This is a genomic window from Ruegeria sp. BG11, assembly GCF_056538565.1.
In genome coordinates this window covers 112,280-168,620 of record NZ_JBQFTH010000001.1, presented here as the reverse complement: position 1 = coordinate 168,620, position 56,341 = coordinate 112,280, and the positions used below count along the sequence as shown (strand labels likewise).

Sequence of the window (56,341 nt, the reverse complement as noted above, 5' to 3'; positions counted from 1 at the left end):
TTTTGTATTCGTCTTATTGGATGGATTTTCTCTTTTGTCCTTTGCGTCGGCTCTGGACAGCTTGCGCATTGCCAATCGTATGGCTGATAAGCCTGTCTATACGTGGTCTTTGATCGGTGAAGGTGGCGATACAATTACCTGCTCGGCAGGCACGACTTTCAAGCTGGATCAGGACCTGATTGAGCTGCAGCGTGATGACATCGTTCTGATCTGTGGAGGGGTCGAGGTTAAGACCGCAACCACTAAGAAGATTCTGAACTGGATGCGGCGCGAGGCCCGCAAAGGGCTGCGGATCGGTGGCTTGTGTACGGCAGCCTATTCGCTGGCCAAGGCGGGGCTGCTGGAAGGTAAGCGCGCGACCATCCACTGGGAAAACTCGGACAGCTTCATTGAAGAGTTCGACAATGTGGAACTGACCAAATCCGTGTTTCAGGTCGACGGAAACCGGATGACGACCGCGGGGGGCACCTCATCCATTGATCTTATGCTGAAGCTGATCGCGAATGACTATGGCGAGGGTCTGGCCAGCGCCGTAGCCGATCAGATGATCTATTCCTCGATCCGCACAGATCAGGACACGCAGCGCTTGTCGACGCCCACTCGGATCGGGGTCCGGCATCCGAAGCTGAGCCAGGTTATTCTGATGATGGAAAAGAACATCGAAGAGCCAATCTCGCCTTCGATTCTGGCCAAGGATGTCGGCATGTCGACCCGACAGCTGGAGCGTCTGTTCCGCCGCTACCTAAGCCGTTCACCCAAGCGCTATTATATGGAATTGCGGCTGCACAAAGCTCGAAACCTGCTGATGCAGACGGATATGAGCGTGATCAACGTGGCTCTGGCCTGCGGTTTCGCCTCGCCGAGCCATTTCTCGAAATGCTACCGGGCGCATTACAACACCACGCCCTACCGTGAGCGTGGGGCACAGTCGGGGCGGCTGTCAGTGTAAAGCCGCTTTACAGGGTCTTTTCAAAATAGTGCAGATGGGGCCTCAGCATGGGCTGATCCAAATAGGTCGTCGTCTCAATGGGTTCGGACAATTCGACAAATCCCAGTTTCGGATACAGGTCCCTCATTTCGACATTCGGAGTAAGCGTGTCAGCTACAAGGCGCTTTAACCCCAGAGCGCGGGCTGCGTCTTCTCGGGCTTGTATCATGGCACGCCCCGCACCTGTGCCGCGCGCGGCTTCGGTCACGAACACGCGTTTCAATTCTCCAGTGTCCTGATCCAGCCGTTTCATCATGCCACAGCCGATGATTTTAGCCGCGCTGTCTCGTGCCAGAACCAGGCACCCGCTTGGCGGCAGATAATCTTCTGAGTGTGCCCAAAACTCGGCCAGCGCGCTTTGCGGCGCAGCCGGGTCGATGTCAAACCCCATGGCCGTCATGCGCTCTACGATCAACGCATAGTATTGGCACAGGATGCCGTTCAACTCATCTTGATCTGGCAGCGTGTCACACATTTCAATCGAAAAGTCGCACAATGGACCGTACCCTCAGATGGTTTCTTGATACAGGATCAAGCTCGGTTACTCGGCAACAGTCAAGGCGGGCGAGCACTGATCTACCTATCCGGGGAAAGCCGGAAAACTGCGCCATTGCCTACGGAAATGAACCAGATCGACCCGTCTGGTGCCTCAACGATGTCCCGGACACGTTCTGTTTCGGGGCCTTTGATCTGTTCGACCTCGCGCAGCGGGTTGCCGTCCAGCCGGGAGATATAGTCAAACTTCAGCGATCCCACGAAGATGTCGCCTTTCCACTCCGGCCAGAGCGCACCGGAATAGGCCATCAAGCCTGAGGGCGCGATGGAGGGGTCCCAATAGTGGCGCGGCTGCTCCATCCCGTCTTTGGCAGTGCCTTCGCCTATCGTCTTGCCCGAGTAGTGTTTGCCATAGGAAATGACGGGCCACCCGTAGTTCAGCCCCGGTTGCACGAGGTTGACCTCATCCCCTCCGCGCGCGCCATGCTCGGATGTCCAAAGACGCCCCTGAGCATCCAGATCGGCACCCTGAGGGTTGCGGTGACCGTAGGACCAGATCTCGGGCCGAATATCCGCCTGCCCGACAAAGGGGTTATCCGCAGGGACCGAGCCATCCCGATTGATGCGGATAATCGACCCGATTGGGTTTGAGCGGTCCTGAGCCTGGGGTCGATCCCCCCGATCCCCGATGGTGACAAACAAACTGCCATCTTCTGCCTCGACCACCCGAGATCCAAAGTGACGCCCGCCCGAGCCTCCGGGCGTGGCTTCGAACAGGATACGCGTGTTTGTCAGGCGCTTGCCGTTCTCCGACAGTCGCGCGACGGCCAGCGCGGTGCCGGCCCCTGTGCTCTGAGGTTTTGAGAAGGTCAGAAAGACCTCGCGCGTCTGTGGGAAATCTCTCGCGATGGTCACGTCAAGCAGGCCGCCCTGCCCTCTGGCGGCGACTTTCGGAACCCCCTTCACTTTTTGAGATTTCCCGTCAGACACATAGAGCACATCGCCATCCCGTTCGGTCACCAGAAACGATCCATCGGGCAGGATGCCGACGGCCCAAGGCGCATCCAGTCCCTCGATCATCGGCTCGATCCGAACCGGACCTTGGGATGTCTCAAGCTCCTCAGCGGAGGCGAGACCTGCGCTGATCATCAAGGCAAGAATCGCAAAGGGTCTGGGCGTCATGGGACTTCCTTTCGGACTGACAGCGTTATCACCATGAGAACAAATAGGATTATGGAGCGTAAAAACACGATTGCGTTAGGACTTTTCTTTTCCGGATTGCTTGCCTAGGGTCATGCGCAGAACGAATACGTTCACAATAGGGAGTAACCATATGAAAAAGCTGCTGACTGCAACTGCAGCCTCCGCTCTGCTGGCGGGTACCGCAATGGCCGAAGACGTCAAGCTGGGCGTTCTGTTCGGCTTCACCGGTCCGATTGAATCGCTGGCGCCTGCCATGGGTTCGGGCGCCGAGATGGCGATGGCTGAAGTCACCGAATCCGGCAAGCTGCTGGACGGAGCAACCGTGACCGCGACACGCGCAGATACCGGCTGCATCGATAACGGCCTGTCCACGTCGAACGGCGAGCGCATGATCGCAGACGGTGTTGCTGGCATCATCGGCGGTGACTGCTCGGGCGTCACCGGCGCGATCCTGCAGAACGTCGCGATTCCGAATGGCATGGTGATGATCTCGCCATCGGCCACCTCGCCCGGTCTGTCGACCATGGAAGACAACGGCCTGTTCTTCCGCACCGCGCCGTCGGATGCGCGTGAAGGTCAGGTGATGGCCGACATCCTGAACGATCGCGGCATCAGCTCGATCGCTCTGACCTACACCAACAACGACTACGGCAAGGGTCTGGCGGATGCGATCCAGTCGTCGTTCGAGGCCTCGGGTGGCGAAGTCACCATCGTCGCAGCGCACGAAGACGGGAAGGCCGACTACTCAGCTGAAGTTGGCGCGCTGGCCTCAGCCGGTGGCGACATTCTGGTCGTTGCGGGCTATCTGGATCAAGGCGGCCTGGGCATCATCCAGTCGGCTCTGGACAGCGGTGCGTTTGACACGTTCGGTTTGCCTGGCGGCATGATCGGGGACTCGCTGCCTGCCAATGTCGGTCCGGACCTGAACGGATCGTTCGGTCAGATCGCCGGTTCGGGTGGCGAAGGTGCTGAGAAGTACTTTGCCATGGCCGAAGCTGCCGGTTTTGACGGCTCGTCGCCCTATTCACCTGAGTCCTATGACGCCGCTGCCTTGTTCATGCTGGCCATGCAGGCCGCAGGCTCGACCAACCCGGCAGATTATGGCTCCAAGATCATGGACGTCGCCAACGAACCTGGTGAGAAGATTTATCCGGGTGAGCTGGCCAAGGGTTTGGAACTGCTCGCTGCCGGTCAGGAGATCGACTATGTCGGTGCCTCTGGTGTTGAGCTGATTGGCCCCGGTGAAAGCGCGGGTTCTTACCGTGAGATCGAAGTCACCGACGGCGAGAACAAAACCGTCAACTTCCGTTGATCCAAGGTTAACAGTCATAAAAACAAGCAGCCCGGGCCTTGTGTCCGGGCTGTTTCAATGACAAAAGCCCGCACCATTCGTACAGGGATGTGGCAACAACGCCGGAAAACGGCGGCTAGGGGAAAAGATGATCGTCGTCGAAGACGTGCATAAGCATTTCGGCGGGTTTCATGCGGTGGACGGGGCATCGCTGGAAATCCAAAAGGGCTCGATCACCGGTCTGATCGGACCGAACGGGGCCGGAAAAACCACTTTGTTCAATGTGATCGCGGGTGTCTTGCCGCCGACCAGCGGCAAGGTGGTGATGGATGGTGAGGATATCACCGGCCTGCCCCCGCATGAGCTGTTTCACAAGGGCCTGCTGCGCACCTTCCAGATCGCGCATGAGTTCTCGTCAATGACCTGCCGCGAGAACCTGATGATGGTGCCCGGCGCGCAATCCGGGGAATCGCTTTGGAACACATGGTTCGGTCGCAAACGGATTGCTGATGAGGAACGCGCGCTTCGGGCCAAGGCTGATGAGGTACTGGAGTTCCTGACAATCGAGCATCTGGCCGATCATAAGGCGGGTCAGGTCTCGGGTGGACAGAAGAAGTTGCTGGAGCTTGGTCGCACCATGATGGTCGACGCCAAGATCGTGTTTCTGGATGAGGTTGGCGCGGGTGTGAACCGGACCCTGCTGATGACCATTGGCGACACGATCCTGCGTCTGAACAAGGAACGTGGCTATACTTTCGTCGTCATCGAGCATGACATGGATTTCATCGGCAAAATCTGCGATCCGGTCATCTGTATGGCCGAGGGCAAGGTGCTGGCCGAGGGAACCCTGGACGAGATCAAGGCCAATGAACACGTGATCGAGGCCTATCTGGGCACCGGCCTGAAAAACAAAGACAAGCTGGAGGCCGGGGCGTGAGCGATAATCCTTATCACGACGACAAAGGCAACAAGGACGCGTCGATCACGAACACGCATGGCGTCGGCACCATGACCCCGGCCCATCGCAAAAGCGGCGCGACACAAAAGGTCGATGGTGGGCCATTTCTGATCGGCGACACGATGACAGGTGGTTACGGCAAGGGGCCGGATATTCTGCACGACTGCACCATCGCCGTCGACCGGGGCGAGATTGCAGTCATCGTCGGGCCCAACGGCGCTGGCAAGTCTACTGCGATGAAGGCCGTGTTCGGCATGCTGGATGTGCGCTCGGGCGCCGTTCGGTTGGACGGCGAGGATATCACCTCTCTCACGCCTCAGGACCGGGTGATGCGTGGGATGGGTTTTGTGCCGCAGACCTCGAACATCTTCACCTCGATGACAGTGGAAGAGAACCTTGAGATGGGTGCCTTTATCCGCCGGGACGATTTCTCGGACACGATGGAGCAGGTCTATGAGCTGTTCCCCATCCTGCGCGACAAACGCCATCAGGCGGCCGGAGAGCTCTCGGGCGGTCAGCGCCAGCAGGTCGCCGTGGGCCGCGCGCTGATGACTCAGCCGAAGGTACTGATGCTGGATGAGCCGACCGCCGGTGTCTCGCCCATCGTGATGGATGAGTTGTTTGACCGGATCATCGAGGTCTCGCGCACCGGGTTGCCGATCCTGATGGTCGAACAGAATGCCCGTCAGGCCTTGGAGATCGCGGACAAGGGATATGTGCTGGTTCAGGGGCGGAACGCCTATACCGGCACGGGCAAGGAACTGCTGGCCGATCCCGAAGTGCGTAAGAGTTTCTTGGGGGGGTGAGGTGAGGTCCGCAATGACGATCGCATTTGCCTCAATGTGCAGTACGGCTTGGTCGGCGCCTTGCATCCTACATGAGGCCTGCGCAGACGTGCAAAACTGTGAAGGTGGCGAACTCATGCTTGAACTGTTAGGCACCCCGCCCGAGCGTATAGAAAGTAATTTTGGTGACTTTTCAGTCGATCAGGTCGCCAAGGCCGGTGATATCACCTCCAAAATTCGCTTGTCTGATGTGCAAGAGTGGACTGCCGTTTCAAAAAGCGACTTGTTGGTGGCGTCCCGAACCGAAGACGACAGACACGAGCATATGTATGTGACCAAGACTTCGACCACCGAACTAAGCGTGACATTGCTCACCCAACCATTGCGTTATGTCGATTATGCGAAAGCTAACAATGGACGACGCACTTTCTCTGGAAAATGCGAGCAGGAGTTTTAATGGACTTCCTCAACGCCCTTGTGGCGCTCTCCAACTTCGTTCTTGTTCCCGCAATCGCCTATGGCAGTCAGTTGGCGCTGGGTGCTTTGGGGGTGACGCTGATCTATGGCATCCTGCGGTTCTCGAACTTTGCGCATGGCGATACGATGGCCTTTGGCGCGATGATCGCGGTTCTTGTCACGTGGGGCTTGCAAGCCGCAGGGGTCAGTTTCGGGCCGTTGCCGACGGCTCTGCTCGCCCTGCCCTTTGCCATTTTGGGCTGTATCGTTTTGGTGCTGATCACCGACCGTCTGGTTTATCGCTTCTACCGGGAACAAAAGGCCAAACCGGTCATTCTGGTGATCGTGTCCATGGGCGTGATGTTCATCATGAACGGTATCGTCCGCTTCATCATCGGGCCGGATGATCAGAGATTCTCGGACGGTGCTCGTTTCCTGATCAAGGCGCGGGACTTCAAGGAATGGACCGGGTTGAACGAAGGGCTCGCGATCAAGACCTCTCAGGCCATTACGGTCGTTGTGGCGGTGATCGCCGTGGCCGCTCTGTTCTGGTTTTTGAACAAAACCCGCACCGGTAAGTCGATGCGCGCCTATTCGGACAATGAAGATCTGGCGCTGCTGTCCGGCATCAACCCTGAACGTGTGGTGATGATAACTTGGATCATCGTGGCCGCACTGGCGACCACGGCAGGTGTGCTTTATGGCCTCGACAAGAGCTTCAAGCCCTTCGTCTATTTCCAGCTTTTGCTGCCGATCTTTGCCTCGGCCATCGTCGGAGGTTTGGGTAACCCTCTGGGCGCTATCGCGGGTGGGTTCATCATCGCGTTTTCCGAGGTGACCATCACATACGCCTGGAAGAAGGTGCTGACCTATCTGGCTCCGGAAAATCTAGAACCGTCGGGATTGGTTCAGTTCCTCTCTACCGATTACAAATTCGCCGTCAGTTTTGCCATCCTGCTGATTGTGCTTTTGTTTAAGCCCACGGGCCTGTTCAAAGGAAAATCGGTATGAGCGAGGTTACCAAGAACACCCTGCTTTTCGTTACAGTTGGCGCGCTGATCCTTTTGACCGGGTTCACCCAAAGCTGGAACGCCGCGATCCTGATCCTGAACATGGGGCTGATCTCGGCCATCATGTCGATCGGTGTGAACCTGCAATGGGGATTTGCTGGCCTCTTCAACGTTGGCGTCATGGGCTTTGTGGCTTTGGGCGGACTGGCGGTCGTCTTGATCTCGACCCCGCCAACGCCCGGAGCCTGGTCCGAGGGCGGTTATGGCGTCATTCTGGCGCTGCTTCTGGGGGCCGCGACCGTTGTCGCGACCGTCATGGTCGCACAGAAGATGCCCAAAGGACGCGCGCGGACGCTGGCCATCGTCGGAATCCTCATCGTCGGTTTCTTTGTGTACCGTGCGATCTTTGATCCGAACGTCGCCGCAATTGAAGCGATTGATCCGGCCGTTGCCGGCAATATCGGTGGTCTGAACCTGCCGGTCTTGCTTGCCTGGCCTGCGGGAGGGCTACTGGCCGCAGGTGCCGCATGGCTGATCGGCAAGACGGCTCTGGGTTTGCGCTCGGACTATCTGGCGATTGCGACCCTTGGTATTGCCGAGATCATCATTGCCGTCATGAAGAACGAGGATTGGCTGGCCCGCGGCGTCAAGAACGTCTACGGCATCCCGCGCCCCTCGCCCGTGGTCGGCTATGAGGTTGAGCTGCAGCAAGACCCTTCATTCCTTGCGCGGGCCGATTGGCTGGGGCTTGACCCGGTGATCGCCTCGACCCTTTCGGTCAAGCTGGGCTATTCGCTACTATTCCTCATCGTTCTGTTGGTGCTGCTTTGGATGGCGCAGATGGCGCTGAAAAGCCCATGGGGCCGGATGATGCGCGCCATTCGCGACAATGAGGTCGCAGCTGAGGCGATGGGTAAAGATGTCACCCGCCGCCACCTACAAATCTTTGTGCTTGGCTCTGCCATTTGCGGTATCGCGGGCGCGATGATGACCACGCTGGACGGTCAGCTGACGCCGGGTACCTACAATCCCCTGCGATTTACATTCCTTGTCTGGGTGATGGTGATCGTCGGTGGGTCGGGCAACAATTTCGGCGCCGTGCTGGGTGCGTTCCTGATCTGGTTCTTGTGGGTCCAGGTCGAACCGATGGGCCTGTGGCTGATGAACCTGATTACCTCGGGCATGCCGGATGGCAGCGCTCTAAAGGCGCACCTGATCGAAAGTGCTGCGCATATGCGGTTGTTTACGATGGGACTGGTCTTGCTGATTGTCCTCAGATTCAGCCCCCGAGGGCTGATCCCCGAGAAATAGACGCATCACGATCACAATACAGAAGCCGCGCCCTTCATCCGGCGCGGCTTCTTGATTTCTAAAGAGGTTTCCGCGTACACGGGACTACCGCTCGTTGTTCGGACTTATGGGGTCCGGCCTATGCTCAGAAGAAACCCGACCGATCTTTGCGATCATTCGCACTCAATTGATGAGAGTATCCGACTTGACCAAGAAAACACTGATCACCAAAGCCGTTGTCATGCTGCCGGTTCTGGCCGCGCTGACGGCTTGTATTCCGTCGCCCGAAGACCTTGAGACCACTCCTGTTCAGGTTAACACTCCGCAGGGCGTCGTGACCTGTCAGCTTTACCGACATGATCGTGTGACTTGGGACCGTGCGATTGATTTCCCAGCCACCAAGATGTCGGTGAAGCAGGCCGATGCCTATTGCCGTCAGGAAGGCCAGCGCCGCCTGAAGTAAGCCGGTTGGCGCCCTGTGCTGGGCGCCTCCCGATCACCGATTTCGGAACAACCCGCCCAGAATACCCCGCACGATGCGACGGCCGGTTGTTCCCTTCAGCTCTTTGATGACGGCCTCACTCATCGCCGTTGCAAAAGTGTCTTTCTTACGCACTACCCGAGACGTTGAACGCCCAACCCGGCTACCTGAATACCGGCGCGCCGAGCTGTATTCGCGCTCCATCGGGGACTGTTGTTCGATGATCTCTTCTGCCTCCGCGGACTCGGCCTCTTTGGCGGCAGCCTCCGCACGGGCCTGCAGGATTTCAAAGGCCGATTTGCGATCGACCAGCGTGTCATATTTCGCCGCCATCGGTGAGGCTTGCAGAATACCCTGACGCTCAGATCCCGAAATTGGGCCAAGCTGCGATCCCGGTGGGCGAATCAAAGTCCGCTCGACAATCCCCGGCACGCCTTTCTTCTGCAGCATTGAGGTTACGGCCTCACCAACGCCCACCTCTCGGATCGCGGCCTCGGTATCGAAGGCGGGATTCTCGCGGTAGGTTTCCGCCGCCAAACGCAGGTTCTTTCGGTCACGCGCGGTGAAGGCGCGCAGGGCATGTTGTACCCGGTTGCCCAACTGTCCCAGAATGTCTTCGGGAATGTCGGCGGGGTTCTGCGTGATGAAGTAAACTCCAACCCCTTTGGAGCGGATTAGGCGTGCGACCTGCTCGACCTTGTCGACCAGAACCTTGGGCGCATCATCAAACAGAAGGTGCGCTTCGTCGAAAAAGAACACCAGCTTGGGCTTTTCCGGATCGCCGACCTCGGGCAGTTCCTCGAACAGCTCACTCAGCAGCCACAACAGGAACGTGGCATATAGCCGAGGCGCGCCCATCAGCTTGTCCGAGGCCAGTATGTTAACCATCCCCTGTCCGTTTTCATCCGTTCGCATCAGATCGGCCAGATTCAGAGCGGGTTCTCCAAACAATTTAGTGCCGCCTTGGTTTTCCAACACCAAAAGACGGCGCTGAATAGCTCCGATAGAGGCCGTTGAGACATTGCCGTAGCGCAGCGACAGCTGCGCCCTGTTCTCACCAATCCACACCAGAAGCGCCTGAAGATCCTTGAGATCCAGCAGCGGCATCCCTTCTTCATCAGCGACTCGGAACGCGATGTTGAGAATCCCCTCCTGTGCCTCGCTCAGCTCCATAAGGCGCGACAAAAGCAGAGGTCCCATTTCGGTCACAGTGGTACGGACCGGGTGCCCTTGTTCGCCGAACAGGTCCCAGAACGTGACCGGACAAGCGGCGTAGGAGAAATCAGAAAAGCCGATCCGTTCCGCGCGCTCGGTAAACGCTTGATGCAACTTATGGGTTTCGCTGCCTGACATTGCCAAGCCGGACAAGTCCCCTTTGACATCCGAGAGGAAAACCGGCACGCCCGCTTGCGAAAAACCTTCAGCCAGGATTTGCAGAGTGACCGTCTTGCCCGTCCCCGTAGCCCCCGCGATCAGCCCGTGGCGGTTTGCATATTTCAGCGTCAAACCCTGAGGCGTTCCGTATTCGTCGCCCGCACCGCCCAGAAAAATCTCTTTACCCATGTAATTGCAGCCTTTTTTCACTGATCCGCAACCAGCATACAAACTTAACCTTTGGCTGCCATAGTCTATTCGTTCCCTTTGTGGCCCCGGGTTGCGAAGGGGACACTTCCTCCCTGTCGACCAGCCATGCCTTCGGGCACGGCTTTTTTCACGGAAGTGGGCGAATAAAACTGTGCTGATTAGTGCATTAAATTTTTCTGTTAGCGGTTGACCCCTGCTCCCCCCTTTCGTAACGTCTGCGCATAACTAAGTCGGCCAGTCCGACGGGGAGAAAAATTTTGGGAAGAGGGCTGCTCCACCAGCCCTCTTTTCTTTTGCCTGTATTGGTTCTTGAGCGGGGTTTGGCCCAAGAAAACGCTCACATTGGTTTCAGCCATTCGGTTAACGACTGACAGCCGCGGCGAAGGATGCTAGATGAGGCAAAACAAACAGCAAACCGAGGCATTCATGTTCAAGAAACTCCTCTCGTTTAATTCTCTGGCAGCCGTTCTGATGTGCGGAGTGGTTAGCGCGCAGGAAACGACTTCCGAAGGCACGACGACTGAAGGCACTGGGGCCGATGCGGGCGCGGGCCTCGATTTGGGCCAATCCGGTCCTCGTGTAGGTGAGCAATTTGTCAAAGAAGAATCCGGCGATTGGGATGTTTCCTGTATCAAGGCGCCGGAAGGCGAAGATCCCTGTGCAATTGTTCAGGTTCTGAACGGCCCTCAGGGTGATCCGATTGCAGAAGTGTCCATCGGCAAGCTGCCCGAAGGCGGAGCGGCTGTTGCATGGGCCAATGTGATCGTACCGTTGGAGACCCTGCTACAAGCGCAACTGGCCCTGTCGATCGACGGCGCACCGCGCAAGCTCTATAACTACCACCATTGTCTGCCTGTTGGCTGTGTTGCGCAACTGGGCCTCAGCCAGGGTGACATTGACGCGATGAAAGCGGGCAGCAAAGCGACCTTCTCGCTGGTTCCCGCGCGCTTCCCCGATCAGGTTATAACAATGGATATGTCCCTGTCGGGCTTCACTTCGGGCTTTGACGGGCTGGCCGTTAACGTCAACTAAGTCAGCTGCGAATAGAGATCGCCGCCGCAGCTTTGTGGCGGCGGTTTTCTTTGCAGCTCAGACGCTTTTGAGCGCCAAGACCGCATTCAACCCGCCAAACGCAAACGCATTGCTGAGCGCCACGTCGACCTTGGCTTCACGCGCAACGTTTGGCACCACGTCCAGCGCGCATTCCGGGTCGGGTTCTTCATAACCGATGGTGGGCGCGATAACGCCGTCCCGCAGCGCCATGATACAGGCCAAAAGCTCCACCGCTCCGGTGCCTCCGATCAGGTGGCCATGCATGGATTTGGTTGATGAGATCATCAAATCATCTGCATGCGGTCCAAACACATCCGCTACGGCGGCACATTCCGTTTTGTCATTTGCCGCAGTACCTGTGCCATGTGCATTGATATAGCACACATCGCTGGCGTTCAGCTTGGCATCCGCCAACGCGCCCGCCATCGCTCGTGCGGCCCCCTGCTTGCTGGGCATCACGATATCCGAGGCGTCCGAAGACATGGCGAAGCCAACAACCTCGCACAGGATATCTGCGCCCCGCGCGCGGGCATGTTCGTATTCCTCGAAAACAAAGACACCGGCACCCTCGCCCTGCACCATCCCGTTGCGGTTGGCACTAAAGGGGCGGCAGGCATCCTTGGACATCACGCGCAGACCTTCCCAGGCCTTCACACCGCCGAAACACAGCATGGATTCGGAACCACCCGTAATCATCGCAGGTGCGGCCCCGCTGCGCACCATCTGAAACGCCTGCGCCATAGCATGGTTCGACGACGCGCAGGCAGTTGAAACCGTAAAGCTGGGGCCTTTCAGGTTATGCTCCATTGAGACATGGCTGGCCGCCGCGTTGTTCATCAGCTTGGGCACCACAAAGGGATGCACCCGGTTCTTGCCGTCTTCATAGACCGAGCGGTAATTGTCATCCCAGGTCGAGACCCCTCCGCCCGCCGTGCCCAGAACCACGCCGGAACGCGCCGCCACCTCGCCGTGGAACTGAATGCCCGACTGGTCGATCGCCTCTTTCGCGGCTGTCAGGGTGAACTGCGTGAACCGATCATAGAGAGACATCTGCTGGCGGTTAAAGCGCCCTTCGGCCTCGAACCCCCGCACCTGACCTCCGATCTTGATCGCTAGACGGTCAACATCGCGGAATTCCAGATCAGAGATACCGCAACGCCCTTCACGCATGGCCTCGAGCGTGTCGGAGACCGAATGACCCAGCGAGTTGATGGTTCCCGCCCCGGTAATGACAACCCGTTTCATTGTTTCGGGTCAGACCTTTTCCGACACAAGCTGTTCGATGCCGGCAATGATCGCGGCCACGTTCGAGATGTCGAAATCATTCGCCTCGGGCTCATTTGCGTTGAAGGGAACTGAGATGTCGAACTCTTCCTCGATGGCAAAGATGCTTTCGACCAGACCCAGGCTGTCGATGCCCAGATCCGCAAGTGTGCTGTCGGGTGTGACATCCGATGGCTCCAGAACGGCCTGCTCTGCAATGATTGCGATGACGCGGTCGCTGATGCTCATGTTGATCCCCTGGCTATCAATCTGAGGATGATTTAATCGCTCGGAGACTGTTTGAAAACAGCCTTTTTCAATGCCTCGACGTCGCGAGCCATGCGCGGCAAGCGGCGCTGTGCCTTGTAGATCTCGGTATGGGTTTCCATCTTGACGCCTGGATAGCCCATGACCACACGTCCGGCTGGTACGTTGGACAGGATTTTGGTTGCGCCCCCCGCGATCACGCCATCACCGATGAAAACATTGTCGGCCACGCCAGTCTGACCGCCAAGAACCACGTTGTTTCCGACCTCGACTGAGCCGGACAATCCACTTTGGCCGCAGAGCAGACAATCGCGCCCGATGCGCGTGTTATGCCCCACATGCACAAGGTTATCGAGCTTCGAACCATTGCCAATTCGCGTGTTTCGGATCGTACCATTGTCGATCGTACAGTTAGAGCCGACCTCGACGTCGTCCCCGATTTCCACTGCGCCCAGAGAATGGATGCGCAGCCAGCTTTGCGCTTTTGCATCGCCCTGATCGCCCAACGTCTTGCGCGCGTTTTCAACACCCGAAATCTCAGGAGTAACAAAGCTGAACCCGTCGGAACCGATACGAGCGCCGGGTTGGGCGATGAAGCGGTCTCCGATTTGCGCACGTGCACCGATGCTGACCATTTCGCGCAGATGGGCTTGCTCACCCAACACTACGTCCATTCCGATTGAACAGTGCGGACTGATCACCGATCCCGCGCCAATCTTCGCCCGCGCGCCGATAACGGCCAGCGGACCGATCGAAACACCCTCAGCAATTTCGGCCGTCGGGTCGATCACAGCCGAGGGGTGAACTCCCGGCTCAACACCTTGCCCCCGGTCTAGCATTGTCGTGATACCAGCCATCGCCATTCGGGGGCGCGTAACAAAGATCGCAGCGCGCAGGCCCATTGCTTGCCAATCCGCGCCTTCCCAAAGCATTGCCGCGCGGGCCTCACCGCCCGAAAGCGTTTCGGCATATTTGGGGGACATTGCCATCGCCAGATCGGTTGGTCCGGCATCACCCGGTTCAGCGGCCCGCAGAATTGTCAGGTCTGTTTCACCCTGACACTCGGCCCCAAGGCTGTCGGCGATCTGTTGGATGGTGAACTGCATAGCGGGCGTCCTCTTGGGCAGGATTTACCCTGAGTGCTTACCCCTGAACGTCCGGCAGGGCCACCCCCGCCTTTTGCAGCGCGTCCCAAATTTTGGCATCGCGGTTATAGACGTCGCGGCGATACTGAACTTCACCTTTCGGTCCTATGTAGGCGGTGCGGTAGATCAGGTGGACGGGCACTTTCTTGTCCAACTTCACTGTCGTTTCCTTGCCGGTATTCAATACACGGTGGAAGAACGCCTTGGGGTCCTCTTCCTGTTTGGACAGCAGCGCATAGGCGAACTCGAAAGGTTGCGCCAGTCGGATACACCCGTGCGAGAACGCCCGAACCTCACGCGCGAACAGAGATTTCTGAGGCGTATCATGCAGATAGATATTGTACTTGTTGGGGAACATGAACTTCACCAGCCCTAGCGCATTGCTTTTACTAGGGGGCTGACGCATCGCGAACGGGAAATTGCGTGCGGTAAACTGGGTGAAGTCGACGGCCCCTCGATTGACCTGACGACCACTGCGATCCGTGATCTGGATATGGCCCACCGCGTTCGGGTTCGATTGCAGTTTCGGCAGGTATTCTTTGGTGATGATCGAGCGTGGCACATACCAGCTGGGATTGATCACCATATGTTCCATCTCATCCGAGAATTCCGGGCTGCGGCGATCATGTACGTTTTTGCCGATCACGGCGCGGGTCTCGAACGTGATCAGCCCGTCATCCACGATCTTTGCCGAGAAGTCGGCCTGATTGACCAAAATATGCCGCTCGCCCCGATCGCGCGGCAGCCAACGTTCCCGCTCCAAGGCGACATAGACGGCCTTTAAACGGTCCGAAGCCGGTCGGTTCAGCTCGGTGATGGTACCTTGTCCGGCCACACCGTCCAATTCCAGTCCGTGTGCTGTTTGGAACGCCTGAACGGCCGCAAGCAGGTCGTCATCAAATTCTGGACTGGCCGTGGGCTTAAGGTAACCCATCGCAACAAGCCGATTGCGCAGTTTGATCACATTCGGACCGGTATCGCCGTATTCCAGTTTAGCCACTGGAACGGTCGGCCCCCACCCGCCCTGGCGGATCAGGTTCTCCAACGCGATCTTTTGCTTCATCAAGGCGCGATATTGGGCGGTCTCTGGGATCAGAGTTTCAAAATACGCCGCACCTTGGGTATTGAGCGCCTCCAGATGCTGGTTTGCATCGAGGCGTTTAACCTCGCGCACAAGGCCATCGTCAATACTGGCTGGCCGCAAAGCGCCGGAGTAGATGTCATCTGCGTAGGTCAGGAAGACACGGCTTAGTTTAGCCTCGATCATGCCCAAGTCGCGAACTGATCGCGCCTCAGCCATCTGATCGACCAGGGCCTGCACGTCATATGCAGCGGGCAATCCATGGCGCTCGATCTCGGAAAGTGCTTTGATCAGCGCTGCACGGCGTTTGGCGTGTTCTGGTGTATCGCCGACCCATAGTGGGGCAAAGCCATTTCGGCGGTAAAACTCGGCAATCTGATCAGAGGGCGAGGTATTCTCGGCAACCGCCATCCGGAACGCCGTGTTCGAACCTTCGCCTGATGACGCGTTCGCCATAGAAGCCGTCGCCAGGAAACAGGCGGTAAAAACAAAGTTGGTACTGGTCCGTAACACTGAGAGCATGGGATGGCCTTGGTTCTTCAATAACTTATGCGATGTCTGCCGGAGCTATATTTATATATGGTTTTCAGCCATTGGGCTTGTCTATTCACAAATACCTTACCTTTTTTCTTCTCTTGCACCCTGATGCGCGTTTGCATCTACCCGATGCCGAAAACCCTCAGTTGCTCAATAAAATGACTCATTTGCATCACCTGCGCAAAAAACTGCCGAAAATTCCCCCTAACAAAGGTGCATTCCAAAGACTTCTTGGCCGACGATTCCAACTGTGCCATACATTTGCCATCTGGGATGGGAAAATATTAATACAGCGCGCGTAACATCGTGCGCAGGCAGGAACAGTACGGGACGAAACAAAAATGACCAAGAGCAGTACTTCGGGTATTACCCGTCGTGCCCTTCTGGGCGCATTCGCGGCAACGGCCGTGGCAGCAGCACCAACCTATTCCAACGCAGCAGGTTTCCTTCGTGGTGGTGGAGATATCCGCCGCATCCGCATGTATTCCGGTCGAACGGGTGAACGGATTGATATGGTTTACTGGGTCGACGGCAAATATATCAAAGACGCCGTGAAAGAAGTGAACCACTTCATGCGCGACTGGCGTACCGATCAGTCGAAAGCGATGGATCTGCGTACAATCGACATCATGGCGGCGTCTCACAACCTTTTGGACGCTGATGAGCCTTACATGCTCCTCTCAGGGTATCGCTCGCCGCAAACCAACGCGATGCTGCGGTCCAAATCGCGCCGGGTGGCGCGGAACTCGCTCCATATGCAGGGACAGGCGGCTGACCTGCGTCTCGCATCCCGTTCGGTTTCGCAAATGGCCAAAGCGGCCATCTCATGCCGTGCAGGCGGTGTTGGTCAATACTACCGTTCGAACTTCGTCCACATGGATTGCGGTGTTGTTCGCAGTTGGCGCGGCTAAGCGCATTGTCGTTTACTGACATGGATCTGGCAGGCCATTAGGTCTGCCTGAACGTTGTTGCAAAACTCGATTTTTGCTGAAACGCGCTATGGCCATCGGCGGCTTTTGCCCTTTCAAGAGGCAGTGGTTGTGAGTCTCTCTAGCCTACCGTAGCCAAAGGTGTTTTTCCAAATCCGTCAACTAGCGGTTTCGAAGACCACTACAGTTAGGCTGAACAAATCATCAAGATTGTGAGGAGTGGCGCACCTGAGAGGATTCGAACCTCTGGCCTCTGCCTTCGGAGGGCAGCGCTCTATCCAGCTGAGCTACAGGTGCCTTGGCCGTTAGCTAACCTTGTTCCGAGCCGGGTGCAACTGGAAAACGGACCGGCTCGGCCGAGATTTAGGCAAAGAGATCATGCGCCAGTTCAAGCGCGTCGATCAGGGTGTCGACCTCATCCGTGGTGTTATAGAGGCCAAAGCTGGCGCGGCAGGTGGCCGTCACCGCAAGGTGATCCATCAAAGGACCGGCGCAATGGTGACCGGCGCGAACCGCGACGCCTTTCTTGTCCAGAATCGTCGAGACATCATGCGCATGCCCCGCCCCATCCAACGTGAAGCTAAAGATCGCGGCCTTGTCCGGCCGTGTGCCCTGAACCTGTAGCCAGTTTAGACCGGTCAGACGCTGCATGGCATAATCGCGCAGACCCGCTTCGTGACTGGCGATATTCGCCATCCCCAGATCCATCATGTAGTCCAGCGCAACGCCCAGTCCGATGGTTTGGACGATGCCCGGTGTGCCGGCCTCAAACTTCATCGGCGGATCATTGTAGATGACCTGATCCTTGCTGACCTCTTTGATCATGTCGCCGCCGCCGATGAAGGGACGCATTTCGGCCATACGCTCGGACTTGATATAGATCGCGCCGGAACCGGATGGCCCATAGAGCTTGTGCCCGGTGATGGCGTAGAAATCGCAACCTATATCCTGCACGTTGACCGGCATGTGAACTGCACCCTGGCTGCCATCAACCAAAACCGGCACGCCTTTTGCATGCGCGCCCGCAGTGATGGCCTTCACGTCGACAACGGTGCCCAAAACGTTCGAACATTGCGTGACCGCGACCAGTTTGGTCTTGGGGCCGATCGCGTCAATCACGGCCTGCGGATCAAGCCCGCCATCCGCATCGACATCGACCCATTTCAGCACCACGCCCTGACGCTCACGCAGGAAATGCCAGGGCACGATGTTGGCGTGGTGCTCCATCACGCTCAGGACGATCTCATCCCCGGCCTCAAGCCGAGGCATGGCCCAGCCATAGGCGACCAGATTGATCCCCTCGGTCGTGCCGGAGTTCAGAACAATCTCATCCTCATCCGCGACACCAAGAAAGCGTGCAACCGTGCCGCGCACGGACTCATATTTCTCGGTCGCGAGGTTCGAGAGGTAGTGAAGCCCTCGATGCACGTTGGAGTATTCCTCGGCATAGGCGCGCGTAACGGCATCAATCACGACCTGAGGTTTCTGCGCCGACGCGCCATTGTCCAGATATGTCAGGGGTTTGCCGTTCACCTGCCGCGACAGGATCGGGAAATCAGACCGGATTTTCTGCACATCATACATGAGAGATCTTTCTAGACAGGACCCAACGGGTTGAGGAATAGGACAAAAGGTACCGCCAGCAACGCCGTCAACAAAATGACACCAAAGGACTTGCCCAGAGATCCAAACTTGTGCGCCTCATTCAGAAAATGAAGCGTTATGTAGAGGCTGTAGATGGCCGTTGCCAGGATCAGAGGGGCCATAAAAGCTACCGAGATCAAGCTCAGCGCGAGGGTCGCGACCAGTGCTGCAATTTGCAGAAACTGCAGCCAGATCGTCAGGATCATCAGATCTTCAAAACGCCCCGTTCCGCCCAGAAAACGCCCGACATAGAGAAAGGCCAGAATGCTGAACAGCATGGTTCCGGCAGATCGGATAAGCACAACCGGAATCGCCTGGGATACAGTTGGGCCACCCGATGCGGCGATCGACATATCTATGCCCATCTGCGCTATGCAATTGAGGACAACCGCCAGAAAGAATGCCAACCACAGAACCTCTCGCCCTGGGTTGAGGGACAAAATCTGTCGCGCCGCTTCGGCAGGTTTTCTGAGCGTCAGGCTCGCCAGCGGGCCCAGGGGGGGTATAGTCATTCAGCCGACCTTTGTGCTTGTCGCAATCCGGATAACCAGAACCAGACAAAAACGGCAACCCAAATCAATCCGACCAAACTTTGAGTCGGACCGGGGCCAATGAACCCGGCGACCAGTCCGTTAAGCAAAACCAAAGGCGCCGAAGACAGGAGCGCCCAGAACAATGCCAATCGGGCACCATAGGCACTGCCCTGCCCGCCCACCAGACGCGCGGCCCAATGCGACACCAAAGCCAGCGTGTAAAAGAACAACGGCAGGATGAAGACCGAGCCCAAAAGCGCTCCGCCCAGAAGCATGTTCAACTCGACCTGCTCAAGATGTGCGCGGCGGGCTAAGCTGGGCATTTGCGCAATGAAGGCCACCACGCAAAAGGCCATGACGAAGATAAGCGCTCGGTCTTCGCGCGGCCCCATATCCAGAAGCCGGCGCACAACGCGCCCCGGCCCCCGGTATGTGGCGACGATATCTGATGAGACGGGCATATCAGCTGTGACGCGAAAGCCAGCCTTCCAGACGGGTCACGATCTCTTCGGCCAGTGTCTCGTCCTCGATCTCATCCACCGCCTCGGCAAGGAAAGCAAGCGTCAGCATATTGGTGGCGTCCTTCGTCGGAACCCCGCGCGAGCGCAGGTAGAACAAGGCGGTTTCATCAATCGCGCCCGAGGTCGACCCGTGTGAACAGGCGACATCATCGGCGTAGATTTCAAGCTCAGGCTTGGCGAGGAACTGGCTGTCATCGTCCAGCAAAAGCGACTGGCTGATCTGGTAGCCATCAGTTTTCTGCGCGCCTTCCTTTACAAGGATCTTGCCCTGGAAAACGCCTGTCGCGCCGTTGCGCAGGACCTTCTTGAACACCTGACGGCTTTCGCAATTTACCGCGTCATGGGTGACAAAAACGGTGTCGTCGTGGTGAAAATCACCGTCCCCGACGCAAGCACCGGCCACATGGGCCACGGCATCGTCACCGGTCAGTTCAACCACCTGCTCGTTACGGGTCAGTACGCCATTGGCGGTAAGGGTGAACGACTTGTAGGTCGATTCCTGACCAAGCCGCGTGAACATATGGGTCACGGCCCGGCGTTCATGATCGCGGCCTTGTGCCCGAACGTGGTGCAAGGTCCCGTTGTCAGCGATGTCGATCTCCATACACTTGTTGAAGCGCGACGCGGCCGGACCGGCCTCGAGGATCGTGGCCTCGGCATCGCTTTCGACACGGATCACGTGGTGCAGGATCGCGTCGGAGTCTTCCGACTCGTGACGGTACACCAGATTGATCGGCTTCGACGGTTTGCCGGTTACATGGATGGCAACGCCGTCGGTCGCGAATGCGGTGTTCAAAGCAGCCAGAGGCCGCTGAACCGGGGTTTGGCCACGTTCCTCGAGCTTGCCGTAAAGATCCTTGGCCCAGTGGATATCCTTGCAGCAGATATCCTCCAGCCGGTCGATCTTGACACCTTCGAGGCTCAGATCGTCCGAGGCTTCGGCATCGAACACACCATCGACGAATACGATCTGCAGCCGATCGACATCGTTGAACACCATCGGCTCGCCCGAGTCGAAAATAGCAGCCTTGGGCGCATCCGCCGAGACCAACGTATCCGGACGCGTGTATTTCCAGTATTCATCGCGACGGCTTGGCAGCCCCATTTCTCGCACCCGGGCCAAAGCCCCTTGGCGCGCGGCCTTGGTGCAGCCGGGATCAGGCATCGTTAGCGAGGCCAGACGCTCTTCGGTTGCGGTCTGTTTTGCTTGCGGTAAGGCCATCAGTTCACCTCGGCAAGAATGTCGGAGTAACCGTTGTTTTCAACTTCCAGCGCCAGCTCAGGACCACCCGATTTCACGATGCGGCCATCGGCCATGATGTGAACGACATCCGGTTTGATGTGGTCCAGCAGACGCTGGTAGTGGGTGATGACCAGGAAGCCACGCCCCTCATCCCGCAGCGCGTTCACGCCTTCCGAGACCAGCTTCATCGCATCCACGTCGAGGCCAGAGTCGGTCTCGTCCAGAATGCACATTTTGGGCTCCAGCATCGCCATCTGTAGGATTTCATTGCGCTTTTTCTCACCGCCGGAGAAGCCGACATTGACCGGACGCTTCAGCATATCCGCGTCGATCTTCAGCGACTTCGCCTTTTCGCGAACGAGTTTCAGGAAGTCGGCGGCCGACAGTTCCTCTTCGCCACGTGCTTTGCGTTGCGCGTTCACAGCGGTGCGCAGGAAGGTCATGTTGCCGACGCCCGGGATCTCAACCGGGTATTGGAAAGCGAGGAACACACCAGCTGCCGCGCGCTCTTCCGGCTCCATCTCCAACAGGTTTTCGCCATCCAGAGTAGCTGAGCCTTCGGTGACTTCATAGCCATCACGCCCCGAAAGCACATAGCTGAGCGTCGACTTGCCCGAGCCATTCGGCCCCATGATCGCATGCACCTTGCCGGCCTCGACCGTCAGGTCAACACCTTTGAGAATTTGCTTGTCTTCTTCTTCAAGCTGTACGTGCAGGTTCTTGATTTCCAGCATTTTCGTGTTCCATTTCATAAGTGATCTCGGGAAAGCTCTCCAAAAGTTTTTCTTGGCTCTTTATGATACCGTCTTGATAATAGAGTGAAGCTGGAGGCTCATATTTTGCTTTTTCAGCTACGTCTTCGAGAGCAAGGGGTCTTGGCAAAGCGCGCTCTATTCCAGTCGCATAGTCGTAAAACTTCAAACTCGGGCTCTGATGGATTTGGTTCAGCACAAACCAATGGTTGGAAACGCCAAAACTGTCCGCAACGATCAGACCATGCAAGCTCGAGGAAAACACCTGTGCGCATGAGGCAATATCGGCACAGACGCTTTTCGCAGGTCGTCTAGGGTCAATAAGAAGAAAACTCGGGTCGGATGCCACAAGGGTTTTGATGGCTATATCATCGACTTCGCTGTGATGTGGAATAATACCGATAGTGTCGTTCTGCTTTACAGACATACCATACACTTGTCTTGCCAATAATCCGGGGTCACCGAACTCAACATCTTCAAGACCAAGAAGCGCCGCAGTAATCGGACCGCGAACAATCTTCGGCGCTTGAACTGCCTTTAGAAACCCTGCTTCCATAGGCGACATACAGCCGCTACCCCAAACCGCTGGTTTGATGTCGGATCTCCGGCCCAGTGAACCCCGGCTAGCAATTTTCATGATCGAGCCGATGGCAAATAGTTGGGCACGCACCGGTTTTGCCCAAACAACATCACGACCGGAGACATGGGAAACTACGTCCCGGGAAAGATCGTCCCCAAAATTTGCCTTTCTGTTCCACCAAAACAGTTTGACCGGCGTGACCTCGGGCCGGGGTGTCGCATGTTCCATAGCTATCCCAGAACTTTCCGAAGTGGGTTGGCGGTAACCAAACCAACAATCGCTTCAATGACAACATAGGTCACCCGAAACAACCCGCCCAAAGTGGGCACAGGCGTCTCAAACCAAGTCGGCATATGGACCTTCTGGCTGTTTTTTCCGGGTGGCCGTGCCATCAACCCACAGACCCTTCGAGACTGATGGCCACCAACTGCTGGGCCTCCATCGCAAATTCCATCGGTAGCGCCTGCAGCACGTCCTTGCAGAACCCATTGACGACAAGCGCCACGGCCTCTTCCTCGTCCATGCCACGTTGACGGCAGTAAAACAGCTGATCGTCGTCCACCTTCGAGGTCGTCGCCTCATGTTCGACGCGACTCGAGTTGTTCTTGACCTCGATATACGGCACTGTATGCGCCCCGCATTTGTCGCCGATCAGCAAGCTGTCACACTGGGTGTAGTTGCGGCTGTCTTTGGCCTTCGGGTGCATCGAGACCAGACCACGATAGGTGTTCTGCGCCTTGCCCGCGCTGATGCCCTTGGAGACGATGCGCGACTTGGTGTTTTTGCCCAGGTGAACCATCTTGGTGCCGGTATCGGCCTGCTGATAATTGTTGGCAATCGCGATCGAGTAGAACTCACCCTGGCTTTCCTCACCGCGCAGGATGCAGGACGGGTATTTCCACGTCACGGCCGAGCCGGTTTCCACCTGCGTCCACATCACCTTGGAGCGATCCCCACGACAATCGGCACGCTTGGTCACGAAGTTGTAGATACCGCCTTTGCCGTTCTCGTCGCCGGGGAACCAGTTCTGAACGGTCGAGTATTTCACTTCGGCATCTTCTTCAATGATGATCTCGACCACCGCTGCGTGCAACTGTGCGGTGTCGCGCTGAGGCGCGGTGCAGCCTTCCAAATAGCTGACATAGCTACCTTTATCGGCGATAATCAGAGTGCGCTCGAACTGGCCGGTGTTCTCTGCATTGATACGGAAATAGGTGCTCAGCTCCATCGGGCAACGTACGCCCGGCGGTATGTAAACGAACGAACCATCCGAGAAAACAGCCGAGTTCAGCGTGGCATAAAAGTTGTCGGACACCGGAACCACGGTGCCCAGATATTTTTTCACCAGTTCAGGATGCTCTTTGATCGCTTCCGAGATCGAGCAAAAGATGACACCGGCCTTCTTCAGTTCAGCTTGAAAAGTTGTACCAACGGAAACCGAGTCAAACACGGCGTCGACAGCCACCTTGCGACCCTCCGCAGGCATATCCTCGGCGCCTTCAACACCTGCAAGAATCATCTGTTCTTTCAAAGGGATACCCAACTTTTCGTATGTTGCCAGAAGCTTAGGGTCGACCTCATCCAGGGATTTGGGCTTCTCTTCCATGGATTTCGGACGGGCATAGTAATACTGGTCCTGAAAGTCGATCTCAGGGTAGTCGACCATGGCCCATTTCGGCTCTTCCATTTTGGTCCAGCGCTCGAAGGCCGACAGACGCCATTCGGTCATCCATTCGGGCTCTTCGTTCTTTTCCGAGATCAGTCGAACGATATCTGGATTCACGCCTTTGGGCGCGTATTCCATCTCGATCTCGGTTTCCCAGCCGTATTTATAAGTGCTGACCTCGCGTACCGCATCCACGGTTTCCTGATCGACACCCTCTTTTACCTGGGTCTGGTCCAAAGCGGCCATTGTTTACCCTCCGTCAGATCACGCGGCCCGCGCGCGATGCTTTTTCTCTTTCTCAAGCCACGTTTCGGCGAAACGCAGCACATCTTCCTTGGTAGTCCGAGGTCCCAGCGACACGCGGATTGCGCTGGCTGCCGTCCCCTCATCAAATCCCATCGCAGTCAGAACAGCGCTGGCGCGGACCTTTCCGCTTGAACAGGCCGAGCCCGCACTGACCGCAAAACCAGACAGGTCCATCTGCATGACCTGCGTTTCACCCTTCCAGCCGGGCAACGCGAAACATGACGTGTTTGGCAGGCGAGTCTGGTCTTTCCCGACAAAAATAGGTGATCTTTCACCAGCCTCAAGGGCGTTTTCTAGAATATTTCTAAATTCCTTGACCTGCTCCCAAACGCCATTCGCGAGATCTCTGGCAGCAGCTTCAGCAGCGGCCCCGAACCCCGCGATTCCAATGACATTTTCGGTGCCCGAGCGCCGCCCCATCTCTTGCCCGCCACCCTTGATCTGAGCAGGCAGATCCGTGCCACGCTTCATCACGACGGCTCCGATCCCTTTTGGGCCACCCAGCTTGTGCGCAGACACAAGTGCCATCTGAACGTCCATCCAGTTGAACGCAATCGGCAGCTTGCCAAAAGCCTGAGTCGCATCGGTCACCGCCAAGCCCTTGGGCAAGGCCTGAACAATACCCGTTTCCGAGTTCGCAACTTGCAGCGTCGCATTCGCTGGATCGCTCACAGTGGCAGTTCCGTCCGAAGAAACCGAGATATCCTCGACAATCCAAGATCGTACTGCGTCATGCTCAATCGACGCACCGTGCAGGTTCCGACCCGCTAAAGCCAAAGCGGCCCCCTCGGTCGAGCCTGAGGTAAACACGATATCCGCGCCATCAGTCCCAAAAGCCGATGCAACCTGCGCCCGTGCGCGTTCGATCAAAGCCTTCGCCGCGCGCCCCTCGGCATGGACCGACGATGGGTTCCCGCAGACATCCATTGCCGCGATCATCGCGTCCCGCGCTTCGGGCCGCAAAGGCGTGGTGGCGTTATGATCGAGATAAACACGATTCATGGAGTCATCTTTTCCCAGATATTTCTGAAACTTGTACTCAGAGGCTACGGATTACTCGTCCACAACAGCAAACAGGTTCGGAACCGCCGGACAGGGCGCGAGGTCATTCTTGATCACATCAGACAGGCGGGTCTGATGCAGGAACACATAGACATGTGCGCTGAGGCTTTCCCAAAGCCGGTTCGTCAGGGATTGCGCCCGGCTGCCCGAGGACGCGCCCGAAGCTCCGGCGCCCTTGGCCATTGCATCCACCGTCTCATCTACGGCAGACAGAATCTCGACAACGCGGATCTCCGACGGGTGCCGGGCAAGGCGATATCCTCCACCCGGACCACGGGTCGAGGTCACCAGCTCGGCCCGGCGCAGTTTGACGAACAACTGCTCAAGATACGGCAGCGAGATATCCTGCCGTTCCGAGATTTCGCCCAGTGTCACGATCTTGTCCGAGGGCTGCAGCGCAATGTCCGCCAGCGCCACCATGGCATACCGGCCTTTTGTCGACAGCTTCATTGTCATTTCCCTTCGGCAAGTTGGACGCGAAATCATTGACGCCGCCGCCGCCAGTGCGTATCTCCGACTGACAGCGCGTTGCGCAGGATATCACATTTAGAACCGTTCTAAGGTGCCCAACGAATACAGTCAAGTATTTCCCGGCGCCCAAGATAAAGACAGGACCAAAGCACACATGCCCGAGGTGATTTTTCCCGGACCCGAAGGCCGCCTGGAAGGCCGCTACCACCCGCAAAAGGAAAAAGACGCACCGATCGCCATCGTGCTTCACCCGCATCCTCAGTTCGGCGGGACCATGAACAACAAGGTGGTCTATAATCTGCACTACGCGTTCTACAACATGGGCTTCACCGTGTTGCGGTTTAACTTTCGCGGCGTAGGCCGCAGCCAGGGCGAGTATGACCAGGGCGTAGGCGAGTTGAGCGATGCGGCATCCGCCCTCGACTATCTGCAGTCGATGAACAACAATTCCAAGCATTGCTGGGTTGCTGGCTTCTCGTTCGGTGCCTGGATCGGAATGCAGTTGCTGATGCGCCGCCCGGAAATCACCGGTTTCATCAGTGTGTCGCCCCCGGCGAATATGTACGACTTTTCGTTCCTCGCCCCCTGCCCGTCTTCGGGTCTGATCATCAATGGCTCGTCCGACCGCGTGGCGCCTCCGGCGGATACGACCGCGCTGGTCAACAAGCTGCATGAGCAGAAGGGCATCACGATCACGCATAATGAAGTCGAAGGCGCGGATCATTTCTTCCAGGATCAGCACATGGATACGCTCATCACCGATGTCAGCGATTATGTAAAACGCCGCCTGACTGAGAACACGCGCTGATGACAGACACCATCAATACCCTCGCTGCCAAACTGGCCGAGGATACATTGAAGGTCATGGACGAAACCGGCGACGACCGGTTTTACATGGAGGTCGGCAACCTGCTTGCAGCCTCCTCCCAATCTCTGGAAGAGGCCTTTCTGACCGAGATCCGCGTGCGCCTGTCTGAACGCCAGGCCCGCCAATTCGTGATCAAACGCCTGACAGATCACCGCTCCAAGCTGAAAGCGATTGAAAAACAATGAATGATCGACTGTCCGCGCAAATCGCGTTTCTGAAACAAGCGGACAGGTTGAAGACGGTGGATCGGGCAAACACCCTGCTGGATCAGTCTCGCCCGGAAAACTCTGCAGAACATAGCTGGCATCTGGCGCTTTGGGCGCTGGTCATGGGACCTCTGGCCGTGCCGGATGTGTCAATTGATCGCGTAATCCGCATGTTGTTGCTGCATGATCTGGTCGAGATCATCGTAGGCGACCATCCAATCCACCTCGAGACCGACTGGCAGAGCGTTGCCAAGGCCGAACACGCAGCAGCTTTGGATTTGTTCGGCCTGTTGCCGCCGGACCAGACCCAGAGTTTTTTGGACCTATGGACGGAATTCGAAGCCGATCAGACGCCCGACGCCAAGTTCGCCAAGATGCTTGACCGGTGTCAGCCCCTGTTTCAAGTGCTGTACGCCTCTCCTAAACGGCCAGATCATATGGAGATTGCCCGTGAGAACCTCGCGACCGGGCGCGCGGCCTATCTGAGTGAGGCGCTGCCTCAAGCCTATGAACACGCAGTTGCGTTGTTGTCGGAAGCACCGACCGAGGATAACAGGTTCACCCAACGGTTGGCCTTTCTGGTTGAGGCGGATCAGTTGAAATCCGTCATGCGCGCGTCACGCCTGATGGCGGCTGATCGGTTCGAAAACTCGGCCGAGCACTCGTGGCACATCATGCTGTACGCGTGGGTTCTTGCCGAACAATCCCACGCTGAGGTCCAGTTGAACCGCGTCCTGCACATGCTGCTGCTTCACGATATTGTCGAGATCGACGCGGGAGATCACCCGATCCACGGTCAGGTCGATCACGCCGCCCAAGCCGAAAAGGAAGAGGCCGCAGCGCGACGCCTGTTCGGACTATTGCCCCAGGATCAAACGCAGGCGTTTTCGGATCTCTGGCATGAGTTTGAGAGCGCCAACTCGGCAGATGCGCGGTTCGCCAAGGCTGTTGACCGGTTTCAAACCCCAATTGCCAATCTTGAAACGGGCGGCGGCTCGTGGGTGGACTATGCCGTGACCTACCCTCAGATCGAAGCGCGGGTACGGCCCGCCATCGAACGCGGCGCGCCCGGTCTTTGGGATTGGTTGCAACCGCAATTGGCAGATTACTTCACGGTTTCAGCGAGGGGCTAGGCAAAAGAAAAAGGGCCAAAAACGGCCCTTTTCCCTGCTTGGATCTTGATTAACGCCAAAACTACAAAACAAAGAAACCAACTAACATTTGGGTTGCATCAGAACTGACGGACCCCCCGTCTGCAAGCCACCCTAGCGCCGCAATAAGAGTCGAAGCAAAAACGACGTATTTAATAAACACAGTCATTGAAAAACTCGAAAACAAATCAACAAATACTGTTCTATTATTTGCATAAATTGTGATCAGATCGTAGTCAGGTATACCCGACCTTTATCTTGTGGTGTCACGCATCCAAGCAACCGAATGTGCTTGCCGGGGCAGCCTTTTTCATGTTGAGAATTCGCGCGTGATTTGAATGCAAAAGGTTGAGACCATGCCCAAAGCCTACCTGATCCTGCTGATGGCCGTCTTTGCCGAAACCGTAGGCACAACGGCCTTACAGGCCAGTCAGCAATTCTCGCGGTTCTGGCCTTCGGTTCTGGTCGTAGTTGCCTACGGGCTGGCGTTTTACCTGTTGGGATTGACGTTGAAATACATGCCGGTAGGCATCGTCTATGCGATCTGGTCCGGGCTTGGGATTTTCTTCATCGCCATCATCGGCTTTGTGGTGTTCGGGCAAAAGCTCGACCTGTGGGCGGTTCTCGGGCTGACAATGATTTTGGCCGGAATCCTGATCATTCATCTGTTTTCAAAGACCGCAGGCCACTGAACGCCGGTTTGGGCTGGTATATTGGGTCAAGCCGCGCTATGCGCCGGGCAACTTCCCGTTCAAAGGCTGACCTCTCATGGACCTGCGCAATATCGCAATCATCGCTCACGTGGACCACGGCAAGACGACCCTGGTGGATGAGCTGCTCAAACAATCCGGCGCGTTCCGGGAAAATCAGGCCGTGGCGGAACGCGCCATGGACAGCAACGATCTGGAACGCGAGCGCGGCATTACCATTCTGGCCAAGGCGACCTCGGTCGAATGGAAAGGCACGCGCATCAACATCGTCGACACCCCCGGCCACGCTGATTTCGGCGGCGAGGTCGAGCGTATCCTCAGTATGGTGGACGGTGTTGTCCTGCTGGTTGACGCAGCTGAAGGCCCGATGCCTCAGACCAAGTTCGTGACTTCCAAAGCACTGGCATTGGGCCTGCGTCCCATTGTGGTCCTGAACAAAGTCGACAAACCCGATGCCGAACCCGACCGTGCGCTGGATGAGTGTTTCGACCTCTTCGCCAACCTTGGCGCTGATGATGATCAGCTGGATTTCCCTGCCATGTATGCTTCCGGCCGTTCGGGCTGGGCGGATATGGAGCTGGACGGGCCGCGCAAGGACCTGACCGCGCTGTTCGATCTGGTCGTCGATCACGTGCCTGCGCCGAAACAGGCCGAAAAGAAGGGCGAGCCGTTCCGTATGCTGGCCACCACCTTGGGCAGCGACCCCTTCATCGGCCGCATCCTGACGGGCCGTGTGGAAAGCGGTACTCTGAAAGCGGGCGACAGCCTCAAGGCGCTCAGCCGCGATGGCTCGCTGATCGAGAACTTCCGCGCATCGAAAATCCTGGCGTTCCGTGGTCTGGCGCAACAACCGATCGACGTGGCCGAAGCCGGCGACATCGTTACCATCGCAGGCATGAGCAAAGCCACCGTCGCAGATTCGCTGGTGGCCCCGCAGGTTGAAGAGGCCCTGCCCGCTCAGCCCATCGACCCGCCAACCATCACCGTGACCTTCGGCATCAACGACTCGCCTTTGGCAGGTCGTGACGGCAAGAAAGTGCAATCCCGTGTGATCCGCGACCGCCTGATGAAAGAGGCGGAATCCAACGTCGCGATCCGCATCACCGACACACCAGGCGGCGAAGCGTTCGAAGTGGCCGGACGCGGCGAGCTTCAGATGGGCGTTCTAATCGAGAATATGCGCCGCGAAGGGTTCGAACTCAGCATCTCGCGCCCGCAGGTTCTGTTCCGTGAGGAAGATGGTCAACGGCTGGAGCCTGTCGAAGAAGTCACGATCGACGTGGATGACGAATACTCGGGCGCAGTCATTGAAAAGATCACCGGTGCTCGCAAGGGCGAGTTGGTCGAGATGCGCCCCGCCGGTACCGGCAAGACCCGGATTATCGCGCATGTGCCGTCCCGTGGCCTGATCGGCTATCACGGAGAGTTCCTGACGGACACCCGCGGCACCGGTGTTCTGAACCGCGTGTTCCATGGCTGGGCCGCACATAAAGGTCGAATCCCGGGCCGCCGCGCAGGCGTTCTGATCTCGATGGAGAATGGCCAGGCCGTCGCTTACGCTCTGTGGAACCTCGAAGAGCGTGGCCGCATGTTCGTTGGCCCTCAGACCGATGTCTATCAGGGCATGGTGATTGGTGAACATTCCCGCGACAACGATCTGGAAGTGAACCCGCTGAAAGGCAAGAAGCTGACCAACGTTCGGGCCAGCGGCTCGGACGACGCGGTGCGGCTGACACCCCACATCCAGTTCTCGCTTGAAGAAGCCATCGCCTATATTGATGACGACGAACTGGTCGAGGTGACGCCCAACGCGATTCGTCTTCGCAAACGATTCCTTGACCCGCATGAGCGGAAACGGATGGCGAAGGCAGGGTAAGTCTAATGGCTTTCGGTGTGGTGGAATTGGAAACAATGCCACAATTCAGACGTTATTTCCTCAATATATAAACTGGTTGTGAATGGAGAGGTCAGCTAAACGCTGACCTTCCTTTTTGTTTTCATTTAACTTTTACCATTGGTCGGACTCATGCACCACTCAATAGCTGTTTGGGCGCCTTGCAATTCGGGCATCTCAAAGGTGTAAACTTGTTCAAAGTGTGACGTCCTTCATACACGCCTGGTCAAAGAGTGTGCAAAAGTTCGACGCAGACTAGTAACTAGTACCGAGGAGTTAAACATGGGCATCCAGTCCCACAAATTAACAGCAATCGCGCTGGCCGCCACTCTACAGTTTGTTGGTGTAGCGTCAGTTCAAGCCGCCTGCACTTCATCCACCGCAAGGAAGGCTGCAAGCAACCCTGAAATACTATGTGAGTGTGACGCTGTAACTTCAGGTATGATACGCTACATTCAACGCCGCGCTGACTTTGGTAAGTTCCTCGCACGCACTGGTGCAGAGTGCCCGCAACTGGCGGCTTTGCTGTCTGATACACCTACTGCGTCCATTGGTGTTTCAGAGCAAAGAACCGGTGATGGTGGCGCAGATGACAGCACAGATCCAGAAGATCCCGGTACTAGCACAAACAATCCGGATCCAACTACAGACCCGGACCCTACATCTGATCCAGATCCTACCTCTGATCCCGATCCAAATGACAAGAAGGACAAAGGCAAAGGCGACAAGGACAAAGGTAAGGGCGACAAGGGCAAAGGTAAGGGCGACAAGGGCAAAGGTAAGGGCGACAAGGGCAAAGGTAAGGGCGACAAGGACAAAGGCAAGGGCGACAAGGACAAAGGCAAGGGCGACAAGGACAAAGGCAAAGGCGACAAGGGCAAAGGCAAGGGCGACAAAGGCAAAGGCAAAGGCGACAAGGGCGACAAAGGCAAAGGCGATAATGGGAATTGCGGTTGCAGCAAAGGTGACAAAGGCAAGGGTAATAATGGGCATGGCAACGGCCCCGAAGGCTCAAGCCCAGGTCAGGGTCACAACGCCAACAACGATGAGGGTTAACCCGCGCTTTACTGCAAAGCCGTTAGAAAAGGTGGCTTCAAAGCCACCTTTTCGACTTACAGATCCAAATCAAAGCGCCAAGCAGGCCCTTAACTGCTCGCGTAGACACCAACCCATCGCTGAGGGCGTTTTGGGTCTTGCATCCTTAGGAACAGATAGTTGGTTGCGCCCCAGGGCTTGATCCGATTGGTCAAGTTATCCAAAATTAGATCGCCAACACTCGATCGGTAAACTAGGACCGCATGGGCGTTTCTTTGGGTGTCGAGCACAGTTGCAATCAACAGCTTTTTCGGATCCAGCCCAGCGTTGATCAATTCACGCTTTTTCAGCAGCGCAAAGTCTTCGCAATCCCCGCCTCGGCTGGTTGGCAAAGCCCACCATTCCCGCGCCCGGTACTGCGATTGATCCGTAACCGATCTGGTCGTGGAGTTTACTTGGCGATTGACCCTCTGAACGATTTTCATTTCTTGCCCGGGTGACAGCGATACCGATCCTCGACTAGCGCAGGCCCACGCGTATTGCTGGCAAAGTCGACGCGCACCGGATGGCGGTGGTGAGGCTGAAACGGCTTGAATGAACGCATCCTCGGCCGCACGCGTTGGTGTTGCGATCACAATCAACCCGATGGCGACACTGAATGCTGCCGCCAAACAAATAAACCAACTGCCCGTCAGGACGCTGCGAGATGTGTCGCTCCAGTTTAACAGCATGTTCTGCTCGCCTCTTGTTTCTACTTTGCGGGCCACTGCTGACTTTACGGCAAAATCACCGAACGAGACCTTTATCGGCAATTCGATAGAGTGGCGCAATCAACCGTTAGGCTGCGCAGTAAAAGAGGCGAAAATTCGTCAATCCGTTGGGCTATTCAAGGCAGGTAGCGGGAAATGGCCGTTTTTTGCCAACGAAAATTGCCCGCCGAAGGAGGGAGAAGGATACCAAAACTCAATTTGAAAATATTCCGCGATCGATGCCTTAGCTCGATCACGGTTTAAATGCCTCACGAGATGCTCAAAAAGCTTAGCGCTTTGGCACAGATTCCTTCGGAAAGAATCCGAATGGGATCACTCGGTGATTTCCACCACAACCAGCTCACGCTCGCTAGCATTGCGCGCGTGATCCAAGGCCTCCTGGTATTCCGGGGAATGATAGCAAGTGACCGCAGCGTCGACCGAAGGAAAGCGCGCCACAACATTTCTAGGACGCTCTTTGCCCTCCAGCTGTACATATCGCGCGGCCCGAGCGATGAATTCGCCGCCATATTTGGAAATCGCGAGCCCAGCGAGTTCAGCATATTTTGCATAAGCTTCTGCATCAGTGACCGTAACATGTGCAATCCAAAGTGCCGCCATTGTGCTTACCTTTCCAATACCTGTTCGGCGGCTTTGATCGCCGCATCTGCGTTGGTCGCGTCCTTGCCGCCACCTTGGGCCATATCCGGGCGACCACCGCCGCCCTTGCCGCCCAGCTCAACCACTGCGGCTTTGACCAGATCAACGGCCGAAACCGTATCGGTCAGATCCGCGGTGACCCCAGCCGCGACAGCCGCTTTGCCGCCTGTGTCCGCGATCAACAGAACCGCGCCAGATCCCAGTCGGCTTTTGTGTTCGTCGATCAATGCAGGAAGATCTTTGCCGGACACACCGCTGAGTGTCTGGGCCAGAAACTTGACGCCGTTGACTTCGGTCGCTTCCGCGCCGCCGCCCTGCCCGGCCCCGCCGGCCATAGCGAGATCGCGGCGCAGCTGAGCAACTTCGTTTTGCAGGGCTTTCCGCTCATCCAGCAGAGATTTCACACGTGTGACCACGTCATCCGGCTGCGCTTTTAACTCTAACGCGACCTGTGCTAAGCGATGATCTTGCGCGGACATATAGCGGAAGGCTTCATCGCCCGTGAGCGCCTCAATCCGCCGGACACCTGCACTGCTTGCACTGTCGCCCAGTACAACGAACGTGCCGATATCGCCGGTTTGGCGGACATGCGTGCCACCGCAAAGTTCAATCGACCAAGTCTCGCCATCCTGGCCCTTGCCGGTCGGCGCCTTACCCATCGAAACAACGCGAACTTCGTCGCCGTATTTCTCACCAAACAAAGCCTGAGCACCCAGTTCACGTGCGTCGTCTGGCGTCATGATCCGGGTTTCTACGCTCGAGTTCTGGCGGATGAAATCGTTCACCTCACGCTCGACCTTTTGGATTTCCTCCAGCGTCAGAGCCTTGGAATGGCTGAAATCGAACCGCAAACGATCCGAGGCATTCAAAGAACCCCGCTGAGCTACGTGATTGCCCAAAGTCTCTCGTAGAGCTTCGTGCAAAAGGTGCGTGGCAGAATGGTTGGAACGAATGGCCGAACGGCGCGCATGATCCACTTCTAGCTCAACCGCGTCACCTTTGGATAGGGTGCCATGATCCACGGTAACCTTGTGTGCATAGACTTTGCCATCGGCGAATTTCTTGGTGTCTTCAACGCGCGCAATTTCTTCGCGCGAATCGAGGCGGCGTAGCTCACCACTGTCGCCGACCTGACCACCAGCCTCGCCATAGAACGGTGTTTGGTTCACGACGACCCAGCCACTGCCACCCTGTTCGATCTTGTCGACCAGAGCGCCATCGACGATCAGCGCCGCAATCTGAGCCTCAGCCTTTTCAGTGTCATAGCCCAGGAAATCGGTCGCGCCAGCGCTGTCGGCCACGTCAAACCAGACCGCTTGATCGGCGGCCTCGCCCGACCCGGCCCATGCTGCGCGGGCCTTGGCCTTCTGCTCTGCCATGGCCGCATCGAACCCGTCAGTATCGACGGTCCGGCCTTTTTCCCGCAGGGCATCCTGGGTCAAATCGAGTGGGAAACCATAGGTGTCATAAAGCTTGAACGCCGCATCGCCAGGGAGGGCCGCGCCTTCGGGCAGGCTGGCTACCTCGTCATCCAACAGTTTCAGGCCGCGATCCAGCGTTTGTTTGAACCGCGTTTCTTCCAGCAGCAGAGTCTCTTCGATCAACGCCTGCGCCTGCCCTAGTTCCGAATATTGAGCGCCCATCAGTTGTACGAGCGAGGGGACCAGACGGTGCATGACCGGGTCCTTGGCCCCCAGCAAATGAGCGTGACGCATGGCCCGGCGCATGATCCGGCGCAGTACATAGCCGCGCCCGTCATTGCTGGGCATCACGCCGTCGGCAATTAGGAACGACGTTGAACGTAGGTGGTCCGCGATCACGCGGTGATGGACGTTCTGATCTCCGTAAGGATCAACGCCTGTCGCGTCCGCAGAAGCCTCGATCAACGTTTTGAACAGGTCGGTGTCGTAGTTGTCATGGCTGCCTTGTAGCAGCGCACCGATCCGCTCCAGCCCCATGCCGGTGTCGATCGACTGCATATCGAGTTCCACCATCGAGCCATCCTCGAACTGCTCGTTCTGCATGAAAACGATGTTCCAAATTTCGATGAACCGGTCGCCATCTTCATCGGCCGATCCAGGAGGGCCGCCCCAGATGTGATCGCCATGGTCATAGAAAATCTCGGTGCATGGCCCGCAGGGTCCGGTCGGTCCCATCTGCCAGAAATTGTCGCTGGTCGCGATGCGGATGATGCGATCTTCGGGAACGCCGACTTTCTTCCAGATTTCAAAGGCTTCGTCGTCGGTGTGATAGACCGTGGTCAGCAGACGGTTTTTGTCGATGTCGAATTCCTTGGTGATCAGCTCCCACGCGAAGGGAATCGCGTCGTGCTTGAAGTAGTCACCGAAGGAGAAGTTCCCCAGCATCTCAAAGAAAGTGTGGTGGCGCGCCGTATAGCCCACATTGTCGAGGTCATTGTGCTTGCCGCCAGCTCGCACACACTTCTGCGCGGTGGTTGCGCGCTGATAGTCGCGCGTTTCAACACCGGTGAACAGGTTCTTGAACTGCACCATGCCCGAATTCACGAACATCAAAGTCGGATCATTGCGCGGCACCAGAGGGCTGGACGCCACCACTTCGTGCCCCTGCTTGGCAAAGTAGTTCAGAAAGGTCGATCGGATGTCGTTCAACGTTGGCATGGGGCTCTCTCAGCACGCAATCAGAATGGTCTGCGCAGGTTTATCGCCGTGCCCGCAGAGTGTCCACAGCATTGACCTTCCAAACGAAACAAGGCGGCCCCGATGGACCGCCCCGTACCGGGTATTCTCAGCGCCAATGGGGGTGCCGAGGGATTTAGGCTGTTCTCGTCAGCGTTCTCTACGCCTCGAGGATATCGTCATCCTCGGCCGCTCCGGGCGGCATGTCGAAGTCCAGACCATGGGCCGCGCGGATCTTGTCCTCGATATCCAAAGCGATCCGAGAGTGATCGCGCAGATACTGCTTTGCATTCTCACGACCCTGCCCGATCCGCTCATCACCGTAGCTGAACCACGAACCCGACTTCTCGACCACACCGGCTTTGACGCCCAGATCCAGCAGCTCACCCATTTTCGAGATGCCTTCGCCATACATGATGTCAAATTCCACCTGTTTGAACGGAGGGGCCACCTTGTTCTTAACGACTTTGACACGGGTCTGGTTGCCGACCACTTCATCTCGATCTTTGATTGCGCCGATACGGCGGATGTCCAGACGAACCGAGCTGTAGAACTTCAGCGCGTTGCCACCGGTCGTGGTTTCCGGGCTGCCAAACATCACGCCGATCTTCATCCGAATCTGGTTGATGAAGATTACCATGCAATTCGAACGGCTGATCGAGCCGGTCAGTTTGCGCATCGCCTGACTCATCAGACGGGCCTGAACGCCGACGTTGCTGTCGCCCATGTCGCCTTCCAATTCGGATTTCGGCGTCAGCGCCGCCACCGAGTCGACCACGACCATGTTCACCGCGCCAGACCGAACCAGTGTGTCGGTGATTTCCAGCGCTTGTTCGCCGGTGTCAGGCTGCGAGATCAGCAGTTCGTCCAGATCAACGCCCAGCTTGCGGGCATATTGCGGGTCAAGCGCATGTTCTGCGTCGACAAACGCGCAGACACCGCCGCGCTTTTGCTGTTCGGCAATACAATGCAGGGTCAGCGTTGTTTTGCCTGAGCTCTCAGGCCCGTAAATCTCAACAATCCGGCCCATCGGCAGACCGCCGATTCCCAGCGCGATATCAAGACCCAGAGACCCGGTCGAGCTTGCCTCGATATCCTGCTTGGCATCCTCGCCCAGCTTCATGATCGAGCCTTTGCCGAATTGCCGTTCGATCTGGGCCAGCGCGCTATCGAGCGCCTTTTGCTTGTCCGCGTTTTTCTTGTCGCTCATCGTCAGAAGATCCGCCATTGTCCTGTCGCCTTCCCTTTTGTCACACCCTTTGCCGGGCGGCAATCGCTGCTTTGTTCGCCTCTTGTTCCTTATGGGACCAAAAAGAGAACATTTCAACTAAAACTTACAGATCCTACTCTTGGGCAATTGTGTTAAAGATCCGTTTACGCCAATCTGTCTTCCGAATTATCATCGACATGGGAACACTAAATGCTTGTTTTCTATAAGGAACGCCTTGCGTTTTTATCTGTTCCCAAAACCGGAAGCACCGCATATCACTCTGCATTGCGTACTCGCGCGGACCTTGTGATCACCCATCCGCCTGAGCTGAAACACGCGCCGGTGCGCCGATATGACCGTTTTATTCAGAACATGTTCCGCAAAATGTACGACACCGAGATGGAGATCATGGCCGTTGTCCGCGAACCCATCGACTGGCTGGGCAGCTGGTACAGGTTTCGTCGGCGCGAAGATCGCATTGGGCATCCGCATTCGACGCGGGATCTCAGCTTTGACGCCTTCGTACAGGCCTATATGCAGACCCCACAGCCCGAATTTGCCGATGTCGGCAGTCAGAGCCAGTTCTTCCGCACCCGCAACAACGGTGTCGGGGCCAGCCATGTTTTCAAATACGACCATCAGGACAGAATCGTCGAATTCTTGCAAAGCCGGTTGAATTTCGATTTCACACTACAAAGCGAGAACGTCTCACCGCCCGCAGAAACAACTCTGTCTTCTGCAACCGAAGCTGCATTCCGCAAGCATTCTACGGCCGATTTCGCAGTCTATGAAGCGGCGCAATAGCCGTCAATTCATCTGCTGAAACACTGCCTCGGTCAGTTGGGTCAAAGAGAAGGGCTTTGGCAAAAAGGTCGAATTCGGAACCTGAGGGCCCGAGTCGCCAAACGCGCCCTCAGTATAACCCGAGACAAACACGACTCGGACATCCGGCCGCGTCTCCATGGCCTTGGCAACCCAAGTCGGGCCGTCCATTCCGGGCATGACCACATCGGTTACGAACACATCCACGTTCAGTTTGACATCTTCCAGCAAGGTCAGGGCGTCCTCGGCGGACTCGGCCTCGAGCACCGTATAGCCTTTCAGGCGCAACGCGCGAGTCGCGAAGGCCCGAACCGGTGCTTCGTCTTCGACCAAAAGAACAACGCCCTCGCCTTGGCGCGCCGTTTTGGAATCCGGCACATCTTCGGGCTGGATTTCGACGGGTTTAGCTTCGACGCAAACCGGCAGGAGCAACGAAAACTCGGTGCCGCGTCCGACAGCGCTGTCGACGAAAATGAAACCACCCGTTTGTTTAACGATCCCGTAAACAGTGGAAAGGCCAAGCCCTGTACCCTCGCCCATGCGCTTGGTCGTGTAGAATGGCTCAAACGCTTTTTGCAGTTTGTCGGCGGGAATACCGACCCCACTGTCGATCACCTTGACGGTCATGTAATCGCCGGGTGGAACGGTGGCCCGGTCGCGGCGCAAGGGCTCGGTCAGGCTCAGCACCTCGGATTCGATGCGAATCTCTCCACCCTCCGGCATTGCATCGCGCGCGTTGACGACGAGGTTCATCAACACCTGCTCCAACTGCCGCTTATCCGCGCGCACCGGCTTGAGGACAGGATCATGGCTGAGGGTCAGTTGCACTTTCTCACCGACCAAACGGTTTAACAGATGGATGAGGTCCGAGATTGTGTCGCGCACGTCCAGAACTTCGGGTCGCAAGGTCTGTTTGCGCGAAAAGGCCAGAAGCTGGCTGACCAAAGCCGCCGCGCGATTGGCATTCTGATTGATTTGAACAAGGTCTCCATAATTGGGGTCGTTTTGATCATGGCGCAGCAACAGCAGATCGCAATGACCGGATATCGCGGTCAAAAGATTGTTGAAATCATGCGCAACCCCGCCGGCCAACTGGCCGACGGCTTGCATTTTCTGGCCCTGCACAAACTGCGCCTCGAGTGTTTTCAACTCGGTCGCATCGTTCAGGACCGCTATAAGATGGGTTTTCCCGTCGATCTGAACACGGTCCAAAGTGACTTGAACAAATAGCTCTTTGTCATCGCGGGTAAGTCGCTGGAATTCGGATCGGGCGACATCCTCACCGGAGGCTGTTTGTGCCAGCCACTCGAGAATTGGATGGTTCAGCCCCTGCAGGATCTGGTCGATATTGGTCTCGTTTAGGCAGAGATCACCCAAGAGAGCCAACGCCATCTGGTTTGCCTGCAGTATGGTCCCCTCGGGCGTCATACAAATGATCGGCACGGGCAGTTCGGCAAGTGAGGATCCATGCACGGGTTGGACAGGCTGAGAAACCGGCATCAAAACGAGGTGCCGTTCAGCCCCAGACGCCGATACGCCAGTGACTGCGACGCGTGTTTCCCCCTCACAAGCAGGGACCGAGCAGATTTGACCATCATGTGGCAATCCGTTCGGAAAGATATTGTCAATCGAACCCGGTACCGTGCCGAAAAAGGCCCTTGCGGCGGTATTGAGGTGTAATAGGCGCCCGCCCCGGCCGATGGTCAGCACGGGAAGGGTGATCTTGTCCCATTGTCCTTGGTGGCCAAGCTTAAACCGCCAGCAGAACAGGTGGTCTGCCAATCGAACAACCGAAACCGGAACATTCTTGCCAACGGTGATGATGTCCTCACCCGCTGAGCCTTTTGCCTGGGCCAGTGTCTGCAACCTCAAAAGCAAACTCGACGGGTTGGCGAAAACCGAACGCAGAACCTCGGGCAGCGTTGCCTCCGGACTGGCTTTCAACTGTTCGCGCGCGATCGGATTGGCGACCAGAACCGTTCCCTCTGCATCGGCGATGACGCTTGCGCAATCGTCCTGCTCCACAAAAGCTGCCAGCACATCAAGGGTTTGCTGCGCGGCCTTGTCGGCAAAGAGACCCCTGACCAGAATCCAGAGTGTCGCAAAAAGGACCGATACTCCTACGACGATCATACCCTGCGTCCAGTTCGCAGGCACTCTCCCCGTATATGGCGCAACGTATAAAAGCCCGGCCAGTCCAACCAGCGCCATAACACGCGCAGCAGACGGCGTTCTACGCGAGCGGGGATCGGAGAACGGATATGTAGAATCGGACATGAACGACCCGGTTAGCTTTTCAAAGGCAATAACGATCCAAAATGGTTAATGCCCGCTTAACAGAGTTAAGGGGTTAAGAAAACCACCTGTGGTTGTTTGCGATGGGTTGCTAATTTGTCAGATGTGCTGTGAAAAACCCGTCGACACCATCCGTGACACGCCAATTCCGCTCTAGCGTTGCAATCCATTCAGGGTTCTCCGACACAAAGCTATCGACAACCTGTGCGTTTTCGTCCTGAAGCATCGAACAGGTCGCATAGGCGAGAAGACCTTTGGGATGAACCAGTTGCGCGACCTCACCTAGGATCGCGCGTTGCAGCTTGGTCAATTCGATCAAACGCTCTTCGGTCAGAGCCCATTTTCCGGCCGGAGCGCGCCTCCACGAGCCGCTGCCCGAACAGGGCGCATCGACCAGCACGATGTCAAAGGGCGCGAAACGGGCCAGTTCCGCAGTCTCAAGGCAGGTTACTCTTACGCCCGCGCGGTCAGCACGGTTCGGCAGGTCCTGCATGCGCTTCGGGTTGATGTCATGCGCGAACACCTCGACCCCCTGATGGGCCGCGAGCGCCAGCGATTTCCCACCGCCACCGGCGCAATAGTCAAGAACGCGCAAACCGGGTTTTAGGGGCAAAGCCGCCACAACCGCCTGGCTGGCCGCATCCTGCAACTCGACCAATCCGTCCAGATATGCCCGGCTTTGCGCAACCTTGCGTGCTCCTTCAACGACGGTCAGAGCCGTCTCGCAGGCGGGATGGCGTTCAGTTTGAATACCGTCAGCCTCCAAAGCACGGGCTGCGCCTTCCACGTCTGTCTTGCGCCAATTGACCCGTAGATGCACCGGAGCGCGGTTTTGCAGCGCCGCTGCGGCCTCCGTGGCTGCATCGCCCAAAGACGCCGAAAACCGGGGCCAGAGCCAGTCTGGAATATCAAACTGCTCGGCCAGTGACAGGAAATCGCGACTCTGCTCAGACGCTTCGATCGGCTCAGGCGCGTGGCGTTCGCCGGTGAACAGAGTGTCCGGCGCCTGCCCCGCAGCACGCATCGCTCCGATCATCAGGCCGCGACCCGTCTCAGCACCTCCAAACGCGGAAAAGGACCGTTTGCAGCGCAAGGCCGTAAAAACGTGATCCCGCACCGCCGCGCGATCCTTGGAACCTGCGAACCGGCTGCGTCGCGCCCACCCAGTCAGGGCTTTTTCAACGGGCGCGCCGTCCAGAATTTGGTCAAGGATCTCTATTGAGGCCTGAACACGGGCTGCCGGGGTCATCTTTCCCTCCGTCGGGTTTTCCAGGAACGCAAAACGGCGCCCGCGTCGGGGCGCCGCCTGCAACAGATCACCAGATCACATAACCCGGTAGTTCGGGCTTTCACGCGTGATCTGCACGTCATGCACGTGGCTTTCCTTCAGACCCGCCCCGGTGATTTTGACGAAATTGCAGTTCTTGCGCATCTCTTCGACTGTGGCGCAGCCGGTATAGCCCATGGCCGCGCGCAAACCGCCGACCAGCTGGTGAACAACCGCTCCTGCAGAGCCTTTATAGGGCACCTGACCTTCGATCCCCTCCGGCACCAGCTTGTCGTTCGCGGCATCCTTCTGGAAATAGCGATCCGCCGAGCCGCGCGCCATTGCACCCAAGCTGCCCATGCCGCGATAGGATTTGAACGAACGGCCCTGATACAGGATCACCTCACCTGGGCTTTCATCAGTACCTGCGATCATCGAACCGACCATGGCACAGGACGCACCCGCCGCGATCGCCTTAGCGAAATCGCCGGAGAACTTGATGCCGCCATCGGCGATCACCGGAACATCTCCGGCGGCTGAAGCGCAGTCCATGATCGCCGTCAACTGAGGCACACCGACACCGGCCACCATCCGAGTGGTACAGATCGAGCCCGGCCCGATACCAACCTTGATCGCATCCGCGCCCGCATCAATCAGCGCTTTGGTAGCATCCGCGGTGGCAACGTTGCCCGCAATGATCTGGACCTCGTTCGACAGCGTTTTGGCGCGCTTGACCGCCTCCAGAACACCTTCGGAATGGCCGTGAGCGGTATCGACCACAATAATATCGACACCCGAGTCGACCAGCAGTTCAGAGCGCTCAAACCCTGCATCACCGACCGAGGTCGCGGCGGCGACGCGCAGGCGTCCCAGGTGGTCCTTGCAGGCCGTCGGGTTCAGAACGGCTTGTTCCGTGTCTTTCAGGGTCAATAAACCGGTCAGCTTGCCCTCGCCATCAACGACCAGCAGTTTTTCGATCCGGCGGGCGCGCATCAGGGATTTGGCCTCTTCCAGATCGGCGGGCTCTTGCAGCATCGCCAGATTGTCCGAGGTCATCATGGCCTTTATGGGCGTGTCATCCGACGTGGCAAAGCGCATGTCCCGGTTGGTCACGATGCCGACAACGCGGCCCTTCTCATCCACAACCGGAAAGCCGGTGAAGTTGTAGCGCTGCACCAGCGCCTGCGCGTCTGCTAGCGTCTGATCGGCACGCAACGTCACCGGGTTGTAGACGATGCCGGATTCGAACCGTTTCACACGGCGGACCTCGCGGGCCTGTTCCTCGACCGAGAGGTTCTTATGGATCACGCCGATCCCACCGGCCTGCGCCATGGCGATGGCCATACGCGCCTCGGTCACAGTATCCATGGCCGAGCTGAGCAGCGGGATGTTCATGGAAATCTGACGCGTCACGCGCGTCGTCGTATCCGCCGTTGCCGGCAGCACTGAAGATGCGCCCGGAACAAGAAGTACGTCGTCAAAGGTAAGTGCCTCACGAATCTGCATCATCAAACCCCATGCAAAAGCCCGTTTGGCGGTGACCCTATTGCATGGATTGACCCGAAGGAAAAGCCCCAGACCCCAAGTTGTTTGCCCTTGGTTGGGAATAGCACGTCACAAAACGACGCTCGTTGTACAAAACGTGCCGCTGTCAGGGCTTTCCCTTTGTGAATAAACTCATATCTTCCCCGGCATACGCGCGAACACAATTTAGGCAGGCCGACCATGACCACCGACCCCCTTGTCGTCTTTACCCCCTCGGGCAAACGCGGGCACTTTCCCGTTGGCACCCCGATTCTGACCGCCGCCCGACAGCTGGGCGTCGATCTGGATTCGGTTTGCGGAGGGCGCGGCATCTGCTCGAAATGTCAGATTACACCCAGCTACGGCGAGTTCCCCAAGCACGGCGTTACCGTCTCGGAAGACGCGCTGAGCGAATGGAACGCGGTCGAGCAGCGCTATGACGACAAACGTGGCCTGAAACCCGGTCGTCGTTTGGGCTGTCAGGCCTCGGTTCAGGGTGATGTGGTGATCGACGTGCCGCCCGAAAGCCAGGTCCACCGTCAGGTTGTCCGAAAGGCCGCAGCGGCGCGCGCCATCACCATGGACCCGGCCACGCGGCTTTATTTCGTCGTAGTCGAGGAACCCGACATGCACTCGCCCACCGGCGATCTGGAGCGTCTGGAACGTGCCCTGCGCGAGCAGTGGAAGATCGAGGCCGTCACCGCCGATCTGTCCCTGATGTCCAAGCTGCAACCGACCCTGCGCAAAGGCAAATGGGAGGTCACGGTCGCCGTTCACAAAGGCCACAAGGACCCGGTCGCTCGCATCGTTGAAATCTGGCCCGGTCTGCACGAAAGCGGGCTTTATGGTCTCGCCATCGACCTTGGCTCAACCACCGTCGCGGCGCATCTGACTGATCTGGAGACAGGTGAGGTCAAGGCTTCCTCGGGCCAGATGAACCCTCAGATCCGCTTCGGCGAAGACCTCATGAGCCGCGTTTCCTACGCCATGATGAACCCCGGTGGCGATCAGGAGATGACCAAAGCCGTGCGTGAGGCGATCAATGACCTGACCACCTCGATCGCGGAAGAAGCGGGCATTGACGCCAGCCTGATCGTTGAGACGGTGTTCGTTTGCAACCCGGTCATGCACCACTTGCTGCTGGGTCTGGACCCGGTCGAGCTGGGGCAAGCTCCGTTCGCGCTGGCTACGTCCGAGAGCATGTCCCTGCCCGCGCGTGAGATGGACCTGACCACCATGAACCCGCGCGCTCAGGTCTATATCCTGCCCTGTATCGCGGGCCATGTGGGGGCTGACTGCGCCGCCGTTGCCCTGTCGGAAGAGCCCGGCAAGTCCGAGGACCTCGTGCTGATCGTGGACGTAGGCACCAATGCCGAAATCCTGCTGGGCAATACCAGCCGCGTTCTGGCTTGCTCGTCGCCCACAGGGCCTGCGTTTGAAGGCGCGCAGATCAGTTCTGGCCAACGCGCCGCGCCCGGCGCGATTGAGCGAATCGAGATTGATCCCGCCACCAAGGAGCCCCGTTTCCGCGTGATCGGGTCCGAGAAATGGTCCGATGAGGACGGCTTTGATCAGGACATCGCCACCACCGGCATCACCGGCATCTGCGGCTCGGGCATCATCGAGGCCGTGGCCGAAATGCGTATCGCCGGCCTATTGGACGAAAGCGGGCTGATCGGATCGGCCGAGCAAACCGGCACTTCTCGCTGCGTTCCCGAAGGGCGCACACACGCCTATCTGATCCATGATTCCAGCGCGGAAGGTGGCCCTCGGATCACGGTCACCCAAGGCGATATCCGGGCCATCCAGCTGGCGAAATCGGCACTTTATGCGGGTGCGCGCCTATTGATGGACGAGATGGAGGTCGACCGCGTGGATCGCGTGGTTCTGGCCGGGGCCTTCGGTGCGCATATCTCGACCAAGCACGCGATGGTTCTGGGCATGATCCCGGATGCACCGCTCGATAAGGTCTCTAGCGCGGGCAACGCGGCTGGTACCGGCGCCCGTATTGCACTGTGCAACATCGGCTCGCGCGCCGAGATCGAGCGTGTGGTGCGTGAGATCACCAAGATCGAAACCGCAATCGAGCCGAAGTTCCAGGATCACTTCGTCGCCGCCAACGCGATCCCGCACAAGACCGACCCGTTCCCGGAACTCGCACAGGTCGTCACCCTGCCCGCACCGTCCTTCAACACCGGTGGCGGCGATGAGGAAAAGACTGGCCGCCGTCGCCGCCGGAGGTCATAGTTCCCCTCAAAGGGGGCTGTGATGCTGAACATCAACGGGGATCAGGAAGAGTTCTGGGGCAAGTCTGAAATGGGTACCCGCTGGCTGACCTTTGAAGATCAGCTGGACACCTTGTTTCAGCCTGTCCTCGAACTGGTTCTGGAACGATCCGGCCTGTCTCGGGGCATGCGGATTCTTGATATCGGCTGTGGCACGGGCGCCTCGTCGCTGGCCGCTGCGCAGCTTGTCGGCGCCGAGGGTGCGGTGCGCGGCATCGACATATCGGAACAGTTTCTGGAACGCGCGCGCCAGCGTGCCAGCACTGCGGGTCTGGGCAATCTTTCGTTTCAATACGCTGACGCTCAGACGACTGAACTCGCGCCGGGCGATATGGACGCGATGATCTCAAGGTTCGGCGTCATGTTCTTTGCCGACCCGACCGTCGCCTTCGCCAACATGGCCCGCGCCCTGAAACCCGGCGCTCAGATGAGTTTTGCCGCCTGGGGCGGTCTGTCTGACAACCCATGGTTCAAAACCCCGCATATCGCTGCCACAGCGCGGTTGGGTCAGCCGCCTAAAGTTGACCGGAATGCCCCTGGGCCGCTCGCCTTCCATGACAAGGACAGAGTCGCTGGCCTGATGCGCGATGCGGGGCTGGTTGATGTTCAGGTCACGACGGTTTCGCTGGTGCTAAATGGACCACTATCGGTCGAAGACGCAGCCCTGCTCTGCACCCGTGTGGGACCTGCTGCGCGTGTGATCGCGCATTTCAACGGCACCGAAGAGGATGTGCGCGCGATCGTCGATACTGTTGTGCTACAGTTCGAGGAGTACCTCACTTCGGAAGGAACGCGTGTCCCGGCCGCTATTAACCTGCTGCAAGCACGCCGTTCACAATAGACATTGAAGTTGGAGCGGGTAGCGGGAATCGAACCCGCGCGTTCAGCTTGGGAAGCTGACAGGCTACCATTACATCATACCCGCCGCGAGATTTGAGATACCATCGCCACCTGAGGAACTGCAAGCGCCTTTCGGTGAGGTTTATGGATTACTCTGTCCGCGCCCGCAGAGAGTCGATCAATGATTGGTCAACATCCAAAGCCTCGCATGCTGCGTCCAAAGTCCGTTTGTCCAAATGCTGTGGGTTTAGATCTATGTCCTTTGAGAATGCGTCAACGATGGTTTGCATTGCCTTGATTCTCGCAGATTTTTTGTTGTTAGCCGGAATAACGTGCCACGGCGCAATCTCCGTTGATGTACGCGCCAGCATCTCATCGACGGCGATCCCGGCCTCGTCCCAACGCTCGCGATTGCGGAAATCCTCATAAGTCAGCTTCCAGCGCTTCAATGGGTTGCGCAGGCGTTCTGTGAAACGCGCCATCTGTTCGTCTTGTGAGATATGAAAGAACAGCTTTACGATCCGGGTGCCGTCATCAACAAGCATGCGCTCGAAATCGTTGATCTCTCGATATCCCGCGCGCCACCGTTTCTCTGGTGTGAACTTCTCGATCCGTTCCACCAGAACACGCCCGTACCAACTGCGGTCAAAGGCCGAGATTGCACCTTCGGGCGGCAGGCGCTCCCAGAACCGAAGCAGATAGTGGCGGTTGAGATAGTAGTTGCGCGGCGCGCCTATCGGCCAGACTTTGAAACTGCGCGGATCAAGCGCCTGGCTGATACGGCGGATCGTGCCACCTTTGCCAGCGGCATCCCAACCTTCAAAGACGATTACGCCCTTGGTTCCATGGAATAGAAAAGCTTGCTGAATACGCGCCAGTTTCGCCTGCAGATCGATCAGCTTGTCGAAATAGTCCTTCTTGCCCAACTTCTCACTCAGGTCTGCGTCAGCCAGTTTTGGAGGGTGATGTTTGGACATGAAAGCACCTGATCGTTGCGGAAAGGACCGCCTCAGTCTCTACGATATAACGTTTGCTGCATTGATCAGGGTCAAACGAAAAAGGCCGGGCGCAAGGCCCAGCCTTTGATTTGATAGCTCAGAAAATCAAGCGCGACGACGACGGCCACCGCCGCGACGACCGCCTGCTCCACCGGCCGCAGCCGCTTCTTCAGGCGATTTGTTGAACTTGATCCATGCGCCGCCATGCGGGTCGTTGTTGGTCAGCAGGTTGGCGGCGCGAATGGCCTCCATCTCTTTACCGGCGCGCGGCTGGGTCGAGCCTAGACCGAACATCTGAACGAAGGCCTCATCATCCATGCCTTCGGGCAGGATGATACCAGCGGCGGCAACGGCTTCTTTTTTCTCGGCAATTTTCTTCTGCGTCGTCGGCAGTGCAACCGGGTTCATGATCGCAGAGGTCATGCCAGCACCCATCGCCATCGGCAGGAACGCGTTGTTGATGCCGTGGCGGTTCGGCAGACCGAACGAGATGTTGGACGCACCACACGTGGTGTTCACGCCCAGTTCCTCACGCAGACGACGGACCAGAGCGAAGACCTGCTGGCCAGCGGTTGCCATCGCACCGATTGGCATAACCAGCGGGTCAACCACGATGTCATGCGCCGGGATGCCGAAATCTGCAGCGCGCTCAACGATCTTTTTCGCTACGTCGAACCGTACATCGGGGTCCTCCGAGATGCCGGTATCGTCGTTCGAGATCGCAACAACCGGAACGTTGTACTTCTTGACCAGAGGCAGAACCAGTTCCAGACGCTCTTCTTCGCCGGTGACCGAGTTCAGCAGCGGACGGCCTTCAGCCGCCTCAAGACCGGCCTCCAGCGCGCCAGGAACCGACGAGTCGATGCAAAGCGGGACGTCAACCAGACCCTGAACCAGCTCTACGATCTGGCGCATCAGCGGCGGCTCGGTCTCGTTCGGGTTGGGGTTCGAGTTGTAGACAACGCCTGCGTTGATATCCAGAACGGTCGCGCCTGCAGCGACCTGAGCCAGGGCATCTTTCTCAACGGTCGAAAAGTCGCCCGCCTCAAGCTCAGCGGCCAGTTTCTTCCGGCCCGTGGGGTTGATCCGCTCACCAATCACGCAGAACGGTTCGTCAAAGCCCAGAACGGCGGTTTTTGTTTTTGATTCTACGACTGTACGGGTCATGTCCGTTCCTTAAGCGTTAACCGGCTTCGCCGAAGCGCCGCCGTTGTTGATGGCCCAGTTGGCGTTGGTCTTGATGCCGCCAAGGGGGAAGAAGTGTACGTTGGTAATGTTGAAATCCGGGTTCGCCGCTTTGTATTCGGCCAGTTCGGTGATCACATCATTCGGCTCATAAGGCAGCAGCAGCTTGGAGACATCCATGGCGCGCTTTTGCAGAACTTTCAGCGACGGGCCAACGCCACAGGCGATGGCGAACTTGATCAGGGTCTGCAGCTTGGCAGGGCCTGCGATACCGATATGGACCGGGATGTCGATCCCCGCCTCTTTCAGACCGTTCGCCCATTCGATGATCGGCTTTGCGTCGAACGCGAACTGAGTGGCCAACGCCATCTCGGCGTCGGTGGTTTCGCTGAATTTTTGTTTCCAGCGCAGCGCGTCGTCGACATTCTTGGTCGAGCCGTCTGGGTCGATATCCTTGTTGCCTTCGGGGTGACCAGCAACGTGCAGGCGCTTGAAACCTGCTTTATCGAACAGGCCGGATTCCATCAGCTGCATCGAGCTGTCGAAATCACCATGCGGCTTCGCCACACCACCGGCCAGCAGTAGCGCCTGATCAACGCCCGCTTCGCCCTGATACATCGAGATCCAGTTCTCCAGCGTCGCGGCATCCTTGATGATGCGTGCCGGGAAGTGCGGCATGACCGGGTAACCTTCGGCGGCGATGCGCTTGGCGGTTTTCACCATATCTTCGATCGGCGTGCCCTCGATATGGGCGATGTAGACACGGGTGCCTTCGGGCAGCAACGCGCGGAAATCTTCGACCTTTTCGGCGGTGCGCGGCATTACCTCGATCGAGTAGCCCTGCAGAAAGGCTTCGACGGTCGGATTTACAGGGCCGTTTTCGGCGGCATCACGTTTCTTGAAGTTCAGCAAAGCCATTGCGGCCTCCCATATAGATTTCGGGCTCATGCCCAACCGTCATTCGCGATCAGTGCCTTGATGCGGTCCTGATCGTATTCCGTTTCCAGACGCACAGCCTGCGCTTCGGCAATCTCGGACGGGTCGCCCTCAACCGCGAAAGGCTCGGCCTTGCGCCATTCGGCCAGGTAGGCATCACTGTCCTTGGCATTCACCTTCATGGCGGCGCGGTCGATGGCCTGTTCAAACCGTTCTTCCAACTGCCGCTTTGCGCCACGACGGCCTTTGCCGACGATGACCTGAGCGGGAATGTCGCGCCAGTACACGATGGTGACGTCAGGCATAGCTGTGATTCCTCCTAACCAATGGGGCGGTTCTAAACGTCTATATTGGGCTAAGGAGGTCGGTTTTCGACACCCAGCGCCTTCCAAGCGACCTTTTTGCCTATGACGGTGTACAGTCGTTTTAGCCGGGATTCACAGAAAACCAGATATCAAAACTTTCAACGCTTGTATGAGGATGGCTCAACACAAGCAAAAACCCCGGGCGGCAACACCGTCCGGGGCTTATTTTTAAGGGCGTTTTCGGCCTTAGCCGACCAAACCACCATCGTCGCGCGTGACCGCGATGATGGCCGAGCGCGGCACGGCATCGCCGCCCTCGGGCCAGTGGCTGTTACCGTCCTCACCGGGGTGCTGGACGCCCACGAACATGGTGCGGCGATCCGGCGACCAGCTGAGGCCGGTGATCTCACACTCATTCGGGCCGACCAGGAAGCGGCGGATTTCGCCGGTGACCGGGTCGCCTGCCAGCATCTGGTTGTTGCCCTGACCTTCGAAATCACCTTCGTTGCCATAATTGCCGTCGGTCTGGATCCACAGCAGGCCGTTGCTGTCGAATTTCAGACCATCGGGCGAGTTGAACATGTTCTCGGCATTGACATTGTCCGACCCGCCATAGGTGTCCTGATGGACATTCGGGTTACCCGCCAGCACGTAAAGATCCCAGGCAAAGCCGGGCGCGGTGTGATCGCCGCCTTCGGGACGCCAGCGCACGATCTGGCCATAGTTGTTGGCCTCACGCGGGTTCGGTCCGTTGACAGAGGTGTCATCCCCACCGGCATTCGGCTTGACGCCCCGGTTCTTGTTGTTGGTCAGACAGCAGTAAACCTCGGCCACGTTCGGGTTGGCAGCCACCCATTCGGGGCGATCCATGGTGGTCGCGCCCACGGCAGACGCGCCCTGACGGGTGTGGATGCTGACCTCAGCCTGCGAGGCCAAACCGGTTGTCTCGGGCGTCAGGTCCAGCCATTCACCGGTACCGTCATCGTTGAATTTTGCGACCGACAGGGTTCCGTTTTCAAGCAGAGCGTTGGTATCGACGCCAGCCGCATAGACACCGTCCGACACGAAGCGGTACAAGAACTCGCCGCGCTCATCATCGCCCATGTAGACAACAACGCGACCGTCATTATTGACCACAGATTCAGCATTTTCGTGCTTGAATCGACCCAGAGCGGTCAGCTTGCGCGGGGTCGAGGTCGGGTCGGTCGGGTCGATCTCAACAACGTAACCGGCACGGTTAGGTTCATTGGGGTTCTTCGAGACGTCAAAACGCTCGTCGATCTTGGCCCAGCCATAGCCCCAATCCTTGGACGAAACGCCATAGCGCTTCAGCTCGGCGCTGACTTCATGCGCTTCGTCTTCGGCCGAGAAGTAGCCGTTGAAGTTCTCTTCACAGGCCAGATAGGTGCCCCAAGGCGTCATGCCGTTGCCGCAGTTGTTCCAAGTGCCCTTGGAGGTCGTGCCGGTCGGATCAGCGGCGGTTTTCATCAGGTCATGGCCCGCAGCCGGTCCGGTGATGGTCATGTCGGTCTGCGGTGTGATGCGGCGGTTATACGGGCTGTCTTTGACGATGCCCCATTTGCCATCGGTATTGGCAATCTCGACCACCGTCACACCATGGGCCATCATGCCCTTGGCGACATCATCGTCCGAGGCCGCCTTGGCGTCCGGATTGTTACCCCACAGGATGTCACGGTTGGTGTATTCGTTGTTCACGACCAGCAGAACGTGTCCGTCATGGAAGAAAACGTCCTGACCATCGGTGTTGTCGCCAAAGGCGCGTTCCTGGCTGGCGGCAGTGCCACGGGTCGCAGGATCGAATTCAGGCGCGTCGGACCACAGCGGGTCCCCCCAGCGCACCATGACTTCCGCCTTATAGCCCGCGGGTACGACCACCTCATCGGCGGTGGAGACCGGAATCGCCTCGAACGAGAACCGATCAGCTGACGCGCGCGCACCCGTAGGCAGAAGCGAGCCGCCAACTGCGGTGAAGCTGCCCATGGCCAAAACGCCCCCAAGAAAGCCACGTCGTGACAAGGCGCGCTCGACCACGCGGTCGAATTCACATTCCTCGGGGCGCGGATTTACGACTTCATCAAATTCATCGAAGGACAGGGTGCGCTCATCTTTCATGGCAGTCTCCGTATCTGGCTGTAAGCTTGTAGAGAATCCCGAAATGGGGATCGGCACGGGAATTGCATTTCAGTATGAACGCTGTGTGACACTCACGTTAAATTCAAAATTGAAATCACTTGCGCGTCGGCGAGACCCCGCCTAGGGTCAACTTAACTCGAAAATCGGAGGGCGTGACGAATGGCGCCCAAGCGTCCCAAAGGTGCGGGCGCGTTCCCGAAGGCGGTCGAAAGCCCCGCGCCGGCAAGACCCGATCCAGATGCACTTTATGCGGCGTTGGATTTGGGGACAAATAGCTGCCGCATGTTGATAGCCCAACCCAAGGGGAGCGGGTTCCATGTGGTCGACAGCTTCTCCAAATCCGTGCAGTTGGGCGCGGGTTTGGAACGCACGGGACGGTTGTCCCGGGCTTCCATGTCGCGCACCGTTCAGGCGCTGCGAATCTGCCAGCAAAAACTGAAGCGCAATAAGGTCAAACGGATGCGTTTGGTCGCAACCGAGGCCTGTCGGCGCGCCAAGAACTCACGCGATTTCATCCGGCAAGTGCGACGTGAAACCGGCCTGAACCTTGAGATCATCCAGCCCGAGGAAGAGGCCCGTCTGGCCGTCATCTCCTGCGCGCCTCTGGTGTCGACCAAGACCGAGCAACTGCTGGTCGTCGATATCGGCGGAGGCTCGACCGAACTGGTGTGGATCGACATCTCATCTGTTCCACGCCGCGACCGGCCAACTGCGATCATGCGTCTGCATAACGGGTTTCATACCGCCGACAGCCCCTTCCCGGCCGCCAAGGTCGTGGACTGGATCAGCGTCCCGCTGGGCGTCGCAACCCTGCGCGACCAGTTTCATGACGTTGAGGATGACTCGGCCCGGTTTGCTTTGATGAGTTGGTTTTTCGAGGAAAACCTCGCCGATTTCGCCCCCTACAAGGACGAACAGACCCGAGCGGGTTTTCAGATCGTCGGCACCAGCGGCACAGTGACAACCGTAGCCGCCTCGCATCTGGGTCTGAAGCGGTACGACCGGACCAAGGTGGACGGTTTGCGCATGACCAGCGATCAGATTGACAAAGTCATACGCGGGTATTTAGAACTCGGCCCTCACGGGCGACGCCGGGACCCTCGGATTGGGGATGACCGGCAGGCCCTGATCATGTCCGGCTCGGCCATTTTGCAGGCCCTTTTGCGTTGCTGGCCCACCGACCGCCTGTCTGTGGCGGACCGGGGACTGCGTGAAGGACTGCTTTATGCGCAGATGAGTGCGGACGGCGTATTGGAAGACGGACCGTTCTGATGGCGAAAACACCGAGTGGAAAAAACACCTCAGGCCGCGGACAGCGCGACCTGAAGGTTAAGGTGAAGACGGCGCGTGGGCGCAAGCTCAGCTCGACCCGGTGGCTCGAGCGGCAGTTGAACGACCCCTATGTCAAGCGCGCGACTGCCGAAGGCTATCGTGGGCGCGCTGCGTTCAAGATCCTAGAACTGGACGACAAATTCCGGTTTCTGGTCCCCGGCGCGCGCGTTGTTGATCTGGGTTGTGCGCCCGGTGGCTGGCTGCAGGTCGCGGTCAAGCGGGTGAATGCACTGGGTGAGAAAAGCGGCAAGCGTATCGGCACCGTTCTGGGTGTTGACCTGCAAGAAGTTGAACCGGTTGCAGGCGCGACGGCCCATGTGCTGGATTTCATGGAAGATGACGCCGACCTCAAGGTCAAAGAGTGGCTGGGCGGCAAGGCCGACGTTGTGATGTCGGACATGGCCGCCGCGTCCTCGGGTCACAAGCAGACCGACCATTTGCGGATCATGGCCTTGTGCGAAACCGCCGCTTACTTTGCTTTTGATGTGCTGGAGGATGGCGGCACCTTTGTGGCCAAGGTTTTGGCAGGTGGCGCCGAGGGCGATTTGCAAAAGCTGCTCAAGCAGAAGTTTGAGAAAGTCGCAAACGTCAAACCGCCTGCATCGCGTTCGGACAGTTCCGAGAAATTCGTGGTTGCGACCGGGTTCCGTGGCGGCGCCTAGTCCTCGGGCGCGATCTGACCGGCCAGCCGCTGTTCGCGTAACGACGCGGCTGCGATGCCTTGCAGCATCAGCCCCTCACCATGGTTCAGGTCAACCGGCTTGCGGTTCCGAAGTTCCGCGATCCGTTGATCCAATGAGACCTGCCTGCCCCGTGAGGCAGGATGTTTCAAAACATGTTCCGACATGTGACACCTATTACGACCTTATGGCCTGACACCCTCGGGCATAGGTCTACAGGTGAATTCTGCCGGGATGATGGCGCGAAACGGGCGCGCAAGGGCCGTTCTTATGGTCCGAGTTGCCGGGACAGCTCTTGAAGGTTCGGATCATTGGGAATGCGCTGCAAACCCTCCTGCACGACCTCACGCGCGGCCTGCGGCCCGCGATTGATCTGTGCCAGCTGCACCAGCATCGGCCATGCTTCCGAACGCTGAGGGTCTAGGGTCACAACCTCGCGAAAGGCACGCTCGGCTGCTGGAGCGTTGCGGAAGGTCAATGCCATTCCGCCCAGCACCATATGGGTTTCAGGGAAATCCAGACGGTTTGCGATTGCCCCCTGCCACTCGGCGGTGGCCTGCCCTGCCAAGACCCGTTGTTCCTGCGTTAACGCCTCGGGCGGGATTGTCAGGACCTCTTTCGCCGCCGAAATCCGAACGTTACGCAGCGGGTCTGAGAGCAGCGGCTCCAACCGTTGCACCTGATCGCGGGGTGAGGCCTGGCGCTGCAACGTCACAGCGTTGGCCCGAACCAGCGGATCGGCATCCGTAAGCAACTCCGCCGTGGCGTCGGCCACCTGACGGGAGCCGAAGGGTTGCAGCAGATACGCCGCTGTTGCGCGCACGATCCCGGCCTGAGACGGATCGGTGGCAATGGCCAGCAGCCCGTCTGGACTGTCCGCCTGCCCCGCCATCGCTGGCGCAAAGACCGTACCGAAATGCGGGCCGCGATGGGTTGAGTCCGGAAACCAGTCCTCGATTTGCGTTGCGGCCCATGGCTGGTCTTTGTCGGTGTGGCAGTCAGTACAGGAGTCCTGCCCAAGTCCCAAATCAGGGCGCGGCACACGGAAACTGTGATCCCGGCGACCGTCAACGCCCATATAGACACGCTCGATCATGTGGCAGGTCTTGCATTGCGCACCTGCGCTGTCTTCGGGGTGATGGTGATGCTCGGGCGTGCCATAGTCCTTGCGGGCCAGAGTTGGGAAATCCGGATTGCCCGCCGTTGAATGGCATTGCGTGCAGACCCCGTTGCCCTCGGCCCTCAACGTTGCGCTATGGGGTTCGTGGCAGTTCATGCAGCCCACACCTTGCGCGTACATCTTGGACTGCAGGAAGGATCCGTAAACATAGACCTCATCCAGAACCTGACCGTCCGGGTGATAAGCCCCCGGTCGCAGCAGCGCCAGATTGTAGGCGTCGTGATAGGGCGTTCCGGGCAGAGGGTTGCCCTGCTCATGCGCCTCGCGCCGGGAATGGCAGCCGGCGCATTGCTGAATTTCGGCCTCGGTCTGGCCTTTGCCCCACGACATTGCTAAACCTGCCTCACCTACCCCTTCTGGCAATACACGGCCATTGACCCAGTCGATGTGTGCCGAGCCGGGGCCGTGGCAGGCCTCACACCCGACACCGATCTCAGCCTGGCGAGACTGGTAGCTGCGGGTTTGCACGTCGTAGTTCTTTTCAAAGCCGGTTGCGTGGCATTCGGCGCACCTGGCGTTCCAATTCTTGTAAGGCCCGGTCCAGTGCAACCCGTCATCAGGCGGCAAATCCTGATCCGGGTAGAGATGGAACCAGCGTTTGCTTTCCGTGTCCCAGACCACATCAAAACTCTGCAACCGTCCGGGATCGGTTTCAAACAGGTATTGCTGCAAGGGTTCAATGCCGACAACCGAGTGGACGTCATATTCGGACATCACACCGTCTTTTTCAGTGACCTGAGCGGTTGGGACCTCGCCGCTATGGTCGAACAGGACCGACATGCCGTCATGCTCAAAGCGGGTGCCATCGAAATCGGCAACGATCCTCCCTGCGCTGACCTCTGTCCAGGCCAGCGCGTGGTGAGAGTTGGCCCAGGCCTCAGCCTCCTCCACGTGACAGGCAGTGCATTGATCCGAACCGACATAGGACTGCGCTTTGGCGGCCCCGGCCAAGGCGATAAACACCAACACCCACCTCATGCTCGTGCGCCTTGTTCGTCGCGCTGCATATCCATCAAAGCTCCGTTATACTCTGCGCCGAGGATCAGGATCGCCGCGCACAGATACAGGAAAATCAGCGCCGCCATCGCCCCCGCCAACCCGGCATAGGTGGCGCTGTAGCTGGCGAACTGACCGATATAGATGGAAAATCCCCACCCTCCGGCCCCCAACAGAACAAGGGTCAGCACAACACCAGGCAGAATTTGCGTCACCCGATGGCGACCGGTCGGCAGGATCAGATGCGCAAGCAGGATCGTGCCCGAAGGAACCGCGATCGTGAAGGTCCAGCGCAGCCGGTCCACCGACAACCAGTTCGAGACATCCACATCCGTATGCTCGGACACGAGCTGCGTGTAGACGGGCAAGACAACCTCGACTGCGGCGATGATCAGGATCGCAGCGCCGCCCAGAATGACCAGGCCAATGCACAGCAGCCGCGTTTTCCAGAACGGCCAGCTGTCCTGATCATGATAGGCCTGATTCATCGCCGCCCGCACCGCAGCCACCCCGTTCGAGGCGAAATAGACCGCCAGCAGACCACCGATGGTAATCACGCCCGAGCTGGAGCTTTGCAACACCGCGCGCAACTCGGAGACGATCGGTTCAGCCACATCTTGTGGCCATGCGCCGAAAATCAGCTCAATCAATTCGTCATTCACATAGCCCTGAGACAAGGCGCCCGCCAGCGCCACGGTGAACAGAACAAAGGGAAAAAGCGCCATCATCATCGACATGGCGACATGGCTGCTCATGACAAAGCCGTTCTTCTCGCCAAAGCGCCGAACGGCCAGGAAAAGCGCCTTTA

Annotated in this window: 53 protein-coding genes and 2 tRNA genes (2 of these 55 cut by a window edge); 22 read left to right on the top strand and 33 right to left on the bottom strand. The window is 57.9% G+C overall.

Going from position 1 to position 56,341, the window contains the following annotated elements:
• Nucleotides 1-949, top strand: partial view of a GlxA family transcriptional regulator gene (locus ACR0JF_RS00840; RefSeq protein ID WP_170548735.1) — the 3' portion only. 56 nt of this gene lie to the left of the window's left edge; the window shows 949 of its 1,005 coding nt (coding positions 57-1,005); its start codon lies beyond the left edge, outside the window; the stop codon is at nt 947-949.
• Nucleotides 950-956: 7 nt separating this feature from the next.
• On the opposite strand, the gene ACR0JF_RS00835 is transcribed toward ACR0JF_RS00840, so the two are convergent.
• Together ACR0JF_RS00835 and ACR0JF_RS00830 are read right to left on the bottom strand one after the other, a co-directional pair.
• Nucleotides 957-1,463, bottom strand: coding sequence for a GNAT family N-acetyltransferase (locus ACR0JF_RS00835; RefSeq protein WP_480668849.1), 507 nt, complete (start codon nt 1,461-1,463; stop codon nt 957-959).
• A gap of 101 nt (nt 1,464-1,564) precedes the next feature.
• Nucleotides 1,565-2,665, bottom strand: coding sequence for a PQQ-dependent sugar dehydrogenase (locus ACR0JF_RS00830; RefSeq protein WP_170659548.1), 1,101 nt, complete (start codon nt 2,663-2,665; stop codon nt 1,565-1,567).
• 151 nt (nt 2,666-2,816) lie between these two features.
• Between ACR0JF_RS00830 and ACR0JF_RS00825 the strand changes: the two genes are divergently transcribed.
• The 7 genes from ACR0JF_RS00825 to ACR0JF_RS00795 all read left to right on the top strand — a co-directional run bounded on the left by ACR0JF_RS00825 (nt 2,817) and on the right by ACR0JF_RS00795 (nt 8,939).
• On the top strand, nt 2,817-3,998 hold the full coding sequence (locus ACR0JF_RS00825) for an ABC transporter substrate-binding protein (protein WP_170458188.1): 1,182 nt from the start codon (nt 2,817-2,819) through the stop codon (nt 3,996-3,998).
• A 127-nt stretch (nt 3,999-4,125) separates the two neighbouring features.
• Nucleotides 4,126-4,914: an ABC transporter ATP-binding protein gene (locus ACR0JF_RS00820; protein WP_170458187.1), complete on the top strand. Its 789-nt coding sequence runs from the start codon at nt 4,126-4,128 to the stop codon at nt 4,912-4,914.
• Nucleotides 4,911-5,741 carry an ABC transporter ATP-binding protein gene (locus tag ACR0JF_RS00815; protein WP_170659547.1) on the top strand — a complete coding sequence of 277 codons (831 nt, stop codon included), beginning with the start codon at nt 4,911-4,913 and terminating at the stop codon, nt 5,739-5,741. The genes ACR0JF_RS00820 and ACR0JF_RS00815 overlap by 4 nt, the downstream gene beginning before the upstream one ends.
• Nucleotides 5,742-5,856: 115 nt before the next feature.
• The gene (locus ACR0JF_RS00810) at nt 5,857-6,177 is read left to right on the top strand and encodes a hypothetical protein (RefSeq protein ID WP_170659546.1); all 321 of its coding nucleotides are present in this window, start codon (nt 5,857-5,859) and stop codon (nt 6,175-6,177) included.
• On the top strand, nt 6,177-7,187 hold the full coding sequence (locus ACR0JF_RS00805; protein ID WP_170638716.1) for a branched-chain amino acid ABC transporter permease: 1,011 nt from the start codon (nt 6,177-6,179) through the stop codon (nt 7,185-7,187). The genes ACR0JF_RS00810 and ACR0JF_RS00805 overlap by 1 nt, the downstream gene beginning before the upstream one ends.
• On the top strand, nt 7,184-8,497 hold the full coding sequence (locus tag ACR0JF_RS00800) for a branched-chain amino acid ABC transporter permease (protein WP_170548748.1): 1,314 nt from the start codon (nt 7,184-7,186) through the stop codon (nt 8,495-8,497). The genes ACR0JF_RS00805 and ACR0JF_RS00800 overlap by 4 nt, the downstream gene beginning before the upstream one ends.
• Before the next feature lie 184 nt (nt 8,498-8,681).
• Nucleotides 8,682-8,939 carry a hypothetical protein gene (locus ACR0JF_RS00795; protein WP_425082780.1) on the top strand — a complete coding sequence of 86 codons (258 nt, stop codon included), beginning with the start codon at nt 8,682-8,684 and terminating at the stop codon, nt 8,937-8,939.
• A 33-nt stretch (nt 8,940-8,972) separates the two neighbouring features.
• On the opposite strand, the gene ACR0JF_RS00790 is transcribed toward ACR0JF_RS00795, so the two are convergent.
• Nucleotides 8,973-10,520, bottom strand: coding sequence for a helicase HerA-like domain-containing protein (locus ACR0JF_RS00790; protein WP_170659545.1), 1,548 nt, complete (start codon nt 10,518-10,520; stop codon nt 8,973-8,975).
• Nucleotides 10,521-10,967: 447 nt separating this feature from the next.
• Here ACR0JF_RS00790 and ACR0JF_RS00785 point away from each other — a divergent pair, with 447 nt between their 5' ends.
• The gene (locus ACR0JF_RS00785) at nt 10,968-11,573 is read left to right on the top strand and encodes an invasion associated locus B family protein (RefSeq protein WP_170659544.1); all 606 of its coding nucleotides are present in this window, start codon (nt 10,968-10,970) and stop codon (nt 11,571-11,573) included.
• Between the two features lie 57 nt (nt 11,574-11,630).
• Here ACR0JF_RS00785 and ACR0JF_RS00780 read toward each other — a convergent pair whose 3' ends face one another.
• From ACR0JF_RS00780 to ACR0JF_RS00765, 4 genes are read right to left on the bottom strand one after another with little or no spacing between them, the layout of a single operon-like run.
• A complete protein-coding gene (locus ACR0JF_RS00780) occupies nt 11,631-12,839 on the bottom strand; it encodes a beta-ketoacyl-[acyl-carrier-protein] synthase family protein (protein ID WP_170659543.1) in 1,209 nt (402 codons plus the stop codon).
• 9 nt (nt 12,840-12,848) lie between these two features.
• Nucleotides 12,849-13,106, bottom strand: coding sequence for an acyl carrier protein (locus ACR0JF_RS00775; protein WP_170373697.1), 258 nt, complete (start codon nt 13,104-13,106; stop codon nt 12,849-12,851).
• Nucleotides 13,107-13,138: 32 nt separating this feature from the next.
• Entirely contained in the window at nt 13,139-14,230 is a 1,092-nt protein-coding gene (gene lpxD / locus ACR0JF_RS00770; RefSeq protein WP_170659542.1) for a UDP-3-O-(3-hydroxymyristoyl)glucosamine N-acyltransferase, read from the bottom strand.
• A gap of 37 nt (nt 14,231-14,267) precedes the next feature.
• Entirely contained in the window at nt 14,268-15,806 is a 1,539-nt protein-coding gene (locus ACR0JF_RS00765; RefSeq protein ID WP_480668848.1) for a L,D-transpeptidase family protein, read from the bottom strand.
• Between the two features lie 422 nt (nt 15,807-16,228).
• Between ACR0JF_RS00765 and mepK the strand changes: the two genes are divergently transcribed.
• Complete coding sequence (gene mepK / locus ACR0JF_RS00760) at nt 16,229-16,798, top strand: peptidoglycan L,D-endopeptidase MepK (RefSeq protein WP_170659540.1); 570 nt, start codon at nt 16,229-16,231, stop codon at nt 16,796-16,798.
• A gap of 238 nt (nt 16,799-17,036) precedes the next feature.
• On the opposite strand, the gene ACR0JF_RS00755 is transcribed toward mepK, so the two are convergent.
• The 10 genes from ACR0JF_RS00755 to iscR form a co-directional block, all read right to left on the bottom strand.
• Nucleotides 17,037-17,113 (bottom strand) — tRNA-Arg (locus tag ACR0JF_RS00755).
• A gap of 66 nt (nt 17,114-17,179) precedes the next feature.
• Nucleotides 17,180-18,400 (bottom strand): cysteine desulfurase, encoded by a 1,221-nt coding sequence (locus tag ACR0JF_RS00750; RefSeq protein ID WP_170747537.1) that lies wholly within the window; start codon nt 18,398-18,400, stop codon nt 17,180-17,182.
• Nucleotides 18,401-18,411: 11 nt separating this feature from the next.
• Nucleotides 18,412-18,972, bottom strand: coding sequence for a Yip1 family protein (locus ACR0JF_RS00745; protein WP_170659538.1), 561 nt, complete (start codon nt 18,970-18,972; stop codon nt 18,412-18,414).
• Entirely contained in the window at nt 18,969-19,454 is a 486-nt protein-coding gene (locus ACR0JF_RS00740) for a YIP1 family protein (RefSeq protein WP_170659537.1), read from the bottom strand. The genes ACR0JF_RS00745 and ACR0JF_RS00740 overlap by 4 nt, the downstream gene beginning before the upstream one ends.
• A gap of 1 nt (nt 19,455) precedes the next feature.
• Nucleotides 19,456-20,736 carry a Fe-S cluster assembly protein SufD gene (gene sufD, locus ACR0JF_RS00735; protein WP_170747538.1) on the bottom strand — a complete coding sequence of 427 codons (1,281 nt, stop codon included), beginning with the start codon at nt 20,734-20,736 and terminating at the stop codon, nt 19,456-19,458.
• Nucleotides 20,736-21,491, bottom strand: a complete 756-nt coding sequence (gene sufC, locus ACR0JF_RS00730; RefSeq protein ID WP_170659535.1) for a Fe-S cluster assembly ATPase SufC — start codon at nt 21,489-21,491, stop codon at nt 20,736-20,738. Before sufC ends, sufD begins: the two co-directional genes overlap by 1 nt.
• A complete protein-coding gene (locus tag ACR0JF_RS00725) occupies nt 21,457-22,317 on the bottom strand; it encodes a glycosyltransferase family protein (protein ID WP_170659534.1) in 861 nt (286 codons plus the stop codon). Before ACR0JF_RS00725 ends, sufC begins: the two co-directional genes overlap by 35 nt.
• Nucleotides 22,318-22,480: 163 nt before the next feature.
• Nucleotides 22,481-24,001, bottom strand: coding sequence for a Fe-S cluster assembly protein SufB (sufB, locus tag ACR0JF_RS00720; protein ID WP_170659533.1), 1,521 nt, complete (start codon nt 23,999-24,001; stop codon nt 22,481-22,483).
• A gap of 18 nt (nt 24,002-24,019) precedes the next feature.
• Nucleotides 24,020-25,063, bottom strand: a complete 1,044-nt coding sequence (locus tag ACR0JF_RS00715; protein ID WP_170659532.1) for a cysteine desulfurase family protein — start codon at nt 25,061-25,063, stop codon at nt 24,020-24,022.
• 51 nt (nt 25,064-25,114) lie between these two features.
• Nucleotides 25,115-25,573, bottom strand: a complete 459-nt coding sequence (gene iscR / locus ACR0JF_RS00710; protein WP_170659531.1) for a Fe-S cluster assembly transcriptional regulator IscR — start codon at nt 25,571-25,573, stop codon at nt 25,115-25,117.
• Between the two features lie 175 nt (nt 25,574-25,748).
• On the opposite strand from iscR, the gene ACR0JF_RS00705 reads away from it, so the two are divergent.
• From ACR0JF_RS00705 to ACR0JF_RS00680, 6 genes are all read left to right on the top strand, one after another.
• Complete coding sequence (locus tag ACR0JF_RS00705) at nt 25,749-26,402, top strand: alpha/beta hydrolase (RefSeq protein WP_170373685.1); 654 nt, start codon at nt 25,749-25,751, stop codon at nt 26,400-26,402.
• On the top strand, nt 26,402-26,647 hold the full coding sequence (locus tag ACR0JF_RS00700; RefSeq protein WP_170373684.1) for a hypothetical protein: 246 nt from the start codon (nt 26,402-26,404) through the stop codon (nt 26,645-26,647). Before ACR0JF_RS00705 ends, ACR0JF_RS00700 begins: the two co-directional genes overlap by 1 nt.
• Nucleotides 26,644-27,801 carry an HD domain-containing protein gene (locus ACR0JF_RS00695; RefSeq protein ID WP_170659530.1) on the top strand — a complete coding sequence of 386 codons (1,158 nt, stop codon included), beginning with the start codon at nt 26,644-26,646 and terminating at the stop codon, nt 27,799-27,801. Before ACR0JF_RS00700 ends, ACR0JF_RS00695 begins: the two co-directional genes overlap by 4 nt.
• 374 nt (nt 27,802-28,175) lie before the next feature.
• On the top strand, nt 28,176-28,511 hold the full coding sequence (locus ACR0JF_RS00690; protein ID WP_170659774.1) for an SMR family transporter: 336 nt from the start codon (nt 28,176-28,178) through the stop codon (nt 28,509-28,511).
• Between the two features lie 76 nt (nt 28,512-28,587).
• Nucleotides 28,588-30,405, top strand: a complete 1,818-nt coding sequence (gene typA / locus ACR0JF_RS00685; RefSeq protein WP_170659529.1) for a translational GTPase TypA — start codon at nt 28,588-28,590, stop codon at nt 30,403-30,405.
• 459 nt (nt 30,406-30,864) lie between these two features.
• The gene (locus ACR0JF_RS00680) at nt 30,865-31,479 is read left to right on the top strand and encodes a hypothetical protein (RefSeq protein WP_480668847.1); all 615 of its coding nucleotides are present in this window, start codon (nt 30,865-30,867) and stop codon (nt 31,477-31,479) included.
• Nucleotides 31,480-31,568: 89 nt separating this feature from the next.
• Here the strand turns inward: ACR0JF_RS00680 and ACR0JF_RS00675 are convergent, their stop codons facing one another.
• The gene (locus ACR0JF_RS00675; protein ID WP_480668898.1) at nt 31,569-32,093 is read right to left on the bottom strand and encodes a transglutaminase-like cysteine peptidase; all 525 of its coding nucleotides are present in this window, start codon (nt 32,091-32,093) and stop codon (nt 31,569-31,571) included.
• Between ACR0JF_RS00675 and ACR0JF_RS00670 the strand changes: the two genes are divergently transcribed.
• On the top strand, nt 32,053-32,430 hold the full coding sequence (locus tag ACR0JF_RS00670) for a hypothetical protein (RefSeq protein ID WP_480668901.1): 378 nt from the start codon (nt 32,053-32,055) through the stop codon (nt 32,428-32,430). The two genes, ACR0JF_RS00675 and ACR0JF_RS00670, sit on opposite strands and share 41 nt — an antisense overlap.
• A 110-nt stretch (nt 32,431-32,540) precedes the next feature.
• Here ACR0JF_RS00670 and ACR0JF_RS00665 read toward each other — a convergent pair whose 3' ends face one another.
• From ACR0JF_RS00665 to recA, 3 genes are all read right to left on the bottom strand, one after another.
• Nucleotides 32,541-32,828 (bottom strand): DUF1330 domain-containing protein, encoded by a 288-nt coding sequence (locus tag ACR0JF_RS00665; protein ID WP_170659528.1) that lies wholly within the window; start codon nt 32,826-32,828, stop codon nt 32,541-32,543.
• 5 nt (nt 32,829-32,833) lie between these two features.
• Nucleotides 32,834-35,506: an alanine--tRNA ligase gene (gene alaS / locus ACR0JF_RS00660; protein WP_170659527.1), complete on the bottom strand. Its 2,673-nt coding sequence runs from the start codon at nt 35,504-35,506 to the stop codon at nt 32,834-32,836.
• Between the two features lie 178 nt (nt 35,507-35,684).
• The gene (gene recA / locus ACR0JF_RS00655) at nt 35,685-36,752 is read right to left on the bottom strand and encodes a recombinase RecA (protein ID WP_170373677.1); all 1,068 of its coding nucleotides are present in this window, start codon (nt 36,750-36,752) and stop codon (nt 35,685-35,687) included.
• A 192-nt stretch (nt 36,753-36,944) separates the two neighbouring features.
• On the opposite strand from recA, the gene ACR0JF_RS00650 reads away from it, so the two are divergent.
• A complete protein-coding gene (locus tag ACR0JF_RS00650; protein ID WP_170659526.1) occupies nt 36,945-37,538 on the top strand; it encodes a sulfotransferase family protein in 594 nt (197 codons plus the stop codon).
• A gap of 3 nt (nt 37,539-37,541) precedes the next feature.
• Here the strand turns inward: ACR0JF_RS00650 and ACR0JF_RS00645 are convergent, their stop codons facing one another.
• The 3 genes from ACR0JF_RS00645 to guaB all read right to left on the bottom strand — a co-directional run bounded on the left by ACR0JF_RS00645 (nt 37,542) and on the right by guaB (nt 42,624).
• Nucleotides 37,542-39,833, bottom strand: a complete 2,292-nt coding sequence (locus ACR0JF_RS00645) for a PAS domain-containing hybrid sensor histidine kinase/response regulator (RefSeq protein ID WP_170659525.1) — start codon at nt 39,831-39,833, stop codon at nt 37,542-37,544.
• Nucleotides 39,834-39,942: 109 nt separating this feature from the next.
• Nucleotides 39,943-41,100 (bottom strand): RsmB/NOP family class I SAM-dependent RNA methyltransferase, encoded by a 1,158-nt coding sequence (locus ACR0JF_RS00640; RefSeq protein WP_170659524.1) that lies wholly within the window; start codon nt 41,098-41,100, stop codon nt 39,943-39,945.
• A gap of 75 nt (nt 41,101-41,175) precedes the next feature.
• The gene (gene guaB / locus ACR0JF_RS00635) at nt 41,176-42,624 is read right to left on the bottom strand and encodes an IMP dehydrogenase (protein WP_170659772.1); all 1,449 of its coding nucleotides are present in this window, start codon (nt 42,622-42,624) and stop codon (nt 41,176-41,178) included.
• A gap of 219 nt (nt 42,625-42,843) precedes the next feature.
• On the opposite strand from guaB, the gene ACR0JF_RS00630 reads away from it, so the two are divergent.
• Both ACR0JF_RS00630 and ACR0JF_RS00625 read left to right on the top strand, forming a co-directional pair.
• Nucleotides 42,844-44,889: an ASKHA domain-containing protein gene (locus ACR0JF_RS00630; protein ID WP_170747539.1), complete on the top strand. Its 2,046-nt coding sequence runs from the start codon at nt 42,844-42,846 to the stop codon at nt 44,887-44,889.
• Between the two features lie 21 nt (nt 44,890-44,910).
• A complete protein-coding gene (locus tag ACR0JF_RS00625; protein ID WP_170659522.1) occupies nt 44,911-45,768 on the top strand; it encodes a class I SAM-dependent methyltransferase in 858 nt (285 codons plus the stop codon).
• 10 nt (nt 45,769-45,778) lie between these two features.
• On the opposite strand, the gene ACR0JF_RS00620 is transcribed toward ACR0JF_RS00625, so the two are convergent.
• The 6 genes from ACR0JF_RS00620 to ACR0JF_RS00595 form a co-directional block, all read right to left on the bottom strand.
• Nucleotides 45,779-45,852, bottom strand: a tRNA-Gly gene (locus ACR0JF_RS00620).
• Nucleotides 45,853-45,916: 64 nt separating this feature from the next.
• On the bottom strand, nt 45,917-46,744 hold the full coding sequence (locus ACR0JF_RS00615) for a polyphosphate kinase (protein ID WP_170641544.1): 828 nt from the start codon (nt 46,742-46,744) through the stop codon (nt 45,917-45,919).
• A 126-nt stretch (nt 46,745-46,870) separates the two neighbouring features.
• Complete coding sequence (locus tag ACR0JF_RS00610) at nt 46,871-47,932, bottom strand: methyltetrahydrofolate cobalamin methyltransferase (protein ID WP_170373670.1); 1,062 nt, start codon at nt 47,930-47,932, stop codon at nt 46,871-46,873.
• Between the two features lie 9 nt (nt 47,933-47,941).
• A complete protein-coding gene (locus ACR0JF_RS00605) occupies nt 47,942-48,868 on the bottom strand; it encodes a methylenetetrahydrofolate reductase (protein ID WP_170659521.1) in 927 nt (308 codons plus the stop codon).
• Between the two features lie 26 nt (nt 48,869-48,894).
• Entirely contained in the window at nt 48,895-49,191 is a 297-nt protein-coding gene (locus ACR0JF_RS00600; RefSeq protein ID WP_170373668.1) for a virulence factor, read from the bottom strand.
• A 246-nt stretch (nt 49,192-49,437) separates the two neighbouring features.
• A complete protein-coding gene (locus ACR0JF_RS00595; RefSeq protein ID WP_170659520.1) occupies nt 49,438-51,324 on the bottom strand; it encodes a PhoX family protein in 1,887 nt (628 codons plus the stop codon).
• A gap of 180 nt (nt 51,325-51,504) precedes the next feature.
• Here ACR0JF_RS00595 and ACR0JF_RS00590 point away from each other — a divergent pair, with 180 nt between their 5' ends.
• Both ACR0JF_RS00590 and ACR0JF_RS00585 read left to right on the top strand, forming a co-directional pair.
• Entirely contained in the window at nt 51,505-52,617 is a 1,113-nt protein-coding gene (locus ACR0JF_RS00590; RefSeq protein WP_170659519.1) for a Ppx/GppA phosphatase family protein, read from the top strand.
• Entirely contained in the window at nt 52,617-53,339 is a 723-nt protein-coding gene (locus ACR0JF_RS00585; protein WP_170659518.1) for an RlmE family RNA methyltransferase, read from the top strand. Before ACR0JF_RS00590 ends, ACR0JF_RS00585 begins: the two co-directional genes overlap by 1 nt.
• On the opposite strand, the gene ACR0JF_RS00580 is transcribed toward ACR0JF_RS00585, so the two are convergent.
• The 3 genes from ACR0JF_RS00580 to ACR0JF_RS00570 all read right to left on the bottom strand — a co-directional run.
• Entirely contained in the window at nt 53,336-53,524 is a 189-nt protein-coding gene (locus ACR0JF_RS00580) for a hypothetical protein (RefSeq protein WP_425082757.1), read from the bottom strand. The two genes, ACR0JF_RS00585 and ACR0JF_RS00580, sit on opposite strands and share 4 nt — an antisense overlap.
• Nucleotides 53,525-53,625: 101 nt before the next feature.
• Nucleotides 53,626-55,515: a cytochrome c3 family protein gene (locus tag ACR0JF_RS00575; RefSeq protein ID WP_170659516.1), complete on the bottom strand. Its 1,890-nt coding sequence runs from the start codon at nt 55,513-55,515 to the stop codon at nt 53,626-53,628.
• Nucleotides 55,512-56,341 carry the 3' portion of a YihY/virulence factor BrkB family protein gene (locus ACR0JF_RS00570; RefSeq protein ID WP_170659515.1) on the bottom strand. 37 nt of this gene lie beyond the right edge of the window, so the window shows 830 of its 867 coding nt (coding positions 38-867); its start codon lies beyond the right edge, outside the window; the stop codon is at nt 55,512-55,514. Before ACR0JF_RS00570 ends, ACR0JF_RS00575 begins: the two co-directional genes overlap by 4 nt.

What these genes read in the sequence shown, in the direction of transcription:
- ACR0JF_RS00835 (WP_480668849.1), bottom strand. Translation starts at nt 1,463, where the DNA reads ATGTGTGACACGCTGCCAGATCAAGATGAGTTGAACGGCATCCTGTGC.
- ACR0JF_RS00830 (WP_170659548.1), bottom strand. Translation starts at nt 2,665, where the DNA reads ATGACGCCCAGACCCTTTGCGATTCTTGCCTTGATGATCAGCGCAGGT.
- ACR0JF_RS00825 (WP_170458188.1), top strand. Translation starts at nt 2,817, where the DNA reads ATGAAAAAGCTGCTGACTGCAACTGCAGCCTCCGCTCTGCTGGCGGGT.
- ACR0JF_RS00820 (WP_170458187.1), top strand. Translation starts at nt 4,126, where the DNA reads ATGATCGTCGTCGAAGACGTGCATAAGCATTTCGGCGGGTTTCATGCG.
- ACR0JF_RS00810 (WP_170659546.1), top strand. Translation starts at nt 5,857, where the DNA reads ATGCTTGAACTGTTAGGCACCCCGCCCGAGCGTATAGAAAGTAATTTT.
- ACR0JF_RS00805 (WP_170638716.1), top strand. Translation starts at nt 6,177, where the DNA reads ATGGACTTCCTCAACGCCCTTGTGGCGCTCTCCAACTTCGTTCTTGTT.
- ACR0JF_RS00800 (WP_170548748.1), top strand. Translation starts at nt 7,184, where the DNA reads ATGAGCGAGGTTACCAAGAACACCCTGCTTTTCGTTACAGTTGGCGCG.
- ACR0JF_RS00790 (WP_170659545.1), bottom strand. Translation starts at nt 10,520, where the DNA reads ATGGGTAAAGAGATTTTTCTGGGCGGTGCGGGCGACGAATACGGAACG.
- ACR0JF_RS00785 (WP_170659544.1), top strand. Translation starts at nt 10,968, where the DNA reads ATGTTCAAGAAACTCCTCTCGTTTAATTCTCTGGCAGCCGTTCTGATG.
- ACR0JF_RS00780 (WP_170659543.1), bottom strand. Translation starts at nt 12,839, where the DNA reads ATGAAACGGGTTGTCATTACCGGGGCGGGAACCATCAACTCGCTGGGT.
- ACR0JF_RS00775 (WP_170373697.1), bottom strand. Translation starts at nt 13,106, where the DNA reads ATGAGCATCAGCGACCGCGTCATCGCAATCATTGCAGAGCAGGCCGTT.
- lpxD (WP_170659542.1), bottom strand. Translation starts at nt 14,230, where the DNA reads ATGCAGTTCACCATCCAACAGATCGCCGACAGCCTTGGGGCCGAGTGT.
- ACR0JF_RS00765 (WP_480668848.1), bottom strand. Translation starts at nt 15,806, where the DNA reads ATGGCGAACGCGTCATCAGGCGAAGGTTCGAACACGGCGTTCCGGATG.
- mepK (WP_170659540.1), top strand. Translation starts at nt 16,229, where the DNA reads ATGACCAAGAGCAGTACTTCGGGTATTACCCGTCGTGCCCTTCTGGGC.
- ACR0JF_RS00750 (WP_170747537.1), bottom strand. Translation starts at nt 18,400, where the DNA reads ATGTATGATGTGCAGAAAATCCGGTCTGATTTCCCGATCCTGTCGCGG.
- ACR0JF_RS00745 (WP_170659538.1), bottom strand. Translation starts at nt 18,972, where the DNA reads ATGACTATACCCCCCCTGGGCCCGCTGGCGAGCCTGACGCTCAGAAAA.
- ACR0JF_RS00740 (WP_170659537.1), bottom strand. Translation starts at nt 19,454, where the DNA reads ATGCCCGTCTCATCAGATATCGTCGCCACATACCGGGGGCCGGGGCGC.
- sufD (WP_170747538.1), bottom strand. Translation starts at nt 20,736, where the DNA reads ATGGCCTTACCGCAAGCAAAACAGACCGCAACCGAAGAGCGTCTGGCC.
- sufC (WP_170659535.1), bottom strand. Translation starts at nt 21,491, where the DNA reads ATGCTGGAAATCAAGAACCTGCACGTACAGCTTGAAGAAGAAGACAAG.
- ACR0JF_RS00725 (WP_170659534.1), bottom strand. Translation starts at nt 22,317, where the DNA reads ATGGAACATGCGACACCCCGGCCCGAGGTCACGCCGGTCAAACTGTTT.
- sufB (WP_170659533.1), bottom strand. Translation starts at nt 24,001, where the DNA reads ATGGCCGCTTTGGACCAGACCCAGGTAAAAGAGGGTGTCGATCAGGAA.
- ACR0JF_RS00715 (WP_170659532.1), bottom strand. Translation starts at nt 25,063, where the DNA reads ATGAATCGTGTTTATCTCGATCATAACGCCACCACGCCTTTGCGGCCC.
- iscR (WP_170659531.1), bottom strand. Translation starts at nt 25,573, where the DNA reads ATGAAGCTGTCGACAAAAGGCCGGTATGCCATGGTGGCGCTGGCGGAC.
- ACR0JF_RS00705 (WP_170373685.1), top strand. Translation starts at nt 25,749, where the DNA reads ATGCCCGAGGTGATTTTTCCCGGACCCGAAGGCCGCCTGGAAGGCCGC.
- ACR0JF_RS00700 (WP_170373684.1), top strand. Translation starts at nt 26,402, where the DNA reads ATGACAGACACCATCAATACCCTCGCTGCCAAACTGGCCGAGGATACA.
- ACR0JF_RS00695 (WP_170659530.1), top strand. Translation starts at nt 26,644, where the DNA reads ATGAATGATCGACTGTCCGCGCAAATCGCGTTTCTGAAACAAGCGGAC.
- ACR0JF_RS00690 (WP_170659774.1), top strand. Translation starts at nt 28,176, where the DNA reads ATGCCCAAAGCCTACCTGATCCTGCTGATGGCCGTCTTTGCCGAAACC.
- typA (WP_170659529.1), top strand. Translation starts at nt 28,588, where the DNA reads ATGGACCTGCGCAATATCGCAATCATCGCTCACGTGGACCACGGCAAG.
- ACR0JF_RS00680 (WP_480668847.1), top strand. Translation starts at nt 30,865, where the DNA reads ATGATACGCTACATTCAACGCCGCGCTGACTTTGGTAAGTTCCTCGCA.
- ACR0JF_RS00670 (WP_480668901.1), top strand. Translation starts at nt 32,053, where the DNA reads ATGAACGCATCCTCGGCCGCACGCGTTGGTGTTGCGATCACAATCAAC.
- ACR0JF_RS00665 (WP_170659528.1), bottom strand. Translation starts at nt 32,828, where the DNA reads ATGGCGGCACTTTGGATTGCACATGTTACGGTCACTGATGCAGAAGCT.
- alaS (WP_170659527.1), bottom strand. Translation starts at nt 35,506, where the DNA reads ATGCCAACGTTGAACGACATCCGATCGACCTTTCTGAACTACTTTGCC.
- recA (WP_170373677.1), bottom strand. Translation starts at nt 36,752, where the DNA reads ATGGCGGATCTTCTGACGATGAGCGACAAGAAAAACGCGGACAAGCAA.
- ACR0JF_RS00650 (WP_170659526.1), top strand. Translation starts at nt 36,945, where the DNA reads ATGCTTGTTTTCTATAAGGAACGCCTTGCGTTTTTATCTGTTCCCAAA.
- ACR0JF_RS00645 (WP_170659525.1), bottom strand. Translation starts at nt 39,833, where the DNA reads ATGTCCGATTCTACATATCCGTTCTCCGATCCCCGCTCGCGTAGAACG.
- ACR0JF_RS00640 (WP_170659524.1), bottom strand. Translation starts at nt 41,100, where the DNA reads ATGACCCCGGCAGCCCGTGTTCAGGCCTCAATAGAGATCCTTGACCAA.
- guaB (WP_170659772.1), bottom strand. Translation starts at nt 42,624, where the DNA reads ATGCAGATTCGTGAGGCACTTACCTTTGACGACGTACTTCTTGTTCCG.
- ACR0JF_RS00630 (WP_170747539.1), top strand. Translation starts at nt 42,844, where the DNA reads ATGACCACCGACCCCCTTGTCGTCTTTACCCCCTCGGGCAAACGCGGG.
- ACR0JF_RS00625 (WP_170659522.1), top strand. Translation starts at nt 44,911, where the DNA reads ATGCTGAACATCAACGGGGATCAGGAAGAGTTCTGGGGCAAGTCTGAA.
- ACR0JF_RS00615 (WP_170641544.1), bottom strand. Translation starts at nt 46,744, where the DNA reads ATGTCCAAACATCACCCTCCAAAACTGGCTGACGCAGACCTGAGTGAG.
- ACR0JF_RS00610 (WP_170373670.1), bottom strand. Translation starts at nt 47,932, where the DNA reads ATGACCCGTACAGTCGTAGAATCAAAAACAAAAACCGCCGTTCTGGGC.
- ACR0JF_RS00605 (WP_170659521.1), bottom strand. Translation starts at nt 48,868, where the DNA reads ATGGCTTTGCTGAACTTCAAGAAACGTGATGCCGCCGAAAACGGCCCT.
- ACR0JF_RS00600 (WP_170373668.1), bottom strand. Translation starts at nt 49,191, where the DNA reads ATGCCTGACGTCACCATCGTGTACTGGCGCGACATTCCCGCTCAGGTC.
- ACR0JF_RS00595 (WP_170659520.1), bottom strand. Translation starts at nt 51,324, where the DNA reads ATGAAAGATGAGCGCACCCTGTCCTTCGATGAATTTGATGAAGTCGTA.
- ACR0JF_RS00590 (WP_170659519.1), top strand. Translation starts at nt 51,505, where the DNA reads ATGGCGCCCAAGCGTCCCAAAGGTGCGGGCGCGTTCCCGAAGGCGGTC.
- ACR0JF_RS00585 (WP_170659518.1), top strand. Translation starts at nt 52,617, where the DNA reads ATGGCGAAAACACCGAGTGGAAAAAACACCTCAGGCCGCGGACAGCGC.
- ACR0JF_RS00580 (WP_425082757.1), bottom strand. Translation starts at nt 53,524, where the DNA reads ATGTCGGAACATGTTTTGAAACATCCTGCCTCACGGGGCAGGCAGGTC.
- ACR0JF_RS00575 (WP_170659516.1), bottom strand. Translation starts at nt 55,515, where the DNA reads ATGAGGTGGGTGTTGGTGTTTATCGCCTTGGCCGGGGCCGCCAAAGCG.